The organism is Streptomyces sp. NPDC047315, from assembly GCF_040643215.1.
Lineage (GTDB): Bacteria > Actinomycetota > Actinomycetes > Streptomycetales > Streptomycetaceae > Streptomyces.
The window spans coordinates 57,090-114,760 of sequence record NZ_JBEYTZ010000016.1; the positions used below are offsets into that span (position 1 = coordinate 57,090).

Sequence of the window (57,671 nt, forward strand, 5' to 3'; positions counted from 1 at the left end):
CTTCCCCAGCTCGGAAGTGGTGCACACACGATGCGGCGGGCAGGCGGCGCCGGGGCGGCGGCCCGGAAGCGGGACCGGTCCGTACGTCCCCAGCCCCTCTGCGCCATTGTGTGCGCCGCGCCCCGGGCATCCGCAAACGGACATCAGCCGTCGGCGCTACGCGGTCGGCCCCCTTCGGCGCGCGCCGCGCCCCCGCGCTGCCTAGCGTGACAGCGTGAGCCACTCCGCCCCCTCCGACTCCCGCGCCCACGGGCTCATCGGACCCGCGGCCCACGGCTGGACGCAAGCCTTCCTCGCCGTGGCCGCCGCCCTGGTGACCACGCTCGCCACCGCGGCGCTCGGGCTGTGGGCGGCCGGTGCGACAGAGCTGCCAGGCGGCGCCTTCCCCACCGTCGTCGCCGCGGTGGCCGTCCTGGCGATCGGCGGCACCGTGGACCTGACGGGGAACGCGGGCCCGCTCAGCGCGACCGGCGTCGAACTCACCGTGGTCCCGCTCTCCGTCACCCTCGCGGGCGCCCTCGTACTGGCCCGTTCCTTCCTGCGGCCCCTGCGCCTGCGGGCGGTCGCCGGGACGCGGGAACTGCTCGGCTGGGCCGCCCGACTGGGCGTGCTGTGGGCGATCGTCCTCGTCGGGCTCGCCGCCGTGGCCCGTCACTCCTTCGCCGTCACCCCCGCCGGCACCGTCTCCGAGATCGCCGACCTGCTCGGCATCTCCGCCGAAGCGGGCTTTCGGGCGGACGTGCCGCTCACCCTCCTGTACGGGCTGCTGTGGCTGGCCGCCCTGCTCGCCCTCGCCCTGCTGGCCTCCCGACGGTCACCGCTGCCCGCCCCACTGGTGCGCTTCCACGCCGCGGTGCGCCCGGCAGCCCACGCCATGGTCACCCTCCTGCTGGTGTACGTGGCCGCCGCCCTGGTGGTCGCGGCGGTGGTGGCCGCCACCCGGGGGCACGCGGTGCAGACCGTGGCGGTCGTCCTGCTCGGACTGCCGAACCTCGCCTGGCTGGCCATGACCTTCGGCCTCGGCGCGTCCTGGGACGGCGCGGCCGAAGGCCCCTTCGGGCTGCCGATGCCCAAGGCCCTCGACGCGGTGCTGCGCACCCCCGGCGGCACCACCGTCGACCTGCGCTCCCTCTCCGCGGAGGACGGTCGCGCCTGGTGGCTGCTCGTCGCCTTCGCCGTGCTGATGTCGGCCGCGGCCGTCTCCGCGGCGCTGCGCACGCCCGCCCCCCTGCGCGCCTGGCACCACGCCTTCCGCATGGCGGTGGCGCTGGTCCTCACCGTGCTGATGGTCTCCTTCCTGTGCCGGGTCGACGTCAGCTACGGACTGTCGCTGTTCGGCCTCGGCGACGTCGGCGGCCAACTCGCCGCCCGGGTGCACCTGCTGCCCCACTGGGGTACGGCGCTGGGCGCGGCGGCGCTGTGGGGGCTGGTCACCGGGCTCCTGGCCGGCCTGCTCGCCGGGGCGGTCCGCAGCCGCCGGTCCGCCCCGCCGGGCTGACCCTCACACCGGCAGGCCGGGAAGGACCGGGCGCGCCCAGGCCGGCGGCGCCGGCGGTGCGCCGGGGCGCTCGGGGGCGTCGACGAGGGGGACCACCCGGGACGGTGCCCGCGCGCCGCGGCTCGCCGCCGCCCGCAGCGCCGCGACGAACCGTCCGCAGGTGTCGAACCGGTCGTCCGGGCTCTTGGCCAACGCCCGTGCGATCACCGGGTCCACCGCGGACGGCAGATCCGGGCGCCGCGCGGTCAGCGGCGGCGGCGGGTCGAACTGGTGCGCCCACAACAGGGCCATGTCGTCGTCGCGTTGGAACGGCGGCGCCCCGGCCAGGATCTCGTACACCACGCAGGCGAAGCCGTACACGTCGCACCGGCCGTCCACCGGGCGTCCGGAGATCTGCTCCGGCGCCACGTAGTCGAGCGTGCCGACGAACTGGCCCACCGTCGTGAACCCGGTCAGCGACAGCGACTTCTTCGTCAGCCCGAAGTCGGTCAGATAGACGTGCTCGGGGTGGTCGCTGTCGGTGCCCTCCGCGACCAGCACGTTCCCCGGCTTCACGTCCCGGTGCACCAGGTCGTGGTCGTGCGCCGCGTCGAGCGCGGAGGCGACCTGGGCGGCGATCCGCATCGCCTTGGGGAAGGGCAGCGGCCCCTCGCGGTTCAGCAGCGCACGCAGGTCCTGCCCGGGGACGTAGCGCATCGCGATGTACAGCAGGCCCTTGGCCTCGCCGGCTTCGAAGACCGGCACGATGTGCGGATGGTCGATGGCCGCCGCCACCCGCGACTCATGGGTGAACCGCTTGCGGAAGGTGTCGTTGCGGGCGAGTTCGGGCGCGAGCAGCTTCAACGCGACCGTACGGTCCAGCCGCAGGTCCCGGGCCCGGTACACCACCGCCATGCCGCCGCGGCCGACCTCCTCGTCGATCCGGTAGCCGGCGATGCGCCGCCCGAGCAGGTCCGAAGGGCGGCCGGACACCGGGTCGACGTCCCCGGCCACGTCCCGGTCGCGGTCCCGGGCCATCAGGGCTCACCGCCCACCCGGGTGGGCGGGTGGCCGTCGGAGTCCGGGCGCCACGGCCTGGTCGGCTCGTCGCGTTCGGCGGACCCCTCGTCCGTACCCGCCCCCTCGCCGAAGTCGGAGCCGGACCCCTCTCCGTACCCCTCGTCCGTACCCGCCCCCTCGTCGGAGTCGGAGCCGGGTTCGTCGGACCAGTCGTCGTCCGGCCCCCGGTCGCGCTCGTACCGGTCGTCGTGCGAGGACCTGCGGTCGCTCCACGACTGCTGCTCGTCCCACGATTCCTCTTCGTCCCAGGACTCCTGCCCGCCGGTGGACTCCCACTCCTCGGCGGACCCCCGCTCACCGCCCGGTCCGTGCGCCCGCCCATCCGTCGGCGGCTTCGAGACCGCGAAGGTGCTCAGCCGGCTGCCGTCGCCGTACACCCAGCGCTCGTGCTCCGCCTCGTACAGCCACACCGACTCCCCGTCGACCACCACCCCCACGCGCACCCCCCGGGTGCGGCGTCGGAAGGTCTCGCGGTCGATCCGGCCCTCCGCGAGGTCGTCCACGGCGCTGCGGTAGCGCCCGACGGACTCCGCGACCTTCGCCAAGTGGGGGCGCTGGTCCGCCGTGCGGGTGAGGGGGCGTCCGGTGGCCGGCGGCGCCTGCGGCACGGCGACCAGCAGTCGCCCGTCGACCCACGCTGACCAGCCGTTCGCGCACACGATCCGGCCCCAGTCGCCCCGGCGGTCCGCCAGTTGCACCGGCAGCAGCGGATCGAGGACGTCCGTGGGCCGGGAGTCGTCGGGGGACTCCCAGGCGGACAGCCCCTCGGGCGGCACCACGTGCGTGGGCTCGAACGGCTCCCGGGCGCTGTGGGCGTGGTCGGCGGCGCACACGGCGTTACTTCCGCATCACCGCGGGCTCCTGACGGCGCAGGAGCAGAGTGACCAGCCAGCCGTACAACACGGACAGCACCACCATCATCCCCATGTCCAAGAGCCACACCGACACCGAGTGCTGGAAGAGCGGATCGGACGTCAGGCTCCCCGGCACCAGCTGGGAAAGCCCGATCGTGGACGCCATCGCCCCCAGCGCCCACCGCGCCGGCACCAGCCACGCCAGCTGCTCCGCCACCAGCAGGCCGGACAGCTTCAGCAGCGCACCGCAGAACACCACCTGGACGATGGCGAGGAGGACCAGCAGCGGCATGGTGACCTCCTCCTTGCGCACCAGCGCGGAGATCAACAGCCCCAGCATCATCGCCGTGAAGGACAGCAGGGCCACCGCCAGGGTGAGTTCCAGCAGCGGTGGGAGGAGCACCCCGCTGCCGCCCGGCGTGTTGAGCGTCACCCCCGCGAGCCCCACCAGGGTGAGCACCACCGCCTGCACCACGGTCACCGTCCCCAACACCACCACCTTGGACATCAGATACGCGGACCGCGACAGCCCCACCGCCCGCTCCCGCTGGTAGATCACCCGCTCCTTGACCAACTCCCGCACCGCGTTCGCGGCGCCCGTCAACACCCCGCCCACACACAGGATCGACAGCGCGTTGAGCGCGGTCTGCGCGGTGAGCGCACTGCCCGCGAGCGCCCTGGCCATCGCACCCATCACGAACGGAAGCGCGATCATCACCACCAGGAACGTGCGGTCCGCGCTCAGCGCCCGCGCATAGCGCCGCACCAGCGTCCACAGCTGCGCACCCCAACTCTGCGGCTCGATCGGCGGCGGCAGCGCCGTCTCCAGCGTCCCGCCGATCGGCGTCCGGGGCTGCACGGAGGCGTCCGAGATGTACCGACGGTGGTACGGAGAAGCGCGGTACGCCCCCGCCCAGTCCCGCTCCCGGTCGTTCTCGAACGCCTCGAACGCCGCGGGCCACTGCTCGTGGCCGAAGAAGTCCAGCGCCTCGTCCGGCGGACCGTAGTACGCGATCCGGCCGCCCGGCGCCAACACCAGCAGCCGGTCGCACACGTCCAGGCTCAACACGCTGTGCGTCACCACCACCACGGTCCGCCCGTCGTCCGCCAGCGAGCGCAGCATCTGCATCACCGAGCGGTCCATTCCCGGGTCGAGACCGGAGGTGGGTTCGTCCAAGAAGAGCAGCGACGGCTTGGTCAACAGCTCCAGCGCGACGCTGACGCGTTTGCGCTGGCCGCCGGAGAGCGAGTGGACGTGCTGGTCGGCACGGTCTTGCAGGCCCATTTCGCGGATCACCTCGGCGACCCGCTCCCGCCGCTCGGTGGGCGCCGCGTCCTGCGGGAAGCGCAACTCGGCCGCGTACCCGAGGGCCGCCCGCACGGTCAGCTGGGTGTGCAGGATGTCGTCCTGCGGAACGAGCCCGATGCGCCGTCGCAGTTCCGCGAAGTCGTGGTAGAGGTCCCGGCCGTCGTACCAGACCGTGCCGCGGTCCGCGGGGCGCAGCCCGGTCAACGCGTTCAGCAGGGTCGACTTGCCGGCGCCGCTCGGCCCGACCACGGCGAGCAGACACTTCTCGCCGACGGGGAACGACACCGCGTCGAGCAGCGTCTTGCGGCCCCGGTCGACGGTGACGGTCAGGTCCTGCACGTCGAGGCCGACCTCACCGGTGTCCACGTACTCCCGCAGCTCGTCACCGACGAGGCAGAAGGCGGAGTGCCCGATGCCGACCACGTCACCGGGGCCCACCGCGGCGACGGAGACGGGCTCGCCGTTGAGGAACGTGCCGTTGTGCGAGTCGAGGTCGACGATCTCGTACGCCCCGTCGGGGCCCGTCCGCAGCTCGGCGTGGTGACGGGAGACGGTCAGGTCGTGCACCTGCAGGTCGTTGTCCGTGGATCGCCCGATCCGCACCGTGCGCGCCGGCAGCCGATGCACCGACGTCGGGGCGCGGAAGGTGTGGGTGGCGCCCGGCCTCGCCACCGGCAGCTGCGCCCGCGGCGGGGGAGGGCCGACGAGCACCGCGCGGGGGCCGTCGGCGGCGCTGCCGAAGCGCAGCTCGCTGCCCGGGCCCACCTCCCAGGACCGCACCCGCGCTCCGTCGGCGAACGTGCCGTTGGTGCTGTGCTCGTCCTCGACGGTCCAGTGACCGTGCTCCGTCCGCAGGACCGCGTGGTGCCAGGAGACCCGGTCGTCGTCGATGACGATGTCGCTCAGCGGGTCGCGCCCGACGTGATAGACGCGGCTCGGACTCATCACCGTGGAACCCTCGTCCGTTTCGATGACGAGCTCGGGGGCGGCGGGCGCGGCGTGGCGCTCTGCCATGCCTCGATTCTATCGGCGCACCCCCCGCCGCGCCTGTGGGCGGCGGGAGGTGCGCCGACAGGCGCGCGGGGCTCAGTCCCCGAGGTACGCCAGGGTCGGATGGGCCGCCGTGTACGCGTCCACCAGCCGACGGGCCGCAGCCACCGAGTCGACCAGCGGATGCAGGGCGAACGCGGCCACCGCCCGGGCCCGCGAGCCGGTCTCCGCCGCGGCCAGCACCTCGCGCTCCACTGCCTTCACCGCGCCCACCAGGGCGCCGGCGTGCGCGGGCAGCGGGGCCGCCGCGAGCGGGTGCGCCCCGTTCGCGTCCACCGTGCAGGGCACCTCCACCACCGCGTCCGCGTCCAGCAGCGCCAGGGCGCCCCGGTTGCGCACGTTGAGGATCAAGGTGGTGCGGCGGTCGTGGGCGATGGCGTGCATCAGGGCGAGGGCGACCTGCTCGTACCCCCCGGACTCCAGATCCGCGCCGTCGCGCTCGCCCGCGCCCGCCGCCTCGCGGTTGTGCGCCATGTACGTGGCCTCCCGCTCGGCGCGGGTGCGGTCCCAGGTCGCCAGCGCCGGCGCGGCACCGCGCTCCATCTCCGCGTAGAATCGGGACTGTTGGGCGTCGAGGAAGGCGCCGCGGGTCTGCTCGGCCTCCCGGTAGGCCCGTACCGTCTCCCGGTTGAAGTAGTAGTAGTGCAGGTACTCGTTGGGGACCGCGCCCAGGGTGGCGAGCCACTCGGGACCGAAGAGCTTGCCCTCCTCGAAGGAGCCGAGCAGATCGGGGTCGGCGAGCAGTCGGGGCAGCACGTCCTCGCCCCCCACGCGCACCCCGCGCAGCCAACCCAGGTGGTTCAGCCCCGCGTAGTCGAAGAACGCGGTGTCCGGGTCCACCCCCAGCACCCGGGCCACCCGCCGGCCCAGCCCCACCGGCGAGTCGCAGATCCCGATGACCCGCCCGCCGAGGTGACGGGCCATCGCCTCGGTCACCAGGCCCGCCGGATTGGTGAAGTTGATGACCCAGGCGTCGGGGGCGACGGCCGCGATGCGCCGTGCGACGGCGCGGGCCACCGGGACCGTGCGCAGCCCGTACGCGATGCCGCCGGCGCCCACCGTCTCCTGACCGAGCACGCCCTCGTCGAGCGCGATCCGCTCGTCGGCCGCCCGACCCGAAAGCCCTCCGACCCGGATCGCGGAGAACACGAAGTCCGCGCCCCGCAGCGCCTCGTCGAGGTCACCGGTCACCGACACCGCGGGTGCGTCGGGCACCCCCGCCGCCTGGTCGGCGAGGACCCGCGCGATGGCGGACAGCCGGCCCGCGTCCACGTCGTACAGGACCACCTCGGTGACCCGCCCCGCCCCGCGGTCGGCGAGCAGCGCCCCGTACACCAGCGGCATCCGAAAACCCCCGCCGCCCAGGACCGTGAGCCTCATGCCGAAACCGCCTTCCTACTGCGCGTCGCCGCGTTCGCTGTGGCCGATGAGATAGGCCAGGTCCGGGTAGTCGACCACGAAACCGTCCCCGTCGACCTCGATGTCGCGCCGGAAGTCCCCGGAGGCGTACCGCAGCAGCGCTCCGCCGTCCTCCGTCGTCTCCAGCCGGGCGTACGTCTGGGCGGACGGGGAGACCGTCAGATCGGGCACCGACACCCACGCCATGCGGAACTCCCGCTCGACGCCCGGCGCCTGCGTCGATCCGGTGCCCTCCGCGCCCTCGGGGCGGTGCAGTCCGTGCCGCAGCACGGGCATCGTGTTCGTCAGCGGGCACAGGCCCAGATCGCAGTCGAGCGCGCCGTCGAGGTCCGGCCGCGGTGCGCCGTCGACGCTCCAGCGGCCGTCGTCGTCGCGCCTCAGCACCAGGGTGCGCACCCCCTCCGCGGACTCCGCGGTCACCGTGAGCTCACGGGTCACGAAGGCGTCGCCGGTGCGCAGCTCGTAGGAGATCCAGTACGGCTCCGGGGAGATGCCCACGGCCCGTCCACGCGCGGTCAGGGCGCCTTCCGCCACGGTGACCCAGGCGGTCTCGTACCCCTGGTTGTCGACGACTTCCCAGGTCAGCACATGTGAGGTGGTCATGTGCCCAGACTAACGAGCCGGCGGCGGCAAGCCGGCGGTGTCAGCGGGGGCGCTCGAAGGCATCGAGGATCCGCTGCGCCGCCCGGGTGGCCGTGAGCGTGCCGTCGCGCACGCCGCGCTCCAACTCCGGCACGAGCTCGCGCACGGCGGGGTGGCCGTGCAACCGCTCCGTCAGCGCGTCGCGCACCATCGACCACGCCCAGTCCACCTGTTGGTCACGGCGCTTGGCCGTCAGCCGCCCGCTGGACGCCAGCAGCGCCCGGTGCTGCTCCACCCGCTCCCACACGGTGTCCAGACCGCTGGACGCGCGGGCGCTGCAGGAGAGCACTGGCACCGTCCATGCGGCGTCCGCGGGGCGCATCAGGCGCAGCGCGCCGGCGAGTTCGCGCGCGGCCGAGCGGGCGTCTCGCTCGTGCGGCCCGTCGGCCTTGTTCACCGCGATCACGTCGGCCAACTCCAGCACGCCCTTCTTGATGCCCTGGAGCTGGTCCCCGGTGCGGGCCAGCGTGAGCAGCAGGAAGGTGTCGACCATGTGGGCGACCGCCGCCTCCGACTGGCCCACGCCCACGGTCTCGACGAGCACCACGTCGTACCCCGCGGCCTCCATCACCACCATCGTCTCGCGGGTCGCCCGCGCCACCCCGCCGAGGGTCCCCGCCGACGGCGAGGGGCGGACGAACGCGGAGGGGTCCGTGGACAGCCGCTCCATCCGCGTCTTGTCGCCGAGGATGGACCCCCCGGTGCGGGTGGACGACGGGTCGACGGCGAGCACGGCCACCCGGTGGCCGAGCCCGGTGAGCATCGTGCCCAGGGCGTCGATGAACGTCGACTTGCCCACGCCCGGCACCCCGCTGATGCCGATCCGACGGGCCGCGCCGGTGTGTGGCAGCAGTTCGGTGAGCAACTCCTGGGCGAGCGCGCGGTGATCGGGCCGGCGGGACTCCACGAGGGTGACCGCCCGCGCGACGTGCGCCCGCGACCCGGACCGCACCCCCTTCACATAGCCGTCGAGATCGATCTTCACTGGCTTCATGGGCATCCCGCCGTGGCCTACGCGCCGTGGCCGAGCGCGGCGGCCAGCTTCTCGACCAGGTCGTGCGCGGCGTCCGGGATCACCGTGCCGGGCGGGAACACCGCCGCGGCGCCCGCCTCGTGCAGCGTCTGCACGTCCTGCGGCGGAATCACCCCACCGACCACGATCATGATGTCCTCCCGCCCCTCGGCCGCCAACTCCGTGCGGAGCGCGGGCACCAGCGTGAGGTGGCCGGCGGCCAGCGACGAGACGCCGACGATGTGCACGTCGGCCTCCACCGCCTGCCGCGCCACCTCGGCCGGCGTCTGGAACAGCGGGCCCACGTCCACGTCGAACCCGAGGTCGGCGAAGGCGGTGGCGATCACCTTCTGCCCCCGGTCGTGCCCGTCCTGGCCCATCTTGGCCACCAGGATGCGCGGCCGACGGCCCTCCGCCTCCTCGAACCGGTCCACCAGCGCCCGGGTGCGCGCCACCGACGGGGAACCGTCCACTTCGCCTCGATACACACCGGAGATGGTACGGATCTGCCCCGCGTGCCGTCCGTACACGCTCTCCAGGGCGTCCGAGATCTCCCCGACGGTCGCCTTCGCCCGCGCCGCGTCCACCGCGAGGGCCAGCAGGTTGCCCTCAAGTCCGGACCCGCCGCTGCCGCCCGCCGCCCGGGTCAGCGCGTGCAGGGCGTCCTGGCAGACGGCCTCGTCGCGCTCCTCCCGTAGCCGCCGCAACTTCTCGATCTGCTGCGCCCGCACCGAGGAGTTGTCGACCTTCAGCACCTCGATCTGCTCGTCGGAGGCCACCCGGTACTTGTTGACGCCCACGACGGGCTGCCGGCCGGAGTCGATCCACGCCTGGGTGCGCGCGGCGGCCTCCTCGACCCGCAGCTTCGGAATGCCCGCGTCGATGGCCCGCGCCATGCCGCCGGCCTGCTCGATCTCCTCGATGTGCTGCCAGGCGCGGCGCGCCAGGTCGTGGGTGAGGCGTTCGACGTACGCGCTGCCGCCCCACGGGTCGATGACCCGGGTCGTACCGGACTCCTGCTGGAGCAGGATCTGGGTGTTGCGGGCGATCCGGGCGGAGAAGTCCGTCGGCAGGGCCAGCGCCTCGTCCAGCGCGTTCGTGTGCAGCGACTGGGTGTGCCCCTGGGTCGCCGCCATCGCCTCCACACAGGTGCGGGTCACGTTGTTGAAGACGTCCTGGGCCGTCAGCGACCAGCCCGAGGTCTGCGAATGGGTGCGCAGCGAAAGCGACTTGGGGTTCTTCGGGTCGAAGGTGCGTACCAGCTTCGCCCACAGCAGGCGCGCCGCCCGCAACTTGGCGACCTCCATGAAGAAGTTCATCCCGATCGCCCAGAAGAACGACAGCCGGGGCGCGAACGCGTCCACGTCCAGACCGGCGCCGATGCCCGCGCGCAGGTACTCCATGCCGTCCGCGAGGGTGTACGCCAACTCCAGGTCGGCCGTCGCCCCGGCCTCCTGTATGTGGTAGCCGGAGATGGAGATGGAGTTGTAGCGCGGCATCCGCTGGGAGGTGAAGGCGAAGATGTCGGAGATGATCCGCATCGAGGGGCCCGGCGGATAGATGTAGGTGTTGCGGACCATGAACTCCTTGAGGATGTCGTTCTGGATGGTCCCGGCCAGCTTCTCGGGCGGCACGCCCTGTTCCTCGGCGGCCACGATGTACAGCGCCAGCACCGGCAGCACGGCGCCGTTCATCGTCATCGACACGCTCATCCGGTCCAGCGGGATGCCGTCGAAGAGCTGGCGCATGTCGTAGATCGAGTCGATCGCCACCCCCGCCATGCCCACGTCGCCGGTCACCCGCGGGTGGTCGGAGTCGTAGCCGCGGTGGGTCGGCAGGTCGAAGGCGACCGACAGGCCCTTTTGGCCGGCCGCCAGGTTGCGCCGGTAGAAGGCGTTGGACTCCTCGGCGGTGGAGAACCCGGCGTACTGGCGGATCGTCCACGGCTGGTTGACGTACATCGTCGGGTACGGGCCGCGCAGATACGGCGCGACGCCGGGGAAGGTCCCGAGGAAGTCCAGCCCGGCGAGGTCGTCCTGCGTGTACAGCGGCTTGACCCCGATGCCCTCCGGCGTCTGCCACACCAGGTCGTCGGCGGCGAGCCCGGTCGCCTCCTTGACCGCGGAGCGCCACTGGTCGTCGGCGGCGGTCGGGGCGCCCGGGCCCAGCGGGATCCGGGTGAAGTCGGGGATGGTCATCACGCCACTCCGATCAGGTTCAGGGCACGGGTGAGGGTGTCGACGGCGTTGCCGCCGAGGGAGACGAACTCGTCCACCCCGGCCTGCTCCAGGGCTTCGCGCAGCTCGCCGGGGCGCCCCGCGAGATAGACCCGGCGGGCGCCGGCGTCCTTCAACGCCCGTGCCACCTCGGCCGCCTGTTCGGCGTAGAGCGCGTCGCTGGAGCAGATGCAGGCGAGTTCGGCGCCGCTGGCGGCGAACGCGGCGCCGGCGGTGGCCGCGTCCACGGAGACCGGGTCGTGGACGGCCTCCACGCCGCCCGCCTGGAAGAGGTTGGTGGCGAACGCGGCGCGCGCGGTGTGCACGGAGGCCGGGCCGAGGGCCGCGACGAACACCCGTGGCCGGGCGCCGGTGGCGGCCAGTCGGGCGTCCGAACGGGTGCGCAGCGCCTCGAAGTCCTGATCGCGCCGCACCCGGGGCAGCCCGCCCGTCGGCTGCGCGGGCGCCGGGTCGCGCTCCACGGCGGCCTGCGCCAGCAGCGGGAACTCGCTGACGCCCGTGATCGGTTCCCGGCGCTTCGCCAGCTTGCCGCGGCGCTCGCGCCACGTGGCGTCGATCCGCTCGCCCACCAAGCCCGAGCGGAGCGCGGCGAGTTGGCCGCCGGCGCCCTCGATCTCCTGGAACCACTCCCAGGCGGCGTGTGCGAGTTCGTCGGTGAGCCGCTCCACGTACCAGGACCCGCCCGCCGGGTCGATGACCCGGGCCACGTGCGACTCCTCCACGAGCACCGTGGAGGTGTTGCGGGCGATCCGACGGGAGAAGGCGTCCGGCAGGCCCAGCGCGTGGTCGAAGGGGAGCACGGTCACCGCGTCAGCGCCGCCGACGCCGGCGGCGAGCGAGGCGACCGTGGTCCGCAGCATGTTCACCCACGGGTCGCGCCGGGTCATCATCACCGTGGAGGTCACCGCGTGCTGGCGCTGGGCGCCCGTGGCCCCGGCCGCCCCGCACGCCTCCGCGACCCGCGCCCAGGTGCGTCGGGCCGCGCGCAGCTTGGCGATGGTCAGGAACTGGTCAGCGGTGGCCGAGTACCGGAACTCCAGCTGGCCGAGGGCCGCCGCCAGGGGGAGCCCCGCGGCGGTCAACTCGCGCAACGCCAGCAGACCGCTCGCCAGCGAACAGCCGAGCTCCTGCGCGGCGGACGCGCCCGCCTCGTGGTACGGCAGGGCGTCCACGGTCAGGGCGCGCAGCGTCGGGTGCTGCTCGTGGCAGCGCCGCGCGAGTGCGCCGGCCGCGCCGAAGCCGTCCGCGACCCGGTCGTACGCGCCCGTGCGCGCCGCGTGTCCGAGCGGGTCGGCGCCCAGGTTCCCGCCCGGCGGGGTGACGTCCTGTCGGCCGAAGAGCTCCAGCAGCGCCCCGGCGGCTTCGTCGAACGAATCGCCGGCGTCCAGCACGACGGGTGCGAGGTCCAGCAGGACGCCTTCCAGGGCCGTGGACAGCCCGGAGACCGGGACGCCGGACGCCCCGACGGCGAGCCAGAGGGACGTGACGCCGTTCTCCAGGTCCGCGAGGACGGCCTCGTTGGCCGCGGCGGGGTCGGGCCGCTCGTGCCGCTGGCGCACGTCCCACCCGGACGCCACGCCGCCGCCCGGGGTGCCGCCGCGGGTGAAGGGGGCGAAGCCGGGGAACCCGGCGCTCGGGGTGCCGTGGTCCGCCGTGTACAGCGGGCGGGTGGCGAGGTGCTCCTCCACCGCCGTGGCCAGTGCGTCTTCCGCCGCTTCGGGCGGCACGTCCCTGCCCGCCTTGCGCAACACGCCGGCGACCAACTGCTGCCATTGCGCGTGCGTGGCGTCCGGGAATTCGGAGGCGAGGGCGAACCCGTCGTCGGGAAGCACGGTCATGCTCGGATGCTAGGCCATGGGACTAAATTCTCAGCAGGGCGCAAAGCTGTGACCTTGCCCTCTGCGGATAAGTCCCCGTTTCTCCCTGTTGCACCCCGTTGTGACCTGTGTGCTTCAGGGTTTATGCGTCGTTTGTCCGGCCGATCGTGCCCCGTTCGGGAGCCGTGCCGGGGGTGGTGCCGGGCCTCTTTCTGGGGCCCCTAATGTCGGCGCTTGAGGGGGCCTTGGGCGAACGGCCCTGCCGCCGTCACCTCTTGGGCTGAACCTCGTGGTCCGGCCATTTCCGACGGCCGGCCGCCGGTGCTCTGCTGATCGCGTCCCTCATCGCGGACGGACCGCGAGAGGTCGCGACAGACAGAGGAAGTAGGTCGTCATGCGCCTGCGAGGACGTGTCAGGGCCTGGTTGGCCGCCGCGGTCGGCGCCCTGGTCCTGGGGCTGCTGCCGGGCCCGGCCCACGCCGGGGCCGCCGCACCCGACCCGGGGCAGCGCGAGGGTCGGCAACAGCCCGAGGCGGTGCACTACCTGAACCTGCACCAGTGCGTGTACTACGACAGCGGCAACATCCGCGGGCAGCTGCTCACCACGGCCGTACCCAGCCGTGACGGGCGCTTCCTGGGCGGCACCAACGTCTCCAACACCGCGCAGACCAGCCCCGTCTGCGGCCCAGGGGACGGCCGTTACCTGATCAACACCCCGAACACCAAGATGGCCGCGCTCGACCTGACCGCGGGGCGGTACCTCAACCTGCACCAGTGCGTGTACTACTCCGCGTCGCTCGACGACCACCTCACGACGATCGTCCCCGCGGGCTTCGACTTCTTCTCCACCGGCACCAACGTCTCCAACACGCCGGACAGCCAGCCGTGGTGCTACGCGGGCTTCAGCGACTGGCTCCTGGTGGACCTGTTCTCGTCCGTGAAGTCCATCGACCTCGCCGCGGGCCGGTACGTGAACCTCCAGCAGTGCATGTTCTACTCCAGCCGGCAGGCCGACCACTTCACCACCTTCGTCAACAGCCGCGACGGGCGGTTCGTCGCGGGCACCAACATCTCGAACACCCGCCTCACCACCCCCAGCTGCGGACCGGGCGACGGCAACTTCCTCCCCGTACCGATCCTCTCCGGCTCCCAGCCGCTCGACCTCGCCTGACCCCCGCACGCCCCTTCGCGACGGCCCCGCCCCGGTGGGCGGGGCCGTCGTGCGCACCCCCACCGGGACGGCCGGCTCCCGGCGGGCGGGCCGATGGCGCATCCTGGAGGCGAGACCCGGCCCGTCCGACACCTGTGGGGACGTCCATGCGCATCGCCCTGAGCCAGATCACCAGCGGCCCAGACCCCGTCCGCAACCTCGACCTGGTACGGGAGCAGGCACGCCTCGCCGCCGACGCGGGCGCCCGGCTGATCGCCTTCCCCGAAGCCACCATGGCCTGCTTCGGCACCCGGCTCGCGCCGCTCGCGGAGCCGCTCGACGGGCCCTGGGCCACCGCGGTGCGGCAGATCGCCAAGGAGACCGGCCTCGTCGTGGTCGCCGGGATGTTCACCCCCGCGGCCGACGGCAAGGTCACCAACACCCTGCTGGCGACCGGCCCCGGCGTCGAGGCCTCCTACGACAAGATCCATCTGTACGACGCCTTCGGCTTCACCGAGTCCACCACCGTCGCCGCCGGGTCCGGCGTGGTCACGTTCGACCTCGACGACGTCCGCATCGGCCTCGCCACCTGCTACGACGTCCGCTTCCCCGAACTGTTCCGGGCCCATGCCGACGCCGGCGCCCAGCTCACCCTGCTGCCCGCGTCCTGGGGTGCGGGCGAGGGCAAGCGGGAGCAGTGGGAGCTGCTGATCCGCGCCCGTGCACTGGACGCCACGCTCTGGGTCGCCGCGGTCGACCAGGCGGAACCCGCCGATCCGGCGCCGGCCGCCGCGAAGGCGCCCACCGGCATCGGCCACAGCGCCGTCGTCGCCCCCGACGGGACCGTGCGCGACCGGCTCCAGGCGGGGCCCGGCCTGCTGGTGGCCGACGTCGACCCCGCGGAGGTGATCGCGGTCCGGCGGTCCATCCCGGTCCTCGCGAACCGTAGGCTGCGCGGGTAGGGCGCGAGCTGGCCTGGCGCCTGTGGACGGAGCCGCCGTCTCCCTGGGGGAGGGTTGGTCTCTGCGGCCCGGTGGTGGGCTTGTCGCGCACTTCCGCCCCCCGCCCCTGGGCGTAGGTGGGGGTTCCCCCGTGCCCGCAGGGCACAGGGGGCGGAACTGCGCGAACAGCCGCAGACGGGTCGCAGGCGCCATCACCGCATGCGCACCACGGCGCCATCGCGCCCGCCTAGGCACGGGACCGCGCGCGGGCTCGATTCGCATCCGGGGCCGGCGCGGGCCAGCCTGGAGGTGGCACCCGCCCAGGCAGCACGAGCCATCAGCCAGGCCCTAAGCGAGGGATCACCGTGAACAGTGCGGACCAGCACCCCGAGCCCGTCGTGGTGACGATCACCGGCTGCACCAAGGAGGACGCACACGCCGTCTTCGAGGTGCTGCGTCACTCCTACGAATGCGACCGCGCGGCCGGTGACCGGCCCGAGTACGTCTCCGCGGCCCATCCGACGGTGTGGACGGCGACCTTCGACGTCCGGCCCGGGACGGCACGGACCGGCCCCGTGCGCCTCACCGACGCCGTCGAAGCGGAGATGCAGGGCGGCTACTGGGCCGTCGACCGGATGACGGAGACCCTGGCCGCCGCGTTCGACGTCCAGCGCCGGGGCACGGCCGCCGGCGACCAGGAGAAGGACGTCCAACTGCGCCTGGTGAGCCGAGCCGGCTGAACGGCGCACCCGCCCACCGGCCGAATGCCCACCGGGATTGCGGCCCGGTCGGCTCCGGGCGAAGGTCGAAGGGGCGCCGTACGCAACGGGGGCGCCCGCGACCGACCTGCGTATCCGGCTCGCCGCGGCGGGCACTCGGTGTCCGGGAACCGTCCCCCGGCGACCGGGCCGCGCGGGCGCCCAGGACCCAGGAGGACACGAACCATGCCCATCGCCACGGTGAACCCCGCCACCGGCGAGACGCTGAAGACCTTCGAGGCGATCGGAGGCGACGGGATCGAGGATCGGATCGCGTTGGCCCGGGCAGCCTTCGTCGGCCAGCGCACCACCGGCTTCGCCGACCGGGCCCGTCTGCTGCTGCGGGCCGCCACCCTGCTCGACGAGGACGCGGACCGCATCGCCCGCACGGTCACCACCGAGATGGGCAAACCCCTCACCCAAGCGCGCGCGGAGGCCGCGAAGTGCGCCCGCGCGATGCGCTGGTACGCCGCCCACGCCGAGCAACTGCTCGCCGACGAGCACCCGGGCCCCGACGACGTGCGGGACTCCGGGGCCGCCCGGGTGGTCGTGCGCTACCGGCCCGTCGGCGTGGTGCTCGCCGTCATGCCGTGGAACTTCCCCCTGTGGCAGGTCGTCCGCTTCGCCGCGCCCGCCCTGATGGCCGGCAACACCGCCCTGCTCAAACACGCGTCGAACGTGCCCCAGACGGCCCTGTACCTGGAGGACCTGTTCCGGCGTGCCGGCTGGCCCGAAGGCTGCTTCCAGGCCCTGCTGATCGGATCGGGCGCCGTCGAGGCGGTGCTGCGGGACGACCGGGTCGCCGCGGCCACCCTCACCGGCAGCGAACCCGCCGGGCGGGCCGTCGCCGCCGTCGCCGGCGACGAGGTCAAGAAGACGGTGCTGGAACTCGGCGGCAGCGATCCGTACCTGGTGCTGCCCTCCGCCGACCTGGAACGGGCCGTGGACACCGCCGTCGTCGCCCGCGTCCAGAACAACGGCCAGTCCTGCATCGCCGCCAAGCGGTTCATCGTCCACGCCGACGTGCACGACGCCTTCCTCGACGGCTTCACCGCCCGGATGCGGGCCCTGGTCGTGGGCGACCCGATCGAGGAGACGACGGAGATCGGCCCGCTCGCCACCGAACAGGGGCGCACCGACCTCGAAGCGCTCGTCGAGGACGCCCTCGGGCACGGCGCCCGCGCCCGCTGCGGAGCGAGCCGCCCCGAGGGCCACGACCGCGGCTGGTACTACCTGCCCACCGTCCTCACCGATGTCGACGCTCGCATGCGCATCCACCGCGAGGAGGCCTTCGGACCCGTCGCCACCGTCTACCGGGCCGCGAGCCTGGACGAGGCGCTGCGGATCGCCAACGACACCCCCTTCGGGCTCAGCTCCAACGTGTGGACCCGCGACGAGCGGGAGATGGCCCGCTGCGTACGGGATCTGGAAGCCGGCGGCGTCTTCTTCAACGGCATGACCGCCTCGCACCCGGCGCTGCCCTTCGGCGGCGTCAAGCGCTCCGGCTACGGCCGGGAGCTGTCCGGGCACGGCATCCGGGAGTTCTGCGAGGTCACGACGGTCTGGTACGGCCCCTGACCCGACCGGCCGCCCGGTCCCGCCCGCCCCGCCCCGTCCCGTTCCGCATGGCTTAAGGAAACCGCCATGAACGACAGCACCGTGACGCTGCGCAGCCGCATCACCGACACCGAACTCGCCGCCCTCGACGCGCACTGGCGCGCCGCCAACTACCTCGCCGTCGGACAGATCTACCTGATGGCGAACCCGCTGCTGACCGAACCCCTGCGCCCCGAGCACATCAAACCGAGGCTGCTGGGCCACTGGGGCACCTCACCCGGCCTCAACCTCGTCTACACCCACCTCAACCGGGTCATCAGCGGCCGGGGCCTGGACGCGCTGTGCGTCTGGGGCCCGGGGCACGGCGGACCCGCGGTCCTCGCCGGCTCCTGGCTGGAGGGCACGTACACCGAGACGTATCCGGACGTCACCCGGGACGCCGCCGGCATGGAGCGGCTGTTCCGGCAGTTCTCGTTCCCCGGCGGGGTGCCCAGCCACGTGGCGCCCGAGACACCCGGCTCCATCCACGAGGGCGGCGAACTCGGCTACTCCCTCGCCCACGCCTACGGCGCCGCGTTCGACAACCCCCATCTGCTGGTCGCCTGCGTGATCGGCGACGGGGAGGCCGAGACCGGGCCGCTCGCCGCGTCCTGGCACGGCACCACCTTCCTCGACCCGGTGCACGACGGCGCCGTGCTGCCGATCCTGCACCTCAACGGCTACAAGATCGCCAACCCGACGGTGCTCGCCCGACTGCCCCGCGGCGAACTCGACGACCTGCTGCGCGGCCACGGCCACGAACCCGTGCACGTCACCGGCGCCGAACCCGAGGCCGTGCACCGCGCGATGGCGGCGGCCATGGACGCCTGCCTCGACCGCATCGAGGAGATCCAGCGCACAGCCCGCCGCGACGGCGTGCGCGAACGGCCCCGCTGGCCGGTGATCGTACTGCGCACCCCCAAGGGCTGGACCGGCCCCGCGACCGTCGACGGGATCCCCGTCGAGGACACCTGGCGCGCCCACCAGGTGCCGCTCGCCGGGGTCCGCGACCGCCCCGAACACCTGCGGCAGTTGGAGGCGTGGCTGCGCTCCTACCGCCCCGAAGAGCTCTTCGACCCCACCGGGCGCCCCGTCGCCCAGGTCCTCGGCTGCGTCCCGACGGGCCAGCGCCGCCTCGGCGGCACGCCGCACGCCAACGGCGGACTGCTGCTGCGCGAGCTGCCCCTGCCGCCGCTCGCGGACCACGCCGTCGACGTGGAGCGCCGCGGTGCCGGGCGCCACGAGCCCACCCGGGTGCTCGGCGACTTCCTCGCCGTCGTGATGGGCGCCACCGCCGAGCGGCGCGACTTCCGCGTCGTCGGCCCCGACGAGACCGCCTCCAACCGGCTCGACGCCCTCTACGGCGCGACCGCCAAGGCGTGGCAGACGCGCACGCTGCCCACCGACGAGCACCTGGCCCACGACGGCCGCGTGATGGAGATCCTCTCCGAGCACGTGTGCCAGGGCTGGCTGGAGGGCTACCTCCTCACCGGCCGGCACGGACTGTTCTCCTGCTACGAAGCCTTCGCCCACATCGTCGACTCGATGGTGAACCAGCACATCAAATGGCTGCGCACCGCGCGCCGGCTGCCCTGGCGGCGCCCCGTCGCCTCGCTGACGTACCTGCTCACCTCGCACGTGTGGCGGCAGGACCACAACGGCTTCTCCCACCAGGACCCCGGATTCGTCGACCACGTCCTGAACAAGAGCCCCGAGGTCGTCCGGGTCTATCTGCCGCCGGACACCAACACCCTGTTGTCCGTCGCCGACCACGTGTTGCGCAGCCGCGACTACGTCAACGTGGTCGTCGCCGGCAAGCAACCCTGCTTCGACTGGCTGACCATGGACGAGGCCCGCGCCCACTGCGCGCGCGGCGCCGGGGTGTGGGAGTGGGCCGGCACCGAGCACGGCCCCGCTGCCGCGGACGGCGCGGGCGCCGACGGGCCCGACGTGGTGCTCGCCTGCGCCGGCGACGTCCCCACCCAGGAGGTCCTGGCGGCGGCCGAACTGCTGCGCCACCACGCGCCCCGGCTCGCGGTGCGGGTGGTCAACGTCGTCGACATGGCCCGGCTGCTGCCGTACGACGAACACCCGCACGGCATGAGTGACTTCGAGTACGACGCGCTCTTCACCCGCGACAAGCCGGTGATCTTCGCGTACCACGGCTACCCCTGGCTGATCCACCGGCTCGCCTACCGCCGCGCCGGCCACCCCCATCTGCACGTCCGCGGCTACAAGGAGGAGGGCACGACGACCACGCCGTTCGACATGGTCGTCCGCAACGACCTCGACCGCTATCGCCTGGTGATGGACGTCATCGACCGGGTGCCCGGCCTCGGCGTGCGGGCCGCCGGCCTGCGCCAGCAGATGGCCGACGCCCGCTCGCGCCACCACGACTGGATCCGCGAACACGGCACGGACCTACCGGAGGTCGCCGACTGGACCTGGGGCGGCTAGCGCCCGTCGCGGACCCGGCTGGGGACGCCGCATAGGCCCTGTCCGCAAGGTCCCGCGCGGGTTCCTGCGTCTCTTGACGTAGCCGCCGTTTCCCTTGGGGAGCGTTGGTCTCCACTGGCCGGAGGTGGGCTTGTCGCGCAGTTCCCCGCGCGAACAGCCGCAGACGGGCCGCAGACGCCACACCGCAGCACGCCGCACGGCGCCACCGCGCCTGCCAAGAGAACGGCACCGCCGGGCGGGCCACGCGGGACTTTGCGGCAGCGCCCTAGACCATGCTGCCCGCGCTGCCCGGCTGGAACGACGGCGCCCTGAGCGGACGCGTCCGGGCGTCCGGGTCGATCCAGTTCACCCGCTGCGGTTCGAGGAACGTCTCCGCGTGCGAGACGTGTGCGCGCCGGGGGTCCGACGGCGGCAGCGGATCGCGGATCAGCGACTGCGGCGGCAGCCCGCGGGCGAACAGCAGCTCCGCGGTCTCCTCGACGAACCCGGCGGGGCCGCACAGATAGACGCTCTCGCCTGGCCGCTCGGGGCGTGCCCGCAGGTGGGCGTGCAGGCGCTCGGCCGCCCGGGTGCGGCTTTCGTCGTGCTCCTGGCACCACCAGTAGGCGCTCAGCCAGGGGTGGTCGCGCAGCAGGTCGTCGAGGTGCGCCCCGTCGTAGAAGTGGGCCCCGGCCCTGGCGACCACGTCGACCCGGACGCGGGGCGCGGGGCTGCGCCGCAGCAGTTCGTCGAGGACGGCCTTGACCGGAGCCCAGCCCGTGCCGGCGGCGAGCAGGGAGACGGCCGGGGTGCCCGGCGGCGGGGCGAGGGCCGAGCCGGACGCCGCGCCCAGCCGCAGCGTCTGCCCCGGGCGGGTCCGGTCGCACAGCACGCCGCTGAGTAACCCGCCCGGCACCAGGCCCACGTGGAACTCCAGGAGGTGCTCGCGCTCCCCGCCCGCGGCGGTGCCTGCCAGGGAGTACGGCCGCCACACCCCCGGCAGGTCCTCGTGCTCGACGGTGGCGTACTGCCCCGGGCGCCAGGGGTAGGGGGTGCGCACCGCGGCGCGGATCACCGCCGTGTGGTCGCCGTGCAGCCGGTGGCTGACCACGGTGGCCTCCCAGAACGCCGGCTCCCGTGCGGCGATCGACCGGTGCGCGCCGGCGGTCATGAGCGTGGCGACCTCGTCGTACACCCGCCGCCAGGCGGTCTCGGTGCGCTCGTCCCAACTGGTGGGGGAGTGGCGGGCGACGGCGTTGAGCAGGCTGGCGCCGACGGCCGCGTAGTCCTCGTCGACGATGCCGAACTTGCGGTGGTCGCGCCCCAGCCGTCGCAGGTGCTCGGGCAGGCCGGGGTGTCCGAGGTGGTCGACGACGTGCACGAGGGCGGTGAACAGCCGCTCGTACTGGTCGTCCATCACCGCGGGGAAGAGCGGACGGAGATGGGGGTGGTTCCTGAACAAATGTGCGTAGAAGTGCCGGACCACGTGGCGCGACCGCCGTCTGACGCGTTCCAGACTCGCCCTGACGACGTCGATGTCGCCGGGAGCGGTGCTGTCGTCGTCCATGTCAGTTCCCCCCGGGCTGCACGTCCGCACGCCGTCCCGGCGCGCGCACGGTGCGCCGAGAGAGCGCACCGTATCAACTCATCGGCGTGGGAGCGCCGTTGCGGGTCGAATTTGTTTCGACCGGGACGGAATGCACCGTCCCGGTCACGGGGCGCAGCGTGCCGCTGTGCGCGGACGCCGTCAGATGCCCTGCCAGGCGGGCTTGGCGGCGTAGGTGGCGCGGAAGTAGTCCGCGAGCTTGAGACGGGCGGCGGCGGCCTCGTCGACGACGACCGTGGCGTGCGGGTGCAGCTGCAGCGCGGAGGCCGGGACCAGGGCCGACAGCGGGCCCTCGACGGCGAGCGCGACGGCGTCGGCCTTGGCCTCGCCGGTGGCCAGCAGCACCAGGTGGCGGGCCTCCAGGATGGTGCCGATGCCCTGGGTGATCACGTGGTGCGGGACCTCGTCGATGCTGTCGAAGAAGCGCGCGTTGTCCTTGCGGGTCTGCTCGGTGAGCGTCTTGATCCGGGTGCGGGAGGCGAGGGAGGAGCACGGCTCGTTGAAGCCGATGTGCCCGTCGGTGCCGATCCCGAGCAGCTGGAGGTCGACGCCGCCGGCCTCGGTCAGCGCGCGGTCGTACGCCAGACAGGCGGCGGCCACGTCCTCGGCGGCGCCGTCGGGCCCCATGAAGGCCGCCTCGGTCAGCCCCAGCGGCTCGACGACCTCCCGCAGCACCACCGAGCGGTACGATTCGGGGTGACCGGAGGGCAGCCCCACGTACTCGTCGAGCTGGCATATCCGGGCCGCGGACACGTCCACCGCACCCGAACGCACCTTGGTCGTCAGCGCCTGGTAGATCGGCAGCGGCGTGGAGCCGGTGGCCACTCCGAGGAGCGCCTCGGGCTTGCGCCGCAGCAGGGCGGCCATGGCCTCGGCGATCAGTTCGCCGCCGGCGGCGGCATCCGGAACGATGACAACTTCCACGGGGGCCCCTGTCTGTGTGTGCGCACGCGTATCACGACCTGCGCAGTGGTGTAGACCAATCTACCGGGTGGGCGGGGGTGCTGTCGCCTGAAGCGAGCAGGTCATCACGGTGCACTTTGGCAAGCCTCACCAAACGGAGGTCGACGGCGTGATGAACGGCCTGGACCTCGCCGGCGTGCTGATCGGGCGCTGGACCTGTACGTGCCCGAGATCCACGACACCGAGGCCCTGCCGAAGGCGCCGCCCGGACCAGGACGGCCGGCAGCCAGCTGCTGTCGCTGCCCGCCGCCGGAGCGGCCGTGCTGGGGGTGCGGCTCACCGACCTGAAGACCTTCACCACAGCGCCCCCGCCGCCCGCGTCGAAACCGCGCGCCGCTATTTGACCGCCCTTCTGGACGGCGTGTACCTCCGGTAGGACGGCGAACCGGCGGGGCGGCGCCGGAGGTCAGAACAGGGGCAGTTGGCCGGGGAAGGGCGGCGCCTCGTAGCCGTCGAGGGACGGCTGGCGCGCCGACTCGTACGGCGCCTGGAGGCGCGAGCCGGGGCAGGAGACCAACTCGGCGCCCGTACGGGTGCGGGCGCCGGCCGGGTCGTGGCGGGCGAAGCGGGCCGCGACCACGGCGATCTCACGGCGGCACACCGGACACGTGCGACGAGGGGCTGACATGCGCACCAGTCTGCCGGACGGCACTGACAAGACCCGCACGGCACGGCCCCGCCCCCCTCACCGCCCGACGGCAGCCGCCCGGGTGCAACTGTCGGCCACCGCGTCCGCGAACGCCCGCGCCAGCGGCGGCAGTGCGTCCCAGCGGCGCACGGCCCACCCCACCGACAGCGGCGGCAGGGCCGGGATCGGCACGGTCCGCAGGGGGCCCGCGGCGCCCGCCGTCGGCCGGCCCGGCACCGCCGGCACCACGGCGTGCCCGAGGCCGAGTTCGGCCAGCAGCAGGGCCGTGTCCCAGTCGGCGACGCTGGTGTTCGACCCGGCCCGTACGCCCAACTCGGCGAACGCCGCGTCCAGTCGGCCGCCGGAGGTGGAGTTCGGCGGCAGCCGCACCAAGGGCATCCCCGTGAGATCGGCCACGTCGATGCGCGCGCGGTCGGCGAGCGGATCCTCCGCCCGCACCGCGAGCACCCACGGCAGTTCCACCACGGGCCGCTGCTCGATGCCGCGCACCGGCCCGCCGATCGTCACCCACGCCAGGTCGAGGTCGCTGGAGAGCAGGGCGTCGAAACAGCCGCGGCTGGAGGTCTCCGTACGGAACTCCAGACTCACCCGCGGATGGCGCCGGCGGAAGGCGACGATCGCATCGGCCATGAAGTGCCGCACGGTGGTGCCGCCCGTGGTGACCCGCACCGCCCCGCAGTCCCCGCTGGTCAGCTCGCGAATGCGGCGCATCGCGAGCTCCAGTCCGGCGATCCCTTCGGCCGCCGCGTCGCACAGGATCCGGCCCGCCGCGGTGGGCACGACCCCGCGCGGCTGCCGCTCCAGCAGACTCACCCCCGCCTCCCGTTCCAACCGCCGCACGCGCTGGCTCACCGCCGACTGCGTGCACGACAGCTCACGGGCCACGGCGCTGAGGCTCCCCGCCCGACACACGGCCACGAACACCCGCAAGTCCTCCAGGGTCATGACCTCCAAGCTACTGCTTGGGGCAGGCGAGTAAATCCCAGGATTGACTGTGATCTGACGGCTCGCAATGATCGTCCCAGGGCCCAGGCGGCAACCCGTCCGGTGCCACCCGCGGATCCGGACCGGGGGTGGCACCGGGCGGGTGCCGACCTCCCCGAGCGCCGAGAGGAACCCGGACCGTGCCGCATTCCCCCACGCCTTCCCCCACGCCCGCCGCCGCGTCGATCCCACGACCCGTCCCCGCCGACCCGGCGCACCGCCCCGCAGCCGGCGTTGGCGTCGACGGCGCCCTCGCCCTGGTGAACGGCCTCGGGGCCGCCGCCATCGCCCACCCCGGCGGCACCCTTGTCGACCACCTCCAACGGGTCCGTTCACAGCTCGCCACCTGGGGTGCCCGCCCCGCACTGCAACTCGCCGGACTCTGCCACTCGCTGTACGGCACCGACGGCTTCCCCGCGGTCCTGCTGCCCCCCGAACGCCGCTTCGAACTGGCGTCGGTCATCGGCGCGGAGGCCGAGGAACTGGTGTACCTGTACGGCGCCTGCGACCGCGGACCCACCTACCGTGACCTCGCCCGCGCGGACGCGCCCTTCCACGACCGCCTCACCGGCCGGCCCCGCACCCTCACCCCCCGACAGCGCCGCGACTTCACCGAACTGACCGCCGCCAACGAACTCGACCTCGCCCGCGCCGACCTCGCGTTCCGCGACGAGCGCGGCGCCGGGCTGCTCGACCTGTTCACCCGCTGCCGCCACCAGCTGAGCGCCGGGGCGTGGGACGACTGCGTCGCCGTCCTGAGCGCCGCCGGGCGCCGCTGAACCGACACCTCACGCGCCCGCCGTCGCCGCCGTCAGCGCACCTCGGTCAGCCGGGCCGAGACCACCACGTTCTCCGCGTACCCGGTCCCGGCCGAGTACCGCCCGCCGCAGGTGATCAGCCGCAGCTCGGCACCGGGACCGTCCCGGTAGACCCGGTCGGCGGGGAAGTCGCTGCGGGGGAACGCCTCGACGGCGTGGACCGTGAAGACCGCCGTACGACCGTCCGCGCGCAGCACCTCCACCCGGCTGCCGGGCGTGAGGGAGCCCAGCCGGTAGAAGACGGCGGGGCCGGACTCGGTGTCGACGTGGCCGACGACCACCGAGGTGCCGCGCCCGCCGGGGGACGCGGCGCCGGAGTACCAGCCCGCGAGGTTGTCGTCGTCGACGGGCGGGGCCTCGATCGAGCCGTCCGACGTGAGGTCGACCGCGGTGACGGGGGCGGCGACGCGCAGCGCGGGGATGGCGATCCGCCGGGGCGGGGAGTGGGGGAGCGGGGCGAGCGCGGGCGCAGCGGCGACGGGGGCTGCCCGGGCCGCCGAAGCGGCGGGGCGCGGCGGGCCGTCCGAGGCGGTCGCGCCCGCGGTGGTGTCGACCGCCCCCGACCCCGTACGCAACAGGAACACCCCGAGCAACAGCACGCACAGCAGGGCGAACCAGATGCCGTGCCGCGGAGGTTGGTGTGCGGGCGGCGGCACGGGAGGGGGCAGGGGGCCTGGCATGGCTATCGTCCGCGCCGCCTCATCGCGTCGCGGCGCGCCGTCGGCGCACCACCAGCAGTCCCGTGCCGAGCGCGCCCGCGACCAGGGCGGAACCGAGCGCGATGTGCGCCGGGTCGAGCTGCGGGAGGCTGCCGCCCGCGCCCGCCGTCACCCCGCCACCGGGCTTCAGCGCGGAGCCGGTCTCGTGCCCCGCCCCGGTTTCGTGCCCGGCCCCGGTCTCATGGCCGGCTTCGTGGTCGCCGCCCACGACGTCCTTGCCTCCGGTTTCGTGCCCCCCGGTGTCGCCGGCGCCGTCGCCGTCTTCCGGCGGCAGGACGGCGCCGTCCGCGACCTCGCCGGCGTTCTCGTCCGCACTGCGGTTCGCGGCGGGACCGGCTCCCTCGACGACGAGCTTCGCCGAACCGCGCTCGCCCTTGCAGTCGAAGGTGACGACGTGCTCGGCCCCGGGCTCGGCCTCGTCGAAGACCCGAGCCGTCGCGGGGCGTCCGTCGGTGAGGGTCACCGTGTCGAAGACGCCGGACGAGGCGGTCACCGTCGGCGAAGCGCACTCGGTCGCCTTCAGGGTGACCGTCCCGCCGGGGGCGACGGTCTGCGGGGTGACCGTGAACCCGAACGACGTGACGTCCGCGCCGGAGTCCTGCGTGAGGCGGTCCGCCGGGGCCGTCGCCGGCGCCGGAACCGCGGGGAGCTCTCCGTCCACGGGCTCCGGCAGCGGCGCCGACACCGACGCCCCGGTCGCCTGCGGCACGGCCGCCGCGGCGAGCGGAGCGGTGGCGGTCAGCACGGTCGCAGCACAGATCAGGGCGAGTTCCGCACGTCGTATGGCACGCATGGTCAGCTCTTTCGGTGGGGGACAGGCACCACGTCGAGACCGACGCTAGGAACGGGCCCGCGCCCCTGCCACATCTGCTACGCCGAACAGGCACGCCAGACGACCATCGGGACGAACCGAACCACTCACCCGGCCCCGAACACGGCGCCCGAACACGGCGCCCGAACACGGCGCCCGAACACGGCGCCCGAACACGGTCCCCGAACCGAAGTGTGGCGTCCGGACCCGAAGTGCGGCGTCCGGCGGCGTCACTCCTTGCGGTACGCGTACGCCTCCGAAGCCGCGTTCGCCACCGCGTCCAGGTCGCCCCCCGCCAGCGCCGTCACCACCGCCGCCACCGCCCCCTCCAAGAAGGGCGCGTCCACCAGCCGGGCGCCGTCGGGCAGTTCGTCCCCCTCGGCCAGCAGGGACTTCACCGTCAGCACCGCGCTGCCCAGGTCCACCAGGAGGGCCACCCCCGCGCCCCGGTCCACCGCGTGCGCGGCCCGGGCGATGCGTTCGGAACTGGTGCCCACGCCCCCGTCGGGCGTACCGCCCGCCCCGATCACGGGCGCATCGGCGCCCGCACCGGCGAGCGCCTTCGCCAGCGCTGCGCTCGCGTCCGCGACCTCACGGCTGTGCGACACCAGGACGACCCCCACCGGCTGCCGTGCGCTCATGACGCCACCGCCTGCGCCAGCGCGGCCATCAACAGCGCCGACGACGCGGCGCCCGGGTCCTCGTGGCCGATGCTGCGCTCGCCCAGATAGCTCGCCCTGCCCTTGCGGGCCTGCATCGGCACGGTCTCCAACGTCCCCTGCTCGGCCGCGGCCCGCGCGGCGTCGAACGAAGCCGCCGTGTCGTCGAGCGCGGCGACCGCCGGCTCCAGGGCGTCCAGCATCGTCTTGTCCCCGGCCCGCGCCCCGCCGAGCTGCGCGACGGCCGCCACCCCGGCCCGCAGCGCCGCGGAGAGCTGCGCGAGCGTCACCTCGGGAGCGTCGCCGAGCTCCTTGCCCGTACGCCGCAGCAGCGTGCCGTACAGCGGTCCGGAGGCCCCGCCCACCTTCGAGATCAGCTCGCGGCCGGCCAGCACCAGGACCTCCCCCGGAGAGCCCGCCTCCTGCTGCGCCAGCGCCTCGGTCACCGCGGTGAACCCGCGCTGCATGTTCGCTCCGTGGTCCGCGTCCCCGATCGCGGAGTCCAGCTCCGTGAGCCGGTCCACCTCCTGGTCGATCAGCCCGGCCGCGGCCTGCATCCAGCGGCGGCAGAAGTCGGCGTCGAGCACGTGCCCTCCCTGTGACAGTGATTCTGCGGGCCTGCGGGCCTGCGGTTCTCTGCGGTTCTGCGGGTCGGTGGCCCTGCGGTACGGCCGCTCAACGGCCCCAGCGCAGCGCCGAGGTCTGCACCGGCGCGTCCCACAGCCGCAGCAGCTCCTCGTCCACCTCGCACAGCGTCACCGAAGCGCCCGCCATGTCGAGGGAGGTCACGTAGTTGCCGACCAGGGTGCGGGCCACGGTCACGCCCCGGTCCGCGAGCACCTTCTGCACCTCGCCGTTGAAGCCGTACAGCTCCAGCAGCGGGGTCGCCCCCATGCCGTTGACCAGCACCAGCACCGGGCCGCCCGGCCGGCGGTCCTCCAGCAGCGCGTGCACGGTGAAGTCGGCGATCTCCCGGGAGGTCATCATCGACCGCCGCTCCCGGCCCGGCTCGCCGTGGATGCCGATGCCCAACTCCAGCTCCCCGGGCGGCAGGTCGAACGTCGGGCTGCCCTTCGCGGGCGTCGTGACCGCGCTGAGCGCCACGCCGAAGCTGCGCGAGCCCTCGTTGACCCGACGGGCGATGGCCTCGACCCGCTCCAGCGGCGCACCCGCCTCCGCCGCCGCGCCGGCGATCTTCTCCACGAACAAGGTGGCACCGGTGCCCCGGCGCCCCGCCGTGTACAGGCTGTCGGTCACCGCCACGTCATCGTCGACCAGCACCTTCGCCAGCGTGACGCCCTCGTCTTCGGCGAGCTCCGCCGCCATGTCGAAGTTCAGCACGTCACCCGTGTAGTTCTTGACGACGAAGAGCACGCCCTCGCCGCTGTCCACGGCCGCCGCCGCCCGCACCATCTGGTCCGGCACGGGGCTCGTGAAGACTTCGCCGGGGCACGCGGCGGACAACATCCCCGGCCCGACGAAACCGGCGTGCAACGGCTCGTGCCCCGAGCCGCCGCCCGACACCAATCCCACCTGACCGGCCACCGGCGCGTCCCGGCGCACCACGACCCGCCTCTCCACGTCCACCACCAGCTCGGGGTGGGCGGCTGCCATGCCGCGCAGGGCATCGGCGACGACGGTCTCCGGAACGTTGATCAACATGCGCAACGTACATCTCCTGACGGCCGGTCCGGGTGATGCTCGGACGCCCCGGGGCAGGGGCGCACCGCTGCGCACCAGTATCGACGGGGCGCCCGTATCGCGCAGCCCTGATGCGACCCCCAACGGCTCACGCGCCATCGCGCCCGCCCTCCCCGCGCGCCGCTGAGCCGCCCCGTCCGCGCCCCCGTCCAGGCCGTGCGCCGGCGCGGTGGGGGCGGCCGATCAGCGTGCCGTCCCGCTCCCGCACCACCTGCACCCCGAAGCGCCCGCTGACCCGGGCCACAGTGCGCTGGAGCCAGGCGGCGTCCTCGTCCGGCGCGTGCTCCAACCGCAGCCGGCGGGCGCGCAACGCCACCATGCGGACCTCGTGGAACGCGCCGTCGGCGGCGAGCGAGACGAGGTACAGCAGCCGCAGGTCGTCCCGGTACTCCTCGTGACCGGAAATGCCCTCGTAGTCGTTGACCAGGTCGCCGCACCCGTAGAGGACGAGCGCGCCGCGGTACGCCTCCAGGGGTCTGGGGTGGTGCGAGGAGTGCCCGTGCACGACGCTGGCGCCGGCGTCGACGAGGGCGTGCGCGAAGCGCTGCTCGGCGCCCGTGACGCCGTACCCCCAGTTCCCGCCCCAGTGGACCGAGACGACCGCGAGGTCCCCCGGCCGCTTCGCCGCCCGCAGCGCGGCGGCGGGCCCGGCCGGATCCAGCGATTCGTCGACGCGGGCCACCCCGGACCGGTGCACCCCGGCGGCCCAGTCACCGGGCACGCCGCTGGACGCCGTGCCGCACGCGAACACCAGCAGCCGGCGCCCACCTGGCAGGGGGACGACCGCGGGCGCCCACGCCTCCGCCGCGTCACGCCCCGCGCCCGCCCGGCGCACGCCGGCGCTGGCGAGCGAGTCGAGCGCTTCGAGGGTGTCGACCAGCCCCTGCCGCCCGAAGTCGAGGACGTGGTTGTTCGCCAGCACGCACACGTCGGGGCGCACCGCGGCCAGCGCCGGCAGATTGGCCGGGTGCATCCGGTAGTGGATGCCCTTACCGACGGCGCGCTCCCCGCCCCGCGTCACGGAGGTCTCCAGATTGAGGATGCGCACGTCGGGCGCCGCGGCGTCCAGGACGCCCAGCGCCACCCCCCACGGCCAGTCGAACGGCGCCGGGCGGGGCACCGGGCCGTACGCGGCCTCCGCCAGCCGCACGTAGGTGCGCGCGTCGCTGACGTACGCCTCCGCGAGCGCGGGGTCACCGGGGTGCGGCAGGACCTGGTCGACACCGCGCCCCAGCATGACGTCACCGCACAGGAACACGGTGACGCGGTCACCGCTCACGACTCCCAGGATAAGAGCCGCCCCGCGCCCCCGACGGGCGCGTGACGGGCGCGGCCTGGCCATCGACCGCGCAGGTGGGCGACAATTGATCACATCGGCCCCCGGCTCGACGGCAGCACGAGGGGAGCGGTGGACATGACGTACGAGAACAGGGACGCCGCCGGACGGCGACTGGCGACCCGGCTCGAACACCTCAAGGGACGGGACGTGGTCGTCCTCGGACTGCCCCGCGGCGGAGTTCCGGTCGCGGCCCGGGTCGCCGAAGCCCTCGACGCTCCCCTGGACGTGTGCCTGGTGCGCAAGCTCGGCGTGCCGTTCCAGCCCGAGCTGGGCATGGGCGCGGTCGGCGAGGAGGGCGTACGCGTCGTGAACGACCGGGTGGTGCGGATGTCCGGGGTGCGCGACGACGAACTGGCTCGCGTCGAGTCCGAGGAGCGCGCCCTGCTCGCCGAGCGGGCCCGGCGCTACCGGGGCGAGCGGACGCCCGAGCCGCTGAAGGGCCGTACGGTCGTCGTGGTCGACGACGGAGTGGCCACCGGCTCGACCGCCCGGGCCGCGTGCCGCATCGCCCGGGCGCGCGGGGCCGCCCGCGTCGTGCTCGCCGTGCCGGTCGCACCACCTGGCTGGACCGAGCTGCTCGCGGCCGAGGCCGACGAGCTGATCTGCCCCGACACACCGGCCGGCTTCAGCGCCGTGGGCCAGTTCTACCGGGACTTCGCGCAGACGCAGGACGACGAGGTCGTGGCGATCCTCAACGCCGCCCGCCGAACCCCGACGCACGGGCCCGCCCCGACGGATCGAGCGACGGACCGAGAGGTACGGATCCCCGCCGGCCCCGCGGAGCACCTGGCCGGACACCTCACGGTGCCCAGCGGCGCGCGCGGCGTCGTGCTCTTCGCCCACGGCAGCGGCAGCAGCAGGCACAGCCCCCGCAACCGGCACGTGGCCGACGGGCTGAACGACCGGGGCCTCGGGACCCTGCTGTTCGACCTGCTCACCGAGGCGGAGGCGGCCGACCGCGGCAACGTCTTCGACACCGAGTTGCTGGCCGACCGCCTCACCGGCGCCACCGACTGGCTCCGTGCCCGGCCCGAGGCCCGCGGGCTGCGCCTCGGCTACTTCGGCGCGAGCACGGGCGCCGCCGCCGCGCTGTGGGCCGCGGCGGACCCGGAGAACGACTGCGCGGCCGTGGTGTCCCGCGGCGGGCGCCCCGACCTCGCCGACGAACGCCTGCCCGCGGTGACCGCCCCCACCCTGCTGGTGGTCGGCGGCGCGGACCTGCTGGTCCTCGACCTCAACCGGCGGGCACGGCGGCGCCTCGGCGGCGAGAGCGAGCTGCTGGTGGTCCCCGGCGCCGGGCACCTCTTCGAGGAGCCGGGGGCCCTGGACGCGGTCACCGCCGCCGCGGCCGGCTGGTTCGCGGACCGCTTCTGACGGCCCCGTACGGCACGGTCACACCAACCGCCCGTCGCGGGCGACGACCCGGCCGCCGCGCACCACGGCGCTCGGCACCGGACGGTCCACGACCGCCTCGGGCAGCGACGGGGCCGCCACCAGGACGAAGTCGGCCGGGTCGCCGACGGCGAGCCGGGAGGCGGGGAGTCCCAGCAGCGCGGCGCCGCCCTGTGCCACCACCTCGTAGCAGGCGGTCAGTTCGGCGTCGGTGCGTGCGTCGGTGCGGTACGCGAGCAGATGCGCGCGGTTGATCATGTTGCCGTCGCCGAAGGGGGACCAGGCGTCGCGCACGCCGTCGGAGCCGACCGCGACGAGGACCCCGTGGCGGGTGAGGGCGCCGGTGGGCAGGACCGGGTCAGCGCCCAGGGCGCAGGTCGTCAGGTGCACCCCCGCGTCGGCCAGCACGTCGGCCGTCCGCGCCAACGCGTCCCCGGCGAGTTCGGCGAGGCAGAACGCATGGCTCACGGTGACCCGTCCCGCGAGGCCCGCGGCCACGGTGCGCCGGGCGATCGCGGCGACCTGGCGCAGCCCGCTCTCACCTCCGTCGTGGAGGTGGACGTCGAGCGGGACGCCGCGGCGCACCGCGGTGTCGAAGAGCCAGTCCAACTGCCCGTCCATGTCGCCGTCCACCCCGATCGGGTCGAGGCCGCCCAGGACGTCGGCGCCCTCCGCGAGGGACCGTTCGAGGAGTTCGACGGTGCCGGGCGCGCTGAGCAGGCCGAGTTGGGGGAAGGCGACGATCTGGACGTCGAGGAGGTCGCGGCGGGCGTCGGCGGCTTCCCGCACCCCGTGCACCCCGGACAGTCCGTACACCGGGGCGACGTCGACGTGGGCGCGCATGGCGCGCGTGCCGTGGGCGACGGCGTTGTCCATCAGTGCGCCGGCGCGTTCGGCGACGGGGGCGGCGATGCGCGAACGGGTGCGCACGTCGCCGTCGATGAGGTCCTTGAGCGAGTGCGCGGGCTCCCGGCTCAGCCAGGGCCCGCCCCAGGTCGTCTTGTCCGGGTGGATGTGCGCGTCCACCGGCGACGGCAGCGCGAGCGCGCCGTCCGCCGCCACGGTCAGGCACCCGGCGGGCAGGTCGACGGGGTCGTGCGCGGCGATCCGGCCGTCGGTGACCAGCAGGTCCCGAAGGCGTCCGCCGTCGGTGCGCACGGAGGTGAACAACACGGGCGGCAAGGGGGTCTCCGGGGCCATGGCCGCATACTCCTCGGGGTGTCGGTGTCGTCGCCCCGCGGGTGTGCGGGGCGCGGTGACAAGGCGCCCGCGCCGGGGTCGGGCCGGCGCGGGTGCCGTGCACGGACCCCGACCGGTCTTCGCAGGTCCCGCCGGTGGCCCCGGTGATCATCTCAGCACGGGGGACACCGGGCGGGACCGGGCGCGGGCCCGACCGCCGTGGCGTTCAGCCGGCCCAGACGTCCTCCACGTACCGCTCGTCGGCCATCAGGCCCGTCAGCCACGCCGCGGCGGCCTCCCGGTCGGCTCCGGTGTGCCGGGCGTGGATGGTGCGCAGGGCGTCGCGGACCGCGGGGGCCATCGCCCGGCCGTCGCCGCAGACCCGTACGTGGGCGCCGGCCGCCAGCAGCCCCCACACCTCGGCGGACTCGCGCAGCAGCCGGTGCTGGACGAACCGGGCGTCGTCCTCGGGCGCCCGCGAGTACGTCGGGCGCAGGCTCACCGCGCCCGCGTCCTGCGCGGCCTCGAACTCGGCCCGGTGCAGGAAGTCGACGTCCGGGTGGTCACAGCCGACGTAGGCGAGCAGCGGGGCACGGTCCGGCGCCGGTGCGGCGACCCGGTCGGCCACCATGCCGCGGAAGGGCGCGAGGCCGGTGCCGGCGGCGACGAGGACCACGGGGAGGGTCGGGTCGGCGGGCAGCCGGAAGGCGTCCCGGCAGGGGGAGACCCGGCCGTACACGGTCTCGCCCGGCACCAGGCCCGCCATGTACTGGGCGCCGGCGCCCAGGAACGTGCCGTCGCCGTCGCGGTGCGGCACCGGATGCGCGGCCACCATCAACTCGGCCCGGTCCGGCCGAGTCGCGGGGGAGGACGAGATCGAGTAGTAGCGCGGGTTCATCGGCGGGCACAGGTCGAGCAGCGCGGACAGGTCGGGCCGGCAGGAGGCGTGCTGCTCCAGCAGGTCGGGCACGGTCGCCCGGCCCGGTGCGAAGGAGTGGAGGGCGGCCCGCTCCGGGGGGCACGGCGCGTGCGCGGCGAGCGCGGTCGCCTGCCGGGCCGTCGCGGGTTTGCCGAGGTCGACGAAGTGCGTGAGCAGGGTCCGTACGGTCAGCGGCCGGCCCGTCGGCAGCGGGCCCCCGGCACCGCCCGCCGCCGTCAGCACGACGGCCCGGTCCGGGTCGAGGCCCAGCAGCGCCACCGTACGGTCCACCAGCGCGGCCGGGTTCGTCGGGCGCACCAGCAGATGGTCACCGGTGCGGTACTCGACGCCCTGCGGCAGCGCCAGGCTCAGCCAGCGCTTGGAGCGGCCCAGCGGGTGGGCGAGGTCGACCAACTCGTCGGTGGCGGCGACCGCGAGGGGCACCAGCCCCGCCGACTCGGGCACCGCGTCCGCGCAGGAGCCAGGCGCGTCGTCGACGACGTCGACCGCGTACCGGGAAGGAGCGGGGGCCGCGTCGCCGGCCCCGTCGGCGGGTATGCCGTAGCGCTCCAACAGCGCCGGCCACACCCGGGCGCTCCACCGCGCCACCTCGGCCGCCACGTCCATGGACACGTCGACCTCGGCGCGCTCGACGAGTGCCGTCGCCCCGGCGTCCGTCAGCTTCGCGTCGATGAGGGCGGGGACCCGCTGGTACGTCGCCGCCCAGTTGCGGTCCCCGACGCCCAGCACCGCGTACGGCAGGCCGGCGGGCACCTGCGGGCCCTGATCGAGCCACGCCACGAAGCGCCCGGCGTCGTCGGTGGGCCGACCGTTGTACGACGAGGCGACGATCAGCACCGGCTGCTCGGCATCGAGCGCCCCGACGGCGTCGTCGAGGGGTGCGACGCGGGTGGTGAAGCCGTACCGGGCGCCTTCGTCGGCCAGGCCGGCGGCGAGGCCGCGGGAGGTGCCGAGGTTGGAGCCGTGGAGCACGGTGAGGGTGGTGCCGGGGGCGCGCAGCCCCAGGGTGTCGGGGACCGCGGGGGCCCGTTCCCGAGCGGGGGCGACGGCGATGGGCGTCGCTGCGTGCCGGCGCTCCTCGGGGCCGCGCAGCACCGGGGTGAGGGTGAGTCCGTCCGGCTTGAGGGTCAGGGTCTCCTTGACCTTCAGCCGGTAGTCGCCGTGGTCGAGCAGCCGGTAGCGGTGGACGATCAGCCCGAGCAGGAGGGTCGCCTCGTGCAGCGCGAACTGTCGGCCGATGCAGGAGCGTTCGCCGTTGCCGAAGGGCTTGAAGAGGTGGCCGGGCCGGGCCTCGACGCGCTCGGGCGCGAACCGGGCGGGGTCGAACAGCTCGGGGTTGTCGCCCCAGCCCGCGTCGCGGTGGAGCATCGGCGTGAGCACGGTGACCGGCTGTCCCCTGCGCACCGGATAGCGCCCGCCGATGACGGTGTCCGCCAGGGGCTCCACCGCGAACGCGGGGGCGGTCGGCCACAGCCGCAGGCTCTCGTTGAGGACCTGGCGCAGGTACTTCAGCCGGCCCACGTCCTCGTACGACGGATCGGGGTCCGGGTCCGCTCCCCACAGCGCGTCGGTCTCGGCCTGGGCCGCGGCGAGCACCGCCGGGTTCTTGAGCAGGTAGTAGAGCGCGAAGGAGAGCGCGCCGCTGGTCGTCTCATGGCCGGCGATCATGAAGGTGAGCATCTGGTACCGGATGTTGGTGTCGTCCAGGCGCTCACCGGTGTCCTTGTCCCGGGCGTGCAGCATCAGGCCGAGCAGGTCACTCCCGGCGTCGCCCCCGGGGCCGTTCCCGGCGTTGGACGAGGCGTCGGACGAGGTGTCGGACGAGGTGTCCGGCGCTGCGTCGCGCGCTGCGTCGGCACGTCGTGCGCGCACGATCTCGTCGGCGAGCCGGTTCATGGTGCGGACGTCGGCGCGCTGGCGCTGCTCGGCCCCCGCGTAAAGGAAGTCGAGCCCCGGGACGAACCCCGTCTTGCGTTGGGCGTGGGCGAGCGCACGCACCATCGCGGCGACGAACGGGTGCTCCTCGGTGCGCTCGAAGCATCTGAAGTCGTAGCCGAAGCCGCACAGGCCGATGGTGTCCAAGGTCAGCCGGGTCATGTCGGCGCTGACGTCGACGGGGGAGCCCGCGCCGGCGTCCCAGGCAGACAGGAGCCGGCGGGCCACCGCCACCATCGTCGGGTGGTACGCCTTCAGCGCGTTGAAGGCGAACGCCGGCAGCAGGACGTTGTGCGCCTTGCGCCAGTTGGGCTCGTCGCCGAAGGCGGTGAACAGGCCGTCCCCGGCGAACTCGCGGACGGTGGCCAGCGGCGCCGCGGACTTGCGGAACCGGGACTCGTCGCAGACCTCGGCGACCAGGTCGGCGCCCGAGACGATCAGGTTGTCCTCGTCGAAGAAGCGCAAGTTGAAGATGGGCCCCAGGGCCTGGGCCTCACGCATCGCGTACTGCGTGAAGGCGTCGGTCGGCACCCGCAGCGCGTGCCCCACCAGCGGGAGCGGGGTGCGCTGGGGGACGACGCCGGTCCGGGATCCGTGTCGCAGTGCTGTCGGGTTCATCGACCTGCCCCTCAAAGTGATCTCCGTACGAGTGCTCGGCCGTTCCACCATACGCATGACTTTGTCGCATGACAAAGTCGATCGACATGGCCATGCGACATGGGCGAGTGACGTGAATGGATGACTGGGTCGTTATAGTGGCTCGTATGGCTCATGTAAGCGCCGCGGAGCGCCGTCCCCAGCTCATCGCCGCGGCCATCGAACTCATGGCGCGCGAAGGGGTCGCCGCCGGCAGCACCCGGGCGATCGCCGCGGAGTTGGGCGTCGCCCAGGCGACCGTGCACTACACCTTCGGCACCAAGGCCGATCTGTACCGCGCCGTCCTGGAGACGCTCACCGCCGACCTGGTGGCGCACGTGCGCCGGGCGGTCGCGAACGCGCCCGACCTGGAGAGCGCGCTGCGGTCCTGCGTCGACGCCGTGTGGGCCGACCTCGGTGACAGTCTCGAACTGAACATCCTCTGGCTGGAGTTGGTGGCCTTCTCGCTGCGCACCCCCGAGCTGCGCGAGGTCGTCGACCGGTACCACCGCGACACCGCCGACATTGCGACGGCCGCCCTCGTCGAGATCGCGGAGCGCACCGGTCGCAGCTACGCCTGCCCGCCGCGGGAGCTGTCCCGCTTCCTGCTCGCCGGCATCGACGGCGTGTGCGTCCAGCGCGTCATCGGCGGCGAGGACCCGCCGTGGGAGGACATCAGGCGCGCCCTGGACCAACTCATCGTCGCGACCTGCGCCCTGGCCGAAGGGGCCGGGACGGCCGCACGCGCCTGACCTCGGTCTCCCCGCACCACTGCAGGGGGGGCGGTGCCCTTGAATCGGGATGTGTAGTATCCCGATTGTGCTGATGGGTGAAGGCGTCGAGTGGGGGCTGCACTGCTGCCTGGCCCTGGCGTGGCTCGAAGACCGGGTGCCGGTGTCGGCGGCGCGGCTGGCCGAGTTCTTCGACCTGCCGCCGGCGTATCTGAAGAAGCAACTCCAGCCGTTGGTGCGGGCGGGGATCCTCTCCTCGACACCCGGCGCCCGCGGGGGGTACGCACTGGCCCGCCCGCCGGAGCGGATCACGTTGATGGACGTGGTGTCCGCGGTCGAGGGGCGGGAGGAGGCGTTCCGCTGCACCGAGATCCGGCAGCAGGGGGCCGGCGCCGAGGCCGCACCGTCGGAGTTCGGGCAGCCCTGCGGGGTGTCCCGGGCGATGCGCAGGGCCGAACTCGCCTGGCGGCGCGAGCTGTCCGCGCAGACCGTCGCCGATCTGCTGGCGGTCAGCCCCCCGGCGGCCCCGGCCCGGCTGCGCCGCTTCCACCAGCGGCTCTCCGGCTGATCCGTAGCGTCCGCGCACCACCCCCGCGCGCCCGCCCGTTCCCGTACGTCCGTCCTTGCGCCCCGTGCGCACCCTGCGTGCGCCCTGCGCCCAGCACGAGACGCGATCCGTTGCGCCCGGCCGGTCGGCCGGGCTTTCTTGGAAGGTAATTCGGGATGTTGAATGTCTCGATAAAGTCGAGGAGTTCCGGCGGTCTGGCGCGAACGCTGGTGCTGGCGCTCGGCACGTTCGCCGTGGGCACCGACGCGTTCGTCCTGGCCGGGTTCCTCCCGGACATGGCCGCCTCCTTGGACGTGTCGACGGCCGCCGCGGGCCAGGCGGTCACCGTCTTCGCCGTCGCCTACGCCGTGGCCTCACCGGTGGTCGCCACGCTCACCGCCCGGGCGCCGCGCCGAGCGCTGCTGGTGACCGCGCTCGTGGTGCTGGGCCTGGCGAACGCGGCCTCGGCGCTCGCCCCGAACCTCCCGGTGCTCCTGGTGACCAGGGTCCTGACCGCGGTCGCAGCCGCCGCCTACACCCCGACCGCCGGCGCGGTCGCCGCCCGACTGGTGCCGCAGCAACAGCGCGCCCGCGCCCTCGCCGTGGTCGTCGGAGGGCTGACGGCGGCCACCGCGCTCGGCGTCCCGCTCGGCGCCGCGACCAGCACCCTGCTGGGATGGCGGGCCGCACTCTGGCTGGTGGCGGCGCTCTGCCTGGTGACCGCCGCGGCCGTGGCCGCCCTCACCCCGCCGCTGCCCGGTGTCGCCCCCGTACCGCTGGCCGCACGGCTCGCGGCGCTGCGCCGCCCCGGCGTGTCCACGGTCCTTCCGCTGACCGTGCTCGGCATGGCCGCCGCGTACACCGGCTACGCCTTCGTCGAACCGGCGCTACGGGCCGTCGGCGTCACCGGCTCCGGCACCGCGTGGATGCTCACCGCGTACGGAGCGGGCGCCGTCGCCGGAAACCTCGCCGCCGGCGTCGCCGCCGACCGCGTCGGCCCCACGAAGGTGTTGACCACCGGCTACGCCGCGATGGCCGCGACCATGACCGCCTTCGCCCTGCTGACGGCCACCGACGCCCGCTCGCTCCCGGCGGTCGCCGTACTGGCCGCCGCGTGGGGCGCCGCCAGTTGGTGCCAGACCCCGCCCCAGCAACACCGCCTGATCGGCGCGGCCCCCGACCAGGCCCCGCTGCTCGTCGCCCTCAACTCCTCCGCGATCTACCTCGGCATCGGCGCCGGCACCCTCGTCGGCGGCCTGGCGCTCCCCACCGGAGCGGGCGCGATGTTCGCCGCGGCGGCGGTGCTGGCCCTGGCCGCACTGGCGTGGCTGACCGCTACTCGTGCGACGGCACCCGGCGGGGCGCCGCGCTGAGACGCGGAGACCAGCCGAACGCCGCCGTGGCCCGCCGCCCGCTGAACTCGGGCCCTTTCCAAGGCCACTTGGCGCGGCGTGCGCCCCGTCGGCCGCGGGCTTGGCTTCCGTGCGCCCCCTGGCGCCGGCCGTTGACACCTCGACGGGCGGCGCCAGCGAGAGCGGCGGCGTCGAGGCAGGTCAGCGCGGAGACCACCGCCCGAACCGGGCGCCGCGCAGTCTTTCCGCACGCCCTGGCACGACTCATATGACTTGCCGGGCGGGCATTTCGGATGGTGACCCCGCTCTGCCAGTGTGTGCCGCGTTCGCTCCGTACGGCGAAGGAGGAATCATGTCCGTCTCTGCCGCCCCCAGCCCACCGCGACCCGCACTCCTGGCGGCGATGCTGGATCATCTCGTCGTTCCCCCGGGGGAGTCGGCCCGCCTGACCACCGACCCCACCACGGTGTCGCTCGTCTCGCCCGAGATCCGGCACACCGACGACGTCGACGAGTTCCGCGCGTGGCTCTGCCCACCCGACGACCCCCTGGCCAGCGGCCGGGTGCCGTTCCCCCGCCACCTCCTGCCCACGCGCTCCTGGCAGCACGGCGCCTCGTTCCGCCACGAGGAGCTGACCGCCCGCGACCGCGAGGACCTGCGCCGGGCCGCCAACTGCTACCTCTTCGGCCCCCGTGCGCTCGTGGCCGAGTACCGCGCGGCGCTCACCCACTGCTACGCCCCGTTCGCCGCCGCCTTCTACCACGTACGGCGCCTGGAGATCTCGGCGGGAGCCCACCTGTCGGTGGACGGGCACCCGGCCGTCGTCCGGGCGGAGGAGTTGTCCATCCGCAGGACCGGCCAACTGCGGCCCCGCACCGCCTTCCGGCTGGACGTCGGGCACCTCCGGTGCGACCGGGACGGATCCACCGTCGGCACCAGCACGAAGGAGCAGTGACATGCCCAATCCGCCCGACGTGACCGTCACCAAGGACAACCCGCTGAACGTCACCGACGCCGAGCACGAGTTCGGCACCGTGACCGTGGAGCCGCAGGGACAGATCTTCGTCTACACCGAAGCCAAGGTCTCCATCACCTCCCTGGTGGTCAAGAGCTGAGGAGCAGCGCCAGTCCCGCTACCGGCGCCACGCGCCAGCAGGAGGAGAGGTTTCCCATGAACGACCAGATCGCCCAGGACCCCCCGCTCAACCGGGTGTTCAAGGAGGTCCCCGAGATCTCCGTGATCGGCGCCAACGGCGAGCAGGGGCAGGCCGGCGCCAAGGGGCAGAACGGTGCCGGCGGTTCGAACGGCAACAACGCGGACTGCAACTGGGCCACCGGCTGCAGCAAGGCCCAGGACGGCGGTGACGGCGCGAGCGCCACGTCCGGCGGCGACGGGGGCGACGCCAGGGACGGCGGCGACGCCTTCACGGGCACCATCACCGTCGGCACGCTGACCGGCACGTGCTACGTCTTCGGCTCGGGCGGCGCCGGTGGCCGCGGCGGTGACGGCGGCAACGGCGGGAACGGGGGCGACGGTGGAGAAGGCGGCGACGGCGACAAGTCCGGAGCCTACGAGACGTCCGGCGCCGACGGAGGCAACGGAGGCAACGGGGGCAACGGCGGGAAGGGAGGCAAGGGCGGCAACGGGGGCAACGGCAGCACCGTGACGGTCACGTACGGGACCCTGGCATCCGGCGCCCAGTTCCTCAGCCACACCACCCCGTCCAAGACCGGCGACGGCGGCTCGGGAGGCCAGGGGGGCTCCGCCGGCTCGGGCGGCAAGGGCGGCTCCGCCGGCGGCGGCTCGTCGGCCGGCGACGACGGCAGCAACGGCAACCCCGGGACGCCCGGTGCGTCCGGAACACCGGGGGCCACCCCGGGCAGCCCCAGCACGATCACCATCGTCCAGCAGTCCTGAACGTCCGGCCCCCACCCCCCCACGCCATGCGATCCGTACGCTCCTCACGCCTCCACCTGGCCGTCGAACGCCTCGTCGCGGCCGACGCCCCCGGCGCGGCGAACCGGGCCCTGCTCCAACGACTGCTGCCGCAGCTGCCCGGGGGCCTCGACGGGCGCTTCCCGTCCCGGTTGAACCGCGACGGCAGCCCGCTGCAACTGTCGCTGTCCACCGGGGCGGCAGGGGTGCGCTCGCGCATCATCGCCGACCCCTCCGCCGGAGTCGCCGACCTCGCCGCAGGATGGGCACTCGCCAGGTCCGCCCTGCGCCGCACCTTCGCCGCCCACGCGGGCCCCGAGCTCGCCGAGGCGGCCGGGCGGACCATGGACGCCGTCGTCCCGGCGCCGGGCTCCCACCCGGCGCACGGGGTCACACTGGCCGACTTCAGGGACGGCCTGGTGTGGATCGCGGCATCGCCCAGGTCCCCAGGCGCCGCCTGCTACGCGGACCTCGCCCCGTACGGCACGGTCGACCGCTTCGCCGTGGTCCGCGACTGGCTCACCCGGATCCTCCCCGCTCCCCGGGAGGCCCTCGCCCTGGTCGAACGGGTGGGGAGCGCCGCCGAGCCGGCCAGCGTGGGACTCGAAGGCACGTCACCGGCCGACGCCCGGGCGAAGATCTACTTCCGGCTCCGCTCTACCGACACGCCCCTGGCCGCGTTGGGAGTCCCGGCCTTCACCGCCGAGCCGATGACCGCCTTCCTCCGCGCCGTCCTGCGCGAGCACGGCGTTCCGCGGACCGGCCTCCTGCTCAACGTGGGCGTGAGCATCGCCGACGGGGCCCTCACCGACGTCAAGACCGACGTCTGCGCGCACTGCCTCCCGTACACCGGCGAACAGTGGTGCGCGGCGGCCGACGACCTGACGACCCGGTTCGGCCTGCCGGAACTGCCCCTGAGGCAGACCCTGCACCGCCACGACGTCGACCCCGCGTTCCTCGGACTCGGACTCGGCGTCCGGGGCGACGTGCGCGTCAACGCGTACCTCAAGGCCGACCCCGCCCGCGGCCGACTGACCCCCGCGCGCCGAACCGTCGCCGTCACGGACGCGGTGCACGCCCTGGCCGCCGCACAGCGGCCGGACGGCTCGTGGGTCGACTACGAACTGCCCGTCGGCAGATCGGACCAGTGGGTGACCGGATACGTGGGGCACGCGCTCGCCGAGGCCGCCGACCGGCCCACCACCGCGCCGGCGGCACGGGAAGTCGCCCGTGACGCGGCGCACCGGGCGGCGGACTGGCTGCTCGGCAACCGCACGTACCCCGCCGGCTGGGGGTACAACCGCACCACCGGGCCGGACGCGGACAGCACGTCCTTCGCCCTGGCCCTGCTGCGCGCCCTGGGACGCCCGATGCCCGCCGAGGACCGTGCACTGGTGCTCGCGCACTGGCAGGACTGCGGGGGCTGCGCCACCTTCCGCAGACCGGACGGCTGGGGCGCGGCGCATCCGGACGTCACCCCGCTCGCCTACCTCGCCCTGCCGGACGAGGCGCGGCGCGAGCGCCGCGGCGCCCTGCTGCGCTACCTCCGCGACAGCCGCGGCGCGGACGGCGGATGGCCGGCCTACTGGTGGAGTCAGGGGCCCTACGCCACCTACCGCGTCCTGCACCTGCTGACCGAACTCGACCGCGGCGAAAACGACTGCGGCGAACTCGACCGCGGCGAACTCGACCACGTCGACCTTCACTGCGCCGACGGACCAGGCCCGGGCGCGCGATCCCTCCCCGAACCGCCGCCGAACGCCCCGTTCGCACTCGCCTGCGCCCTGGGCGTCGAGCGGTTGCGCGGCGGTGCGCGGGTCGAACAATGGGAAGACGCCCTGCTCGGCCAGCAACGTCCGGACGGGCGGTGGGCCGGCATGCCCAGTCTCCGGGTCACCCGACCCGACCAGCGGACCGGCGGGCCGCAGGCGTTCGGCCGCAGCTACCGCGACGACGCCGGCCTGATCACCACGGCCACCGCGCTGAGCGCGCTCACCGAACCCGGCGCAGGCGCTGCACCCGGGCGCCCTCCCACGACCGCCTGAGCCGACACCTCCCGCCTCCGTCCGCCTCCGTCCGTCCCCACCGTCACCCCCCGCCCCACGACGTCATCGACACCCCAGCGACAGGGAAGAGCGCATGGCCCGACAAGTCATGGCCGACGCCGGCCTCGACGAGGAGTTCACCGACCGGGGGTACGTCCTGGTCGACCTCCTGTCCCCGCACGCCGCCGGGGAACTGCTGCGCCGCTGGCAGTGCGCCCACGCCGGGACGCACCGGGCGGGCATCAGCCCGACGATCACCAGCGGCGACGTCCAGGCCCGAGCAGCGGCGGACCGGGACGTCGCCGCGGTGCTCGACGGGCCCCTGCGCCGCCGGCTCGCCTCCTTCCGCCCGGTCCACCACGGGTTCGTGGCCAAGAGCCCCGCATCCCCGCACAGCGGCATGGAACTGCACCAGGACTTCAGCGTGGTCGACGAGCGCCACCTGCCCAGCGTCACCGTCTGGTGCCCCCTGGTGGACGTCACGGACGACAACGGCCCCCTCGGCGTGGTCCCCGGCAGCCACCGGCTCAACCCCCACCCCCGCCAGCCCGGCGTCTTCCCCTATCCGGCGCTGGCCCCGCTGATCCACGAGCGGTACGTGACGCACGTGCTGCCGCGGGCCGGCCAGGCGGTGCTGATGCACCCGGCCACCTTCCACACCTCCCCGCCCAACCTCGGCCCCAAGCCACGGGTGGTCGCCGCCGTGATGGCCGTTCCCGAGGAAGCCCCGCTGGTGTACTGCCACCCGGGGCCGACGGACGCGGAACTCGAACTGCACCACGTCGACGACGGCTTCTACCAACGGCACCGGCTCGGCCTGCGGCCGACGGACTCCCGCGAGGTCACCGTCGTGCCCCGTCAGGTGGCGCCGCTCAGCACGGCGGACCTCGACCGCGCGACCGCGGCGCACCCGATCCCCGAAACCCGCACCGCAAGGTGACGACGCCGACCCTGTGAGACGACCGTGGACAACCAGCCCCGAGCCCTCGGCCCGTCAACGGTCGACACGTCGGTGCCGGCGGCGCACGCCGCCCAGTTCGACCAGGCCGACGCGGGCCAGGCCGCGAACTACGTGAACCTGTTCAGAGGCACCGTCAACCACCCCCTGGACCTCGTGACCCTGCCCGGCCGCAACGGCTTGGACGTCACCCTGAGGGCCGTCTACGACAGCAACGTGCTGGAGCGGGCCCGACGCTGGAACGTGGACCACCCCACCGGGACGACCGGACTGGGCTGGACGCTGCCCGTGGACGCGATCGTCGCCGACGACCGGGGCAGCGCCATCCGCTCCAGCCACCGGTTCTTCCTCGTCTCCGCGGGCCGCGCCACCCGACTGGAACCGATCGCCGGCCCGGACCAGGCGGGCCGGCGCCACTACGCCACCCGACTGCACACCTTCTGGACCATCACCTACGACGAGACGCACGAGACCTGGGAGATCGTCCACGAGGACGGCACCACCTACCGGTACGGTGACGGCGACCCCCGATCCGGCGGAGTGCGCTGGGCGGTGGGTTGGGGCAGTTGGACGGGCCCCAGCGCGGTGTCGTCGGGGCAGCGGCGCTACGCCGTCGGCTGGAACCTCGTCGAGGTGCGCAACCTGACCGGCGACCGCATCTCCTACGCGTACGCCAACGTCGAACAGGAAGTCGGCGGCCGGAGCGGCGCCCTCGCGTACACCAAGGCCAGCTACCTCTCCACCGTCACCGACGTCTTCGGACGCACCGTCACCCTCCACTACGAGGACAAGGAGGTCGACGAGTACGGGGACCCGCACCGCGCGCTCAGCCAGGCGCGAGACGCGCTGGTGCCGAACGCCTTCCAGAGCCGGTACGAGACCCGGTACCTGGACCGCATCGACGCGAGGGACGGCGACGGCGCCGCCATGTTCACCGTCGAACTGGCCTACGAGGTGCAGCAGATGCCGCCCGCCGCGGCGACCACGGGCCGGCGGTTCGCGAAGCGGTTCCTCACCGCGGTCACCACCCGGACGCCCGACGGCAACGCGCCACCGGGCCACGTCTTCGCCTACCACGACGCGACCTCTGATGCGGCGCCGCTGCCGGGAGCCCTCCGCTCCGTGACCTACCCCGAGGGCGGTCGCGCCGACTACGCCTACGCCGAGCAGGACCTCCCGTCGAACGCCGGCGATCCCGACCTACCCCTGCGCAAGACCGTCCCCGGCCGCGCCAAAGGCACCCCGCGGGTGTGGTTCGGCCCGGACTACACCGTGGTCACCTGGCACGACCGGAAGTCCGGAACGGTCTCGGTCTCCGCCTACCGCTGGCTCGGCAGCTGGGCCGAGTACACCTCGCCGCCGCTGAAGGCCGGTGAGATCACCGGGGACGGCCCGAGGGTCGAGGCACAGGCCGAGTACTTCTGCGTCACCTGGACCGAGGCGCACCGGCAGACGACCCGCGCCTACCGGCCCGACCCCCGACGCTTCGGCCAGTGGACCGACCAGGACGTGAGCACCGAACTCACCGCGGCCGTCGTCGAGAGCCACGTCACCGCCGGCGACGACTTCCTGGTGTTCGCCAACCCGGCCCACCGCGGCAACCCGTTCTGGGGATGGCAGTGGCGCTGGCAGACCCGGACCTGGGAGAAGCTCCCCCAACTGCCGGACCTCCCCCTGGGGCACGACCCCCGGGTGGTGCTCACCGGCGGCCCCACCTTCTACGTCGCCGGGAGCTACGTCCCCCCGACCGGCGCGTCCGGCCCGGGCACCCTCCACCTGGCGCTGGCGCACCGCGACCCCGCCGGGACCACGGGGGAGTGGGCAGAGCCGAGCACCACGGCCCCGCAGCTCACCGTCATCGAGCCGGCGAAGCCCGACACACCGCTCCCGCTGACGCTCACCGCCGCGGCGACCGCGGTCGTGGTCACCCACCTCACCGGCTGGAACCAGTCCGCACTCACCGCCGACTACGCACTGTCCCCGCTGACCTGGGACGCACGCTTCTGGTTCGGCCCGAAGGCGAAGACCTTCTCCTACACGACACCGCTCGACAAGAGCGGCCAACCCGTCCTGCCGGTCTTCGACACCGTCGTGACCACCACGCTCATCGGCAACTGCGGCAACGTCATCCGCTACCAGGGCGGCGACCCGGGCCAGGCAGACGCGCACTGGTTGGAGCACCGGCGCACCGCCAAGGCCAGCGCCGACCTCAGATTCGCCTACGGTGAGGACTGCGCCGTCGTCCAGGACGCCAAGACCCGGCGGAACACCCTGATCGCCTTCGATCCCGCGGCGGCCACCGCCGGGTCCTTCACCGAACAGCCGCTTCCCGACAGCGCCGGCCCACCCTCGCTCCAGGGCCGCTACCTGTGCCTCGGCGGGGACCTGCGCACCGACACGGCCGGCCGGCGGTGGACGGACGCGGCCGGTCACCTCCCCGGCACGGCACACGACACCGTCCGCAACGCGGCACCCCAGTACGTGCTGACCCAGGACGGCCCCGACCTCCGGGTCGCCTTCCTCGCCGACGGGACCGTCGTGGGCGACGAGACGCTCTCCGGGGAGCGGACCACGGCCGGAGCGAACCCGGCGCCGGGACGGCTGCTCGCCGGCGCCCAGGGCTTCGCCACCTACCCGGCCGGCGACCCCTCGCTGGACGAAGCCAGCGCGATCCACCTGCACCAGGTCCTCGCGGACACCGCGACGAAACCGGTCCGCACCACCCTCGTGGTCTCCGTGGCCGTGCACGGCCACACCGGCGACCCCGCAAGCGCCCGCACCACCCACTTCCAGTACGACCTCGCAGCGGCCTCGTACGACCCCGTCCAGCGCCTGGTGCAGCACCGGCAGGTGACCACCACCGCCGGCAAGGGCTGCGGAAAGAGCGTCTCCTGGTTCTCGAACGGCGTCGCCAGCGACGTACCGGAGCAGTATCCGCCGGGCGCGCCGGTGAACTACACCGAGGTCCTCAACGGCCAACTCCTGCGCCTTCGGACCTACTCCGACGACGACGCGCTCGTCTCCTCCCGCACCTACGTCTACGACGTCCAGGAGAAGGCGACACAACAGGACGGCGGCGAGTACGCCTACGTCCCCGGGTCCTGGGTCCGCCTCAGCGAAGTCAGCGACCTGCGCGACGGCGTCACCCGCAGCACGGAGCACCACTACGCGTCCCACAGCGGGCTGCTGGTGCGTTCCGTCAGCCAGGACCACGACGCGGCGGGGACGGAGCAGACCCTCACCACCGAAACGACCTACGCCCACGAGGTCCCCGCCTACGCCGAGTGGACCCGCACGGCGCACGCCCTGTCGCAGCCCGCCCGGGTCACCAAGACCAGCAAGACCAGCGCCGTCGCGGTGACCTCCGTCGACCTCACCCTGTGGCACGAGTACCCGACCGCGGGCGGACCGCAGGCGTGGGCACCGGGTGCCACCTACTGCTGGCTCGGCACGGGCGACCCGGCGCACTTCCCCGACGCCGAGCCCGATCCGACCCAGTGGCTCACCGCGTCGCGGACCACCGCCCGAACGCCGGCCGGGCTGCTCCCCGCCGAAGTCCTCGACGCCGACGGCCGCCCCACCTCCGTGGTGTACGACCGCAGCGCGTGCTACCCGGTGGCGACGTTCCACGGCGCGAGCGCCGCCGCGGGTGAGGCGTGCTTCTACGGATTCGAGGCGTACGAGGTCAACCCCGGCTGGGGCACCCCGAACGGGGGTGCTGGCGGCCTCGTGCTCACCGACGACGACCCGTGCGCCGGACGGCGCTGCCTCACGCTGCCGGCCGGCACGGCGCCGACCGACGCCCCGCAGCTCACCCGCCGCCCGACGGACCAGAGCCGTACGTACCTGATCGCGGGCTCGGTGCGCAGCGCCGACGGCGGCACCGGTGTCCGCATCACCCTCACCGCGCCGGACGGCGGCGTCCGCGCGCAGTGGGACGGCCCGCTGCCGAACACCGCCGGCGCGTGGCGGCCGTTCAGCGTTCCCGTCGACCTGTCCCGCGGCGGGCCGGCGCAGGACTCGGTGGTCGACGTCCAACTCGTCAACACGGGCGGGCAGACCGCCCACCTGGACCTGCTGCGGTTCGCTCCGAAGGACTGCGCGTTCACGGCGTCGGTCTACGATCCGACCGGGGCGGTGCTCGCCACGGTGCGGGAGTCCGGAGCCGTACAGCGGCGGCTGTTGGACCGCTTCCGGCAGGTCCGCGCGGTCAGCTCCGCCGCCGGTGGCGTGCGGGATGCGACGGTCCTGCACGTCCCGCAGAAGGCCGGGGCCGAGGGCGAGGGGACGTACAACGCCAGCGTCAAGACCACGCCCGCGCAACAGGGCGGCTTCTGGGGGGAGTTCGTCGCCACCGATCTGACCCGCCACTGGGACGTGCCGGACGCGACGGCCTGGACGGTGGACCTCCCCACCCGGACCCTGCACCACCAAGGGGCCGGCACCGACACGATGCGCCTGCGGGCCGGCGCGTTCACCCCGGCCGCGGCGCGGGTCGAGGTGCTGCCGGCGGGCCGGCTCGCGGATCCCGTCACCCTCCTGCTGGGGCCGGTGGGCGTACGCTACGACCCCGCCGCCCAGGCCATGGAGCTGATCGACGCCACGGAGAACACGATCGAGAGCACCCCGCTGAAGGGGCTGGGCGCGGCCGACTGGATGCTGCTCGGCTCCGGAAACACGGTGCTGTTCTTCGTCGACGGTCGTCAGCTCTTCCAACGGGACATGGGCCGCTCCGTCTCCGGGGCGGTCGGCCTCAGCGCGCGGGGCCCGGTCGCCTTCCGGGGCTTCCTGGCCTTCGCCGAGCCCGAGTTGACCGTCACCTTCGCCGACGGAACCGGCCGAGCGGTACAGCACCACTCCTTCGCGAGGCCGGGCTGGACCGTCACCGCCACCCACTACGACGCCCTCGGCCGACCCGTCGTCCAGACCAAACCGGTACCCCGCGAAGCCGCCCCGGGTGCCTTCGGCTACTGGCCCGAACTGGTCGGCGCGATCGACCTCGACGGCACCGGCACGATCGGCGGTCGGGTGGCCCAGTACTACGGTCCACAAGGCGGCGGCCCGACCGACGACGCCGGATACCCCTTCCTGCGCACGGTGTACGGCGCCGACCCGGGAAGACGCGTGGTCGAGCGGGGGCTGCCCGGCAGGGAGCTGTCCGTGGACCCCAGGGTGCCCCGCGAGCGGCGGCGCACCACGCGCCACGACTACGGTGCTGCCGGGAAGTGCTTCCAACGCACCACCACCGATCCCGGCGGGCACTCCTGCACCGAGGTGTTCAACGGCCGCGGCCAACTCCTCAGCCGTCGCATCGGATCGACCGCGAACGCCACGAGCACCACGACCTTCCACTACACCCCGGCGGGCCGCCTCGCCCGGGTCGTGCTGCCCAACGCCGACGCGGTGTGCGACGAGGGCGACCCGCAGCACTGGAAGCTGACCTTCGAACACGACTTCCTGGGCCGGGTCGTCGCCCACACGACACCCGACCTCGGGGACCCCGGCCAGACAGCCGGCCCGGGCGCCGTCCGCACCCACTACGGCCCCTCCGGACGGGTGCGGCTGCGGCAGAACCCCGAACAGGCCGGCGCCGGGACGTTCGTCTACGTGCTCTACGACGGCCTCGGACGGATCACCGAACAGGGCCTCGCCGACCTGAAGGCCGACACCTGGGAACAGGCCGGTGCACGGGCGGCGGCGGACCCCCGGTGGCCGGCCTCCGCAGGCGCCGCGCAGTGGTGCCGCAGGTTCTCCTACGACGGCGACGGCTCCGACCCCGCGCTCCTGGCCAAGCTGACGGACGCGCGGGCGAAGGCCGCCGCCGACGACGCGGCACGGGTGCACGAGACGTTCCGGTACGACGAGGAGGGCCGCCTCGCCCAACAGTCGCTGACCGTCCCCGGCTACGACGCGGCGACCCGGACGGTCCAGTACGGCTACGACGGGCCGGGACGGGTGAGCAGCATCCGGCAGCAGGCGCCGGGCGCCCGGCACGACGCGTACTACAAGCGCAACGCGCTCGGCCAGGTCACCGCCATCGGCAGCACGGCCGGCGCCGGCGACTTCGGCGGATACGCCTACCACCCGGACGGGAGCGTCAGCGAGCGCACCGTCCCGACCGGCGCCGGACTGCGCCAGGCCTACGCGTACGACAGCGCCGGGCGGCTGACGGGGCTCACCGACGGGACCGTCTTCGACCAGACGCTCCAGCACGCGCCCGACGGCGCACCGACGCAGACGCAGGAGTACGAACACTGGTCCGGCCGGCACACCACCCGCACGCTCTCCTACGACGACGTGCGCCGGCTCGCGGCGGTCGCGGAGCAGGTGAACGACGGGCAATCCGGCGACGCTGCGGGCGAGCCCACCACCTTCCGGTACGACTACGACGCCAACGGCAACATCCGCCGCGTGCTCAAGGGCTCGGCCGCGAGCGACTACGCCTACGAGACCGGCTCCAACCGACTGGCCACGGTCGACGGCACGAGCCCCGAGGTCTTCCAGTACGACCGCAACGGCAACGTCACCGCCCCGGCGCCGGGAGCCCGGCTCAGCTACGACACCGTCACCGGCCTCCCCGACGGTGCACTTCACCAAGGCACCCGATTGACCTGGACGACGTCGGCCGGCGGAGCCCGGGTACTGCGCGAGTCCACCGAGAGCGGCACCACCGACCGGCGGCTGTACTGGTACGCGGCCGACGGCGCCCTCCTGGCCAGCAGCGAGACACGGCCCACGTTCTACGTCCACGGCCCCACGGGACCCGGCTGCATCTGCCCACCGGACGGCGGACCCCGGTTCCTGATCGCCGACCACCTGCGCTCCACCCGCGCGGTCCTGGCACCGGACGGCACGGTCGCCGCCGCCTTCCGCTACGGCACGTGGGGGGAGACGACCGTGGTGCGCACCGCCGGTGACGTGCCGGTCTTCCTCTACACCGGCCAGGAGTACGAGCCGCAGCTCGCGCTGTACGCCTTCCCGGAGCGGCTGTACGCGCCCGGGGTCGGCAGGTTCCTCGGCCCCGACCCGAACGGGCAGTTCGCCAGCCCCTACCTCTACGCGGCCAACAGCCCGCAGCTCTTCGTGGACCCGACCGGGGGCTTCGCCTGGCTCGTGGTGGCCCTGGCCGCCGCCATCGGGGCTGCCGTCGGGCTGATCGAAGGGGCGATCTCCTCCGCCGAGGCGTCGATGCCGACCGGTGCGGCGATCGGCCGGACGCTGCTGCTCGGGCTCCTCGGTGCGGTGTCGGGCGCCCTGATGGGCGGTGCGGGCGAACTCGTCGCCACCGCCACCTCCGCGGCCGTCTTCGAGAGCGGGCTCGCGGGCACCCTGGCCGGAGGCGCGCTGCGGATCGGGGCGGGCGTGGGCGGCGGCGCCGCCTTCGGAGCCGGGTCCGGGGCGGTCGGTGCGCTCATCGACGCACAGGACCCGGCGAGCGCCGCCGCCCAGGGCGCGTACGTCGGAGCGGTCTCGGGGCTCATCTACGGCGCCGTGGGGGAGTTCACGACCGGGGCGAGCAGGGCGTTGGGGCTCGGGCCCGAGCAGACGACCCGGGACGTCGAGGTCGAGGTCGCCGGCGGCATCACGCAGAGGCGGATCGACCCCGTCCTGTCGCGCCGCCAGGCGCTGGTGACGGTCGGCACCTCGACCGTGGCGGGTGTCGCGGTCCCCTTCGTCCAGCAGGAACTCACCGCGGACGCCCCCGGGCTGTGGCGTCGGATGCTCCTCGGCGGCTTGGGCGGCGCCCTGATGGGGATCGTCCCGAACGAGGTGGGGCTGCGCGGACAGCGGCTGCGGGACACCCGGCTGGAACTGACCACGAGGAGCCCCGTCGTGGAGCAGGAGCCCCAGGTGCGCGGGGTGGCGTGGACCCCGCTGTGAGGCGCGCCCGCACCCCGCCGGAGCGCCGGCACCCCTCGGTATGATCGCCGTACCGCAGCGAAGAAAAGGCCCTGGCGGGCCGGTGCGAAAGGGGTGCCCCGTGCGGGCCGAGCAGTGGAGCGGGGTCGTCACCCACCACGGGGAGGGTCCCGGCTGGGATCCGTACGCCGGACGGCTGCGGGTCGTCGACCAACTCGCCGGGGACCTCGTGACCTTCGCCGACGACGGCACCGTGGCCGAGCGACGGCACGTCGGGGACGTCCTCGCGGCCTGGCGCCCCCGCACCGCCGGTGGGCTCGTCGTGGCGGTGGAGCGCGGCTTCGCGACCCTGGAGTCGGACGGCACGGTCACGGGCGGCGCCGAGCTGTGGCGGGACACCACGGTGCGGATGAACGACGGCGCCTGCGGTCCCGACGGCGCGTTCTACTGCGGGAGCATGGCCTACGACGCCAGGCCCAAAGCGGCCGACGTCCACCGGCTCGCGCCCGACGGCACCACCTCCGTCGTGCACACCGGCGCCACCATCTCCAACGGGCTGGTCTGGGCGGCCGACGGCACCTTCGCCTACTACGTCGACACCGCCACCGGCTGCGTCGCCAAAGTCACCGTCGAGCCGTCGACGGGACGCTTCGACGACGTCCGGCCGTGGGTCACGATCGCGGCGCACGACGCCGCCCCCGACGGCATCGCGCTGGATGCCGAAGGGGGCGTGTGGGTCGCGCTCTGGGGCGGCTCGGCCGTCCACCGGTACACCGCGGACGGCGTCCTGGACGCCGTCGTCGAGGTGAACGCCCGTCAGGTCACCGCCTGCGCCTTCGGCGGCGCCGACGGGGCGACGCTGTACGTCACCACCTCCCGGCAGGGGCTCGCCGACGACCAGGACCCGGCGGCGGGCGCGGTGTTCACCGTGCGCCCCGGCGTCACCGGCCGTCCGCTGCTGCCCTACGCGGGCTGACTGACCGAGGGCTGAGGGATCGAGGGCTGAGGGATCGAGGGCTGACGGGCCCCGACGGCTCAGGCGTCGACGAGGCGGTTGCGGTGCCGCCCCAGACCCTCGATCTCCAACTCCATCACGTCGCCCGCCCGCAGATACGGGAACCGGCCGGAGAGCGCCACGCCCTGCGGGGTGCCCGTGTTCACCAGGTCACCCGGGTCCAGGGCCACGTACTGCGACAGATGGCGCACGATCTCGGCGACCGTGAAGATCATGTCCGCGGAGGTGGAGTCCTGGCGCGGCTCCCCGTTGACCCAGGACCGCAGCCGCAACTGCTGCGGGTCGCCGACCTCGTCCGCCGTGACCAGCCAGGGGCCGAGCGGATTGAACGTCGGCGAGATCTTGCCCTTGGACCACTGGCCGCCCGCGGCGCCGAGTTGCACCGCCCGCTCGGAGACGTCGTTGCTGAGGACGTAACCCGCGACGTACGCAAGGGGGTCCTCGTCCGCGGTCAGGCGGTGCGCCCGGCGCCCGATCACCACCCCCAACTCGACCTCCCAGTCCGTCTGCTCGAAGCCCGACGGGATCAACACGTCGTCCTCGGGCCCGGCCAGCGAGTTAGGCCCCTTGTAGAAGAGGATCGGCTCGGCCGGCGGCTCGGCGCCCGACTCGGCCGCGTGGGCCGCGTAGTTCTGGCCGATGCAGAGCACCGCGCCGGGGCGGGCGATCGGCGGTGCCACCCGCACCCCGGCCACCTCGATCGACGGCAGGGCACCGGTCCGGTGCGCCGCCGCCACCCGGGCCGGCCCGTCCGCGGCGAAGAACTCGGGGGTCAGGTCGTCGGTCAGGCCGGACAGGTCGTAGTGCCGTCCGTCCGCGTCGCGCAGGACGGGCCGCTCGCTGCCGGCCGCGCCGACACGCATCAGTCGCATGGGAGTTCCGTTCGTTCCACTCGTGGATGTGCAAAACAGGGGCGGGCGATCACCCGACGCGCCTCACGCGACGTGCCTCACTCGACGCGGGTCAGCGCATCGGAGCCCACCGCGTGCCGCAGGGGCCGCCCGCCCAGGAAGCGCTCGACCTCGGCGACGGTGCTGTCCCCGAGCGCCCAGCGGCCCTGGACCGTGGCCGCCGCCTGGTGCGGGGTGAGCAGCACGTTCGGCAGGGTCCGCCACGGGTGGTCCCGTGGCAGCGGCTCCTGGTCGAACACGTCGAGCGCCGCGTCCAGCCGTCCGCTGCGCACCTCGGCGAGGAGCGCGGACTCGTCGACCAGCCAGGAGCGCGCCGTGTTCACCAGCCCCGCGCCGGCGGGCATCAGCGCCAACTCGCGGGCGCCCAGCAGGTGCCGGGTCTCCGGCAGCGCCGGGGCGTGCACCGCGACGATCCGGCTGGTGCGCACCACCTCGTCCAGCGGCGCGACGGCCACGCCCAGCCGGCGCGCCTCGTCGGCCGTCAGGTACGGGTCGTACACCGACACCCGCGCGCCCAGGGCCCGTACCAGCGCGATGTACGCCCGGCCGGTCCTGGACGCCCCGATCACCCCGATCGGACAGCCGCGGATCTCGTGCCGCGGCGGGGCCTGGCTCGCCGCGGCCCACTCCGCCCCGCCGCGCAGGGCGTGGTCGAAGCGGTGCACCCGGTGCAGCAGGCTGAGGGTGAAGGTGAGCGCGACCTCGGCGACCGGCGGGCCCATCGCCGCGCCCGCCTGCGTGACGTGCACGCCGCGGTCGAAGACGTCCCCGGTGACGAACCGGCTGACCGCGCCGCCGGTGTGGGCGATCAGCCCCAACGCATCCGCCGCGTCCAGCAGTTCGGAGTCCAGGACCGCCGCGCCCCACGCCGTCACCAGCACGTGGGCCCCGCGCAGCGCGGCGGCCACGGCCGTCCGGTCGTCGTGCGCGTCCACCACGCTGACCTCGGCGAGCGAGGTCAGCCGGCGCCAGGCGCCCGCGGTGAAGAACTCGGCCCGCAGCCGCGGCGGCACCGCGACCACGATCCGCCGCGCCCCGGGCACCGGCCCGTCAGCGGAGCCAGTCATCGAGGTGCTCCCGTACGAAGTCGTCGTCGGTGAGCCAGGGGTAGGCGGCGCCGACGCGCGCGATCTCCTCGGCCTGGCCGGGGGAGAGCCGTTCGTCGGGGTTGAGGCACCAGGTCCCCGCCAGCAGCCCCTGGGCCCGCAGCACCTCGTGGACGCCGGCGATGCAGCCGCGGAAGGCGTTGGCGACGTCGAACACGGCCGCGTTCGCCTCGCTGAGTTGCGGCGCGCGCCGCAGCAGGTCCGTGGTGAGGGCGTGGTCACCCGTGCGCGCCGCCCGCACCTCGTCGAAGAGGTGCACCGCGGCCCGGGTCCACACCGCCCACTGGCCGAGCAGCCCGCCGGCGAACCAGCGCAGCCCGCGCGCGGTGCGGTAGGGGGTGAGCAGGTCCTGGATGATGGCGTCGTCGTTGCCGGTGTAGAGCGCGACCTCGTCCGCCCGGTCGGACGCGGCGACGGCCGCGATGACCTCGGCGGTGCGGTAGCGGTCGAAGGGGGCCGTCTTGATGGCGACCACGGAGGGGATGTCGGCGAGCGCCCGCCAGTAGTCGGGGGACAGGTGGCGGCCCCCGACGGCGTCCTGGAGGTAGAAGCCGATCACCGGCAGCACCTCGCCGACCGCGCGGGTGCGCTCCAACAGCCCGGCCTCGTCGGCGCCGGGGACGGCGGGGCTCAGCAGGACGGCGTCGTAGCCGAGGGACGCGGCGAGTTCGGCCTCCGCGACGGCCTGTGCGGTGTAGCCGCAGGCGCCGGCGACCTTGACGACCGGTCGGCCGCCCGCAGCCGCCGCGCCGTGGGCGCGGATCTCCTCGGCGGCCAACTCCAGCACCGGGCGCAGCAGTCCGACGGCCGGTTCGCGGATCTCGAACTGGGTGGTGTGCACGCCGACCGCGATGCCACCGGCGCCCGAGGCGAGGTAGTAGCGGGTCAGCGCGCGCTGCCGGCGCTCGTCGAGTCGGCGCTCGGCGTCCAGCGCCAGCGGATGGGCGGGGACCACCGTGCCCGCGGTGAGCACGTCGAGCGGGTCGACGGCATCCGGTGCGACAAACGCTGAGGGCGTGGGCGTGGGCGAGGACGTGGGGGTGGGCACGGTGGGTCAGAACCTTCCGTCGCGTACCTGGAACTTGGTGGGCTTGCCGGAGAGCGGATGGCCGCGCCGGATCCACTCCGCCTGCCAGGACACCAGGGTCCGCAGCGACAGGGCGGGGTATCCGAACAGGGCGTGGCACAGGGAGGAGTCGGACAGCAGAGCGGTGCCCGACTCCTCGCCCGCGAACAGCGCCGGGCGGTCGAACTCCGCGGCGAAGAGCTGCGCCAGTCGGCGCACCGACGCGGTCTCGGGGCCGCTGAGGTTCAGCGTGAAGGGGCGCTCCCCGCCGGACGCGTGGGCGAGCGCGCGGAGCGCGACCTCGTTGGCGTACCCCTGCCACACCGCGTTGAGGTGCCCGGTCGTCAGATCGACGGGGGTGCCGGCGTGCACCGCGGTCGCGATGTCCGCGAGGACGCCGTACCGCAGGTCGACGGCGTAGTTGAGGCGGATCACCGCGAGCCGGAGCCCGTGTTCGACCGCGTGGTAACCGAAGACCCGCTCCCGGCCGAGGCAGGACATCGCGTACTCGCCGACCGGCGCCACCGCGTCCTCCTCGGTGCTGCCGGCCGAAGCCGTGGACACCAGCGGGTAGACGTTGCCGGTGGAGAAGGCGGAGATCCGGGCGGTGCGGTAGCGGCGCGCGACCCGGTCGGGCAGGGCGGAGTTCACCGCCCACGCGTGGGTCGGATTGCCCGCCGAGCCGAACTTGGCACCCACCATGAAGACCACGTTGCCCGCGTCCGGCAAGGTCGCCGGGTCGCCGTCGAGCAGGTCGAAGGGGACGGGCGCGACGCCGTCGGCGGCCAGTCGGTCGGCGGCGGCGCGGTCCGTCCAGCGGGAGACCGCGTGCACGGTCAGGTCGCTGCGTCCCGCCGCGTCCAGGGCGCGCCGCGCCAGCCGGGCGAGGCTCGGCCCCATCTTGCCGCCGGCACCGAGGATCACCAGGTCCCCGTCGAGGTCGGCGAGGTCGGCGACCAGCCCCGGGGACGGGGTGGCGAGCAGCGCTTCGAGGGCGTCCGGACCGTCCGGGAACCCCGACGGGGCGGCCGGCGGCGGGGTGTGCGTGAGCGTGGTTGGCATGGGCGTGGTTGGCATGGGCGTCATCCCTTGACTGCGGAGCCGGTGATGCCTTCGGTGAAGTACCGCTGGCCCACGAGGTAGGCGCTGAAGATCGGCACGAACGCGACGACGGAACCGGCGAGGACCTGGTTGAGCGGTACCTGTTGCTGCTGGAGCGAGGCGATGCCGACGGTGAGGGTGCGCATCTCCGTGCTCTGGCCGATGACCAGCGGCCACATGAAGTCGTTCCAGTGCCACAGGAAGACGAAGGTGCCGAGCGTGGCGAGGATCGGTTTGAGCAGCGGCAGCACGATGCGGAAGAAGATCTGGAGCTCGCCCGCGCCGTCCAGCCGCGCCGCTTCGAAGAGTTCGTCGGGCAGCCCGAGGATGAACTGCCGCATCAAGAACACCGCTTGGGCGTTGGCGAGGGTGGGGACGATCAACCCCCAGTAGCTGTCCACCCCGCCGAGCTTCGCGATGAGGATGAAGGTCGGGATCATCGTGACGTGGTACGGGACCATCACCATCGACAGGAACGACCAGAACATCGCCTCCCGGCCCGGGAAGCGCTTCTTCGCGAAGGCGTAGCCGGCGAGCGCGGCCAGCAGCAGCGTGCCCACCACCGACACCAGCGAGTACACGAGGGTGTTGAACAGCCAGCGGGGCACGTCCTGCGAGCCGAGTACGTCGCCGTAGCTGCCGCCGTCCAGCGGCCAGGGCAGCAGGCTGCCGGGCAGGTCGACCGCGCCCTCCGGCTTCAGCGACAGCACGACCATCGCGTAGAACGGGAAGAGGGTGACGATCGAGGCCAGCGCCAGCAGCACGCCGCGCACCAACTTGCCCCGGGTGCGCATGCGCAGGGCGTTCGGCAGGGTGTCCCGCTCCCGCGGCTCCCGCCGGCGCCCGGGGCCGGTCTTCGTCGGGCCCGCCTTCGTAGGGGCGGTCGTCGCGGTGGTGACGGCGGCGTCGGGACGGGGCGCGGCGGTCACCGCGG

General features: G+C 74.0%; 43 protein-coding genes (1 of these 43 only partly in view). 18 read left to right on the forward strand and 25 right to left on the reverse strand.

Annotated elements, in window-relative coordinates; all coding sequences use genetic code 11:
• Positions 1-214 precede the first annotated feature (214 nt).
• The gene (locus tag ABZ842_RS19855; RefSeq protein WP_361538125.1) at positions 215-1,498 is read left to right on the forward strand and encodes a streptophobe family protein; all 1,284 of its coding nucleotides are present in this window, start codon (positions 215-217) and stop codon (positions 1,496-1,498) included.
• Between the two features lie 3 nt (positions 1,499-1,501).
• Here ABZ842_RS19855 and ABZ842_RS19860 read toward each other — a convergent pair whose 3' ends face one another.
• The 8 genes from ABZ842_RS19860 to ABZ842_RS19895 all read right to left on the reverse strand — a co-directional run bounded on the left by ABZ842_RS19860 (position 1,502) and on the right by ABZ842_RS19895 (position 12,918).
• Positions 1,502-2,515: a serine/threonine-protein kinase gene (locus ABZ842_RS19860; protein ID WP_361538126.1), complete on the reverse strand. Its 1,014-nt coding sequence runs from the start codon at positions 2,513-2,515 to the stop codon at positions 1,502-1,504.
• Positions 2,515-3,390 (reverse strand): hypothetical protein, encoded by an 876-nt coding sequence (locus ABZ842_RS19865; RefSeq protein ID WP_361538128.1) that lies wholly within the window; start codon positions 3,388-3,390, stop codon positions 2,515-2,517. Before ABZ842_RS19865 ends, ABZ842_RS19860 begins: the two co-directional genes overlap by 1 nt.
• 4 nt (positions 3,391-3,394) lie before the next feature.
• Positions 3,395-5,734, reverse strand: a complete 2,340-nt coding sequence (locus ABZ842_RS19870) for an FHA domain-containing protein (protein ID WP_361538130.1) — start codon at positions 5,732-5,734, stop codon at positions 3,395-3,397.
• Between the two features lie 72 nt (positions 5,735-5,806).
• A complete protein-coding gene (locus ABZ842_RS19875) occupies positions 5,807-7,150 on the reverse strand; it encodes a 6-phospho-beta-glucosidase (protein WP_361538132.1) in 1,344 nt (447 codons plus the stop codon).
• A 15-nt stretch (positions 7,151-7,165) separates the two neighbouring features.
• Positions 7,166-7,792 carry a putative glycolipid-binding domain-containing protein gene (locus ABZ842_RS19880; RefSeq protein WP_361538134.1) on the reverse strand — a complete coding sequence of 209 codons (627 nt, stop codon included), beginning with the start codon at positions 7,790-7,792 and terminating at the stop codon, positions 7,166-7,168.
• Positions 7,793-7,832: 40 nt separating this feature from the next.
• On the reverse strand, positions 7,833-8,825 hold the full coding sequence (gene meaB, locus ABZ842_RS19885) for a methylmalonyl Co-A mutase-associated GTPase MeaB (protein ID WP_361538136.1): 993 nt from the start codon (positions 8,823-8,825) through the stop codon (positions 7,833-7,835).
• 17 nt (positions 8,826-8,842) lie between these two features.
• On the reverse strand, positions 8,843-11,041 hold the full coding sequence (scpA, locus tag ABZ842_RS19890; protein ID WP_361538138.1) for a methylmalonyl-CoA mutase: 2,199 nt from the start codon (positions 11,039-11,041) through the stop codon (positions 8,843-8,845).
• Entirely contained in the window at positions 11,041-12,918 is a 1,878-nt protein-coding gene (locus ABZ842_RS19895) for a methylmalonyl-CoA mutase family protein (RefSeq protein ID WP_361538139.1), read from the reverse strand. The genes scpA and ABZ842_RS19895 overlap by 1 nt, the downstream gene beginning before the upstream one ends.
• A 373-nt stretch (positions 12,919-13,291) precedes the next feature.
• On the opposite strand from ABZ842_RS19895, the gene ABZ842_RS19900 reads away from it, so the two are divergent.
• The 5 genes from ABZ842_RS19900 to ABZ842_RS19920 all read left to right on the forward strand — a co-directional run bounded on the left by ABZ842_RS19900 (position 13,292) and on the right by ABZ842_RS19920 (position 19,799).
• Positions 13,292-14,068, forward strand: coding sequence for a hypothetical protein (locus ABZ842_RS19900; RefSeq protein ID WP_361538141.1), 777 nt, complete (start codon positions 13,292-13,294; stop codon positions 14,066-14,068).
• Positions 14,069-14,214: 146 nt separating this feature from the next.
• Positions 14,215-15,009 carry a carbon-nitrogen hydrolase family protein gene (locus ABZ842_RS19905; RefSeq protein ID WP_361538143.1) on the forward strand — a complete coding sequence of 265 codons (795 nt, stop codon included), beginning with the start codon at positions 14,215-14,217 and terminating at the stop codon, positions 15,007-15,009.
• A gap of 344 nt (positions 15,010-15,353) precedes the next feature.
• A complete protein-coding gene (locus ABZ842_RS19910) occupies positions 15,354-15,728 on the forward strand; it encodes a hypothetical protein (protein ID WP_361538145.1) in 375 nt (124 codons plus the stop codon).
• Between the two features lie 204 nt (positions 15,729-15,932).
• Positions 15,933-17,324 (forward strand): NADP-dependent succinic semialdehyde dehydrogenase, encoded by a 1,392-nt coding sequence (locus ABZ842_RS19915; RefSeq protein ID WP_361538147.1) that lies wholly within the window; start codon positions 15,933-15,935, stop codon positions 17,322-17,324.
• A gap of 66 nt (positions 17,325-17,390) precedes the next feature.
• A complete protein-coding gene (locus ABZ842_RS19920) occupies positions 17,391-19,799 on the forward strand; it encodes a phosphoketolase family protein (protein ID WP_361538149.1) in 2,409 nt (802 codons plus the stop codon).
• Between the two features lie 265 nt (positions 19,800-20,064).
• On the opposite strand, the gene ABZ842_RS19925 is transcribed toward ABZ842_RS19920, so the two are convergent.
• From ABZ842_RS19925 to ABZ842_RS19940, 4 genes are all read right to left on the reverse strand, one after another.
• The gene (locus tag ABZ842_RS19925) at positions 20,065-21,345 is read right to left on the reverse strand and encodes a globin domain-containing protein (RefSeq protein WP_361538151.1); all 1,281 of its coding nucleotides are present in this window, start codon (positions 21,343-21,345) and stop codon (positions 20,065-20,067) included.
• A gap of 180 nt (positions 21,346-21,525) precedes the next feature.
• Entirely contained in the window at positions 21,526-22,308 is a 783-nt protein-coding gene (nagB, locus tag ABZ842_RS19930; RefSeq protein ID WP_361538153.1) for a glucosamine-6-phosphate deaminase, read from the reverse strand.
• Positions 22,309-22,753: 445 nt separating this feature from the next.
• Complete coding sequence (locus ABZ842_RS19935) at positions 22,754-22,975, reverse strand: hypothetical protein (RefSeq protein ID WP_361538155.1); 222 nt, start codon at positions 22,973-22,975, stop codon at positions 22,754-22,756.
• Between the two features lie 57 nt (positions 22,976-23,032).
• The gene (locus tag ABZ842_RS19940; protein ID WP_361538157.1) at positions 23,033-23,941 is read right to left on the reverse strand and encodes a LysR family transcriptional regulator; all 909 of its coding nucleotides are present in this window, start codon (positions 23,939-23,941) and stop codon (positions 23,033-23,035) included.
• Between the two features lie 179 nt (positions 23,942-24,120).
• On the opposite strand from ABZ842_RS19940, the gene ABZ842_RS19945 reads away from it, so the two are divergent.
• Positions 24,121-24,759, forward strand: coding sequence for a DUF6817 domain-containing protein (locus tag ABZ842_RS19945; protein WP_361538159.1), 639 nt, complete (start codon positions 24,121-24,123; stop codon positions 24,757-24,759).
• A gap of 32 nt (positions 24,760-24,791) precedes the next feature.
• Here the strand turns inward: ABZ842_RS19945 and ABZ842_RS19950 are convergent, their stop codons facing one another.
• The 6 genes from ABZ842_RS19950 to ABZ842_RS19975 all read right to left on the reverse strand — a co-directional run bounded on the left by ABZ842_RS19950 (position 24,792) and on the right by ABZ842_RS19975 (position 29,967).
• Positions 24,792-25,478 (reverse strand): class F sortase, encoded by a 687-nt coding sequence (locus ABZ842_RS19950; RefSeq protein WP_361538161.1) that lies wholly within the window; start codon positions 25,476-25,478, stop codon positions 24,792-24,794.
• Between the two features lie 19 nt (positions 25,479-25,497).
• On the reverse strand, positions 25,498-26,310 hold the full coding sequence (locus ABZ842_RS19955) for a hypothetical protein (RefSeq protein ID WP_361538163.1): 813 nt from the start codon (positions 26,308-26,310) through the stop codon (positions 25,498-25,500).
• Between the two features lie 248 nt (positions 26,311-26,558).
• Positions 26,559-26,969: a PTS fructose transporter subunit IIA gene (locus ABZ842_RS19960; protein ID WP_361538165.1), complete on the reverse strand. Its 411-nt coding sequence runs from the start codon at positions 26,967-26,969 to the stop codon at positions 26,559-26,561.
• Positions 26,966-27,574 (reverse strand): dihydroxyacetone kinase subunit DhaL, encoded by a 609-nt coding sequence (gene dhaL, locus ABZ842_RS19965; RefSeq protein WP_361538167.1) that lies wholly within the window; start codon positions 27,572-27,574, stop codon positions 26,966-26,968. The genes ABZ842_RS19960 and dhaL overlap by 4 nt, the downstream gene beginning before the upstream one ends.
• An 88-nt stretch (positions 27,575-27,662) precedes the next feature.
• On the reverse strand, positions 27,663-28,655 hold the full coding sequence (gene dhaK / locus ABZ842_RS19970) for a dihydroxyacetone kinase subunit DhaK (protein WP_361538169.1): 993 nt from the start codon (positions 28,653-28,655) through the stop codon (positions 27,663-27,665).
• 121 nt (positions 28,656-28,776) lie between these two features.
• The gene (locus ABZ842_RS19975) at positions 28,777-29,967 is read right to left on the reverse strand and encodes a CapA family protein (protein ID WP_361538171.1); all 1,191 of its coding nucleotides are present in this window, start codon (positions 29,965-29,967) and stop codon (positions 28,777-28,779) included.
• A gap of 135 nt (positions 29,968-30,102) precedes the next feature.
• On the opposite strand from ABZ842_RS19975, the gene ABZ842_RS19980 reads away from it, so the two are divergent.
• On the forward strand, positions 30,103-31,401 hold the full coding sequence (locus ABZ842_RS19980) for a phosphoribosyltransferase family protein (protein WP_361538173.1): 1,299 nt from the start codon (positions 30,103-30,105) through the stop codon (positions 31,399-31,401).
• An 18-nt stretch (positions 31,402-31,419) separates the two neighbouring features.
• On the opposite strand, the gene ABZ842_RS19985 is transcribed toward ABZ842_RS19980, so the two are convergent.
• Both ABZ842_RS19985 and ABZ842_RS19990 read right to left on the reverse strand, forming a co-directional pair.
• Entirely contained in the window at positions 31,420-32,619 is a 1,200-nt protein-coding gene (locus tag ABZ842_RS19985) for an amidohydrolase (RefSeq protein WP_361538175.1), read from the reverse strand.
• A gap of 205 nt (positions 32,620-32,824) precedes the next feature.
• Positions 32,825-36,091 (reverse strand): cytochrome P450, encoded by a 3,267-nt coding sequence (locus ABZ842_RS19990; RefSeq protein WP_361538177.1) that lies wholly within the window; start codon positions 36,089-36,091, stop codon positions 32,825-32,827.
• A 146-nt stretch (positions 36,092-36,237) separates the two neighbouring features.
• On the opposite strand from ABZ842_RS19990, the gene ABZ842_RS19995 reads away from it, so the two are divergent.
• The 10 genes from ABZ842_RS19995 to ABZ842_RS20040 all read left to right on the forward strand — a co-directional run bounded on the left by ABZ842_RS19995 (position 36,238) and on the right by ABZ842_RS20040 (position 52,514).
• Positions 36,238-36,861, forward strand: coding sequence for a TetR/AcrR family transcriptional regulator (locus ABZ842_RS19995; protein ID WP_361538179.1), 624 nt, complete (start codon positions 36,238-36,240; stop codon positions 36,859-36,861).
• A gap of 73 nt (positions 36,862-36,934) precedes the next feature.
• Entirely contained in the window at positions 36,935-37,408 is a 474-nt protein-coding gene (locus ABZ842_RS20000) for an Rrf2 family transcriptional regulator (RefSeq protein WP_361538304.1), read from the forward strand.
• A gap of 155 nt (positions 37,409-37,563) precedes the next feature.
• Entirely contained in the window at positions 37,564-38,760 is a 1,197-nt protein-coding gene (locus tag ABZ842_RS20005; protein WP_361538181.1) for an MFS transporter, read from the forward strand.
• Positions 38,761-39,091: 331 nt separating this feature from the next.
• Positions 39,092-39,694 (forward strand): hypothetical protein, encoded by a 603-nt coding sequence (locus ABZ842_RS20010; protein ID WP_361538183.1) that lies wholly within the window; start codon positions 39,092-39,094, stop codon positions 39,692-39,694.
• A 1-nt stretch (position 39,695) separates the two neighbouring features.
• Positions 39,696-39,854, forward strand: coding sequence for a hypothetical protein (locus ABZ842_RS20015; RefSeq protein WP_361538185.1), 159 nt, complete (start codon positions 39,696-39,698; stop codon positions 39,852-39,854).
• A gap of 56 nt (positions 39,855-39,910) precedes the next feature.
• Positions 39,911-40,657 carry a hypothetical protein gene (locus tag ABZ842_RS20020; protein WP_361538187.1) on the forward strand — a complete coding sequence of 249 codons (747 nt, stop codon included), beginning with the start codon at positions 39,911-39,913 and terminating at the stop codon, positions 40,655-40,657.
• Positions 40,658-40,683: 26 nt separating this feature from the next.
• Positions 40,684-42,720, forward strand: coding sequence for a hypothetical protein (locus tag ABZ842_RS20025; protein ID WP_361538189.1), 2,037 nt, complete (start codon positions 40,684-40,686; stop codon positions 42,718-42,720).
• 94 nt (positions 42,721-42,814) lie between these two features.
• Entirely contained in the window at positions 42,815-43,660 is an 846-nt protein-coding gene (locus ABZ842_RS20030) for a phytanoyl-CoA dioxygenase family protein (protein ID WP_361538191.1), read from the forward strand.
• 24 nt (positions 43,661-43,684) lie between these two features.
• On the forward strand, positions 43,685-51,559 hold the full coding sequence (locus tag ABZ842_RS20035; protein WP_361538193.1) for an RHS repeat-associated core domain-containing protein: 7,875 nt from the start codon (positions 43,685-43,687) through the stop codon (positions 51,557-51,559).
• 100 nt (positions 51,560-51,659) lie between these two features.
• On the forward strand, positions 51,660-52,514 hold the full coding sequence (locus tag ABZ842_RS20040) for an SMP-30/gluconolactonase/LRE family protein (protein WP_361538195.1): 855 nt from the start codon (positions 51,660-51,662) through the stop codon (positions 52,512-52,514).
• A 59-nt stretch (positions 52,515-52,573) separates the two neighbouring features.
• On the opposite strand, the gene ABZ842_RS20045 is transcribed toward ABZ842_RS20040, so the two are convergent.
• The 5 genes from ABZ842_RS20045 to ABZ842_RS20065 form a co-directional block, all read right to left on the reverse strand.
• Positions 52,574-53,425, reverse strand: coding sequence for a fumarylacetoacetate hydrolase family protein (locus ABZ842_RS20045; RefSeq protein ID WP_361538197.1), 852 nt, complete (start codon positions 53,423-53,425; stop codon positions 52,574-52,576).
• Positions 53,426-53,502: 77 nt separating this feature from the next.
• Positions 53,503-54,531 (reverse strand): hydroxyacid dehydrogenase, encoded by a 1,029-nt coding sequence (locus tag ABZ842_RS20050; protein ID WP_361538199.1) that lies wholly within the window; start codon positions 54,529-54,531, stop codon positions 53,503-53,505.
• Positions 54,515-55,543 carry a dihydrodipicolinate synthase family protein gene (locus tag ABZ842_RS20055; RefSeq protein WP_361538306.1) on the reverse strand — a complete coding sequence of 343 codons (1,029 nt, stop codon included), beginning with the start codon at positions 55,541-55,543 and terminating at the stop codon, positions 54,515-54,517. The genes ABZ842_RS20050 and ABZ842_RS20055 overlap by 17 nt, the downstream gene beginning before the upstream one ends.
• An 81-nt stretch (positions 55,544-55,624) precedes the next feature.
• Complete coding sequence (locus ABZ842_RS20060; protein ID WP_361538200.1) at positions 55,625-56,713, reverse strand: epimerase; 1,089 nt, start codon at positions 56,711-56,713, stop codon at positions 55,625-55,627.
• A 5-nt stretch (positions 56,714-56,718) separates the two neighbouring features.
• Positions 56,719-57,671, reverse strand: the 3' portion of a protein-coding gene (locus ABZ842_RS20065) for a carbohydrate ABC transporter permease (RefSeq protein ID WP_361538201.1). 28 nt of this gene lie beyond the right edge of the window; the window shows 953 of its 981 coding nt (coding positions 29-981); the start codon falls outside the window, past its right edge; it ends in the stop codon at positions 56,719-56,721.

Coding starts and splice junctions, on each gene's coding strand:
- ABZ842_RS19940 (WP_361538157.1), bottom strand. CDS start 23,941: ATGACCCTGGAGGACTTGCGGGTGTTCGTGGCCGTGTGTCGGGCGGGG.
- ABZ842_RS19915 (WP_361538147.1), top strand. CDS start 15,933: ATGCCCATCGCCACGGTGAACCCCGCCACCGGCGAGACGCTGAAGACC.
- ABZ842_RS19990 (WP_361538177.1), bottom strand. CDS start 36,091: ATGAACCCGACAGCACTGCGACACGGATCCCGGACCGGCGTCGTCCCC.
- ABZ842_RS20050 (WP_361538199.1), bottom strand. CDS start 54,531: ATGACTGGCTCCGCTGACGGGCCGGTGCCCGGGGCGCGGCGGATCGTG.
- meaB (WP_361538136.1), bottom strand. CDS start 8,825: ATGAAGCCAGTGAAGATCGATCTCGACGGCTATGTGAAGGGGGTGCGG.
- ABZ842_RS20060 (WP_361538200.1), bottom strand. CDS start 56,713: ATGCCAACCACGCCCATGCCAACCACGCTCACGCACACCCCGCCGCCG.
- ABZ842_RS19870 (WP_361538130.1), bottom strand. CDS start 5,734: ATGGCAGAGCGCCACGCCGCGCCCGCCGCCCCCGAGCTCGTCATCGAA.
- ABZ842_RS20045 (WP_361538197.1), bottom strand. CDS start 53,425: ATGCGACTGATGCGTGTCGGCGCGGCCGGCAGCGAGCGGCCCGTCCTG.
- ABZ842_RS20000 (WP_361538304.1), top strand. CDS start 36,935: ATGGGTGAAGGCGTCGAGTGGGGGCTGCACTGCTGCCTGGCCCTGGCG.
- ABZ842_RS19920 (WP_361538149.1), top strand. CDS start 17,391: ATGAACGACAGCACCGTGACGCTGCGCAGCCGCATCACCGACACCGAA.
- ABZ842_RS19860 (WP_361538126.1), bottom strand. CDS start 2,515: ATGGCCCGGGACCGCGACCGGGACGTGGCCGGGGACGTCGACCCGGTG.
- ABZ842_RS19960 (WP_361538165.1), bottom strand. CDS start 26,969: ATGAGCGCACGGCAGCCGGTGGGGGTCGTCCTGGTGTCGCACAGCCGT.
- ABZ842_RS19955 (WP_361538163.1), bottom strand. CDS start 26,310: ATGCGTGCCATACGACGTGCGGAACTCGCCCTGATCTGTGCTGCGACC.
- ABZ842_RS19925 (WP_361538151.1), bottom strand. CDS start 21,345: ATGGACGACGACAGCACCGCTCCCGGCGACATCGACGTCGTCAGGGCG.
- ABZ842_RS20005 (WP_361538181.1), top strand. CDS start 37,564: ATGTTGAATGTCTCGATAAAGTCGAGGAGTTCCGGCGGTCTGGCGCGA.
- ABZ842_RS20030 (WP_361538191.1), top strand. CDS start 42,815: ATGGCCCGACAAGTCATGGCCGACGCCGGCCTCGACGAGGAGTTCACC.
- ABZ842_RS19880 (WP_361538134.1), bottom strand. CDS start 7,792: ATGACCACCTCACATGTGCTGACCTGGGAAGTCGTCGACAACCAGGGG.
- ABZ842_RS19895 (WP_361538139.1), bottom strand. CDS start 12,918: ATGACCGTGCTTCCCGACGACGGGTTCGCCCTCGCCTCCGAATTCCCG.
- ABZ842_RS19935 (WP_361538155.1), bottom strand. CDS start 22,975: ATGTCAGCCCCTCGTCGCACGTGTCCGGTGTGCCGCCGTGAGATCGCC.
- ABZ842_RS20020 (WP_361538187.1), top strand. CDS start 39,911: ATGAACGACCAGATCGCCCAGGACCCCCCGCTCAACCGGGTGTTCAAG.
- ABZ842_RS20025 (WP_361538189.1), top strand. CDS start 40,684: ATGCGATCCGTACGCTCCTCACGCCTCCACCTGGCCGTCGAACGCCTC.
- ABZ842_RS19875 (WP_361538132.1), bottom strand. CDS start 7,150: ATGAGGCTCACGGTCCTGGGCGGCGGGGGTTTTCGGATGCCGCTGGTG.
- ABZ842_RS19985 (WP_361538175.1), bottom strand. CDS start 32,619: ATGGCCCCGGAGACCCCCTTGCCGCCCGTGTTGTTCACCTCCGTGCGC.
- ABZ842_RS19900 (WP_361538141.1), top strand. CDS start 13,292: ATGCGCCTGCGAGGACGTGTCAGGGCCTGGTTGGCCGCCGCGGTCGGC.
- scpA (WP_361538138.1), bottom strand. CDS start 11,041: ATGACCATCCCCGACTTCACCCGGATCCCGCTGGGCCCGGGCGCCCCG.
- ABZ842_RS20010 (WP_361538183.1), top strand. CDS start 39,092: ATGTCCGTCTCTGCCGCCCCCAGCCCACCGCGACCCGCACTCCTGGCG.
- ABZ842_RS19950 (WP_361538161.1), bottom strand. CDS start 25,478: ATGCCAGGCCCCCTGCCCCCTCCCGTGCCGCCGCCCGCACACCAACCT.
- ABZ842_RS19980 (WP_361538173.1), top strand. CDS start 30,103: ATGACGTACGAGAACAGGGACGCCGCCGGACGGCGACTGGCGACCCGG.
- ABZ842_RS20015 (WP_361538185.1), top strand. CDS start 39,696: ATGCCCAATCCGCCCGACGTGACCGTCACCAAGGACAACCCGCTGAAC.
- ABZ842_RS19995 (WP_361538179.1), top strand. CDS start 36,238: ATGGCTCATGTAAGCGCCGCGGAGCGCCGTCCCCAGCTCATCGCCGCG.
- ABZ842_RS19905 (WP_361538143.1), top strand. CDS start 14,215: ATGCGCATCGCCCTGAGCCAGATCACCAGCGGCCCAGACCCCGTCCGC.